Origin of the sequence: Rhodococcus oxybenzonivorans, from assembly GCF_003130705.1 — a bacterium.
GTDB classification, from domain to species: Bacteria; Actinomycetota; Actinomycetes; order Mycobacteriales; family Mycobacteriaceae; genus Rhodococcus_F; species Rhodococcus_F oxybenzonivorans.
Genome location: NZ_CP021354.1, coordinates 1,026,065 through 1,083,735, shown reverse-complemented (window position 1 = coordinate 1,083,735; position 57,671 = coordinate 1,026,065). Strand labels below are relative to the sequence as shown.

General features: G+C 65.9%; 37 protein-coding genes and 2 pseudogenes (2 of these 39 running past the window's edge). 16 read left to right on the top strand and 23 right to left on the bottom strand.

Annotated elements, in window-relative coordinates:
- Positions 1-940: the 3' portion of a threonine/serine exporter family protein gene (locus CBI38_RS05165; protein WP_109334865.1), read on the top strand. 494 nt of this gene lie to the left of the window's left edge; 940 of the gene's 1,434 nt are visible here — the last part of the coding sequence; the start codon falls outside the window, past its left edge; it ends in the stop codon at positions 938-940.
- Between the two features lie 91 nt (positions 941-1,031).
- Here the strand turns inward: CBI38_RS05165 and CBI38_RS05160 are convergent, their stop codons facing one another.
- From CBI38_RS05160 to CBI38_RS05145, 4 genes and pseudogenes are all read right to left on the bottom strand, one after another.
- Positions 1,032-1,283 (bottom strand): MbtH family protein, encoded by a 252-nt coding sequence (locus CBI38_RS05160; protein ID WP_109326935.1) that lies wholly within the window; start codon positions 1,281-1,283, stop codon positions 1,032-1,034.
- Entirely contained in the window at positions 1,280-2,626 is a 1,347-nt protein-coding gene (locus CBI38_RS05155; protein WP_109326933.1) for a lysine N(6)-hydroxylase/L-ornithine N(5)-oxygenase family protein, read from the bottom strand. The genes CBI38_RS05160 and CBI38_RS05155 overlap by 4 nt, the downstream gene beginning before the upstream one ends.
- A gap of 160 nt (positions 2,627-2,786) precedes the next feature.
- Positions 2,787-19,534 (bottom strand): annotated as a pseudogene (locus CBI38_RS05150) (amino acid adenylation domain-containing protein).
- A gap of 158 nt (positions 19,535-19,692) precedes the next feature.
- Positions 19,693-20,496 carry an alpha/beta fold hydrolase gene (locus CBI38_RS05145; RefSeq protein ID WP_109326929.1) on the bottom strand — a complete coding sequence of 268 codons (804 nt, stop codon included), beginning with the start codon at positions 20,494-20,496 and terminating at the stop codon, positions 19,693-19,695.
- Between the two features lie 111 nt (positions 20,497-20,607).
- Here CBI38_RS05145 and CBI38_RS05140 point away from each other — a divergent pair, with 111 nt between their 5' ends.
- Positions 20,608-21,543 carry a methionyl-tRNA formyltransferase gene (locus tag CBI38_RS05140; protein ID WP_109326928.1) on the top strand — a complete coding sequence of 312 codons (936 nt, stop codon included), beginning with the start codon at positions 20,608-20,610 and terminating at the stop codon, positions 21,541-21,543.
- Positions 21,544-21,632: 89 nt separating this feature from the next.
- On the opposite strand, the gene CBI38_RS05135 is transcribed toward CBI38_RS05140, so the two are convergent.
- On the bottom strand, positions 21,633-23,378 hold the full coding sequence (locus CBI38_RS05135; RefSeq protein WP_109326927.1) for an ABC transporter ATP-binding protein: 1,746 nt from the start codon (positions 23,376-23,378) through the stop codon (positions 21,633-21,635).
- Positions 23,375-25,081 carry an ABC transporter ATP-binding protein gene (locus CBI38_RS05130; RefSeq protein ID WP_109326926.1) on the bottom strand — a complete coding sequence of 569 codons (1,707 nt, stop codon included), beginning with the start codon at positions 25,079-25,081 and terminating at the stop codon, positions 23,375-23,377. The genes CBI38_RS05135 and CBI38_RS05130 overlap by 4 nt, the downstream gene beginning before the upstream one ends.
- A gap of 157 nt (positions 25,082-25,238) precedes the next feature.
- Here CBI38_RS05130 and CBI38_RS38330 point away from each other — a divergent pair, with 157 nt between their 5' ends.
- A complete protein-coding gene (locus CBI38_RS38330; RefSeq protein WP_201453505.1) occupies positions 25,239-25,412 on the top strand; it encodes a hypothetical protein in 174 nt (57 codons plus the stop codon).
- Between the two features lie 33 nt (positions 25,413-25,445).
- Positions 25,446-27,020: an alpha,alpha-trehalose-phosphate synthase (UDP-forming) gene (locus CBI38_RS05125; protein WP_109326925.1), complete on the top strand. Its 1,575-nt coding sequence runs from the start codon at positions 25,446-25,448 to the stop codon at positions 27,018-27,020.
- Here the strand turns inward: CBI38_RS05125 and CBI38_RS05120 are convergent.
- The 13 genes from CBI38_RS05120 to CBI38_RS05060 all read right to left on the bottom strand — a co-directional run bounded on the left by CBI38_RS05120 (position 26,999) and on the right by CBI38_RS05060 (position 40,020).
- Complete coding sequence (locus tag CBI38_RS05120) at positions 26,999-27,997, bottom strand: NAD-dependent epimerase/dehydratase family protein (protein WP_109326924.1); 999 nt, start codon at positions 27,995-27,997, stop codon at positions 26,999-27,001. The genes CBI38_RS05125 and CBI38_RS05120 overlap by 22 nt on opposite strands.
- 146 nt (positions 27,998-28,143) lie before the next feature.
- Positions 28,144-28,680 carry a h domain protein gene (locus tag CBI38_RS05115; RefSeq protein ID WP_109326923.1) on the bottom strand — a complete coding sequence of 179 codons (537 nt, stop codon included), beginning with the start codon at positions 28,678-28,680 and terminating at the stop codon, positions 28,144-28,146.
- Positions 28,677-29,453: a hypothetical protein gene (locus tag CBI38_RS05110; protein ID WP_109326922.1), complete on the bottom strand. Its 777-nt coding sequence runs from the start codon at positions 29,451-29,453 to the stop codon at positions 28,677-28,679. Before CBI38_RS05110 ends, CBI38_RS05115 begins: the two co-directional genes overlap by 4 nt.
- Complete coding sequence (locus tag CBI38_RS05105; protein WP_109326921.1) at positions 29,450-30,862, bottom strand: MCE family protein; 1,413 nt, start codon at positions 30,860-30,862, stop codon at positions 29,450-29,452. Before CBI38_RS05105 ends, CBI38_RS05110 begins: the two co-directional genes overlap by 4 nt.
- Positions 30,859-32,103, bottom strand: a complete 1,245-nt coding sequence (locus CBI38_RS05100; RefSeq protein WP_109326920.1) for an MCE family protein — start codon at positions 32,101-32,103, stop codon at positions 30,859-30,861. The genes CBI38_RS05105 and CBI38_RS05100 overlap by 4 nt, the downstream gene beginning before the upstream one ends.
- Positions 32,100-33,389 carry an MCE family protein gene (locus tag CBI38_RS05095; protein ID WP_109326919.1) on the bottom strand — a complete coding sequence of 430 codons (1,290 nt, stop codon included), beginning with the start codon at positions 33,387-33,389 and terminating at the stop codon, positions 32,100-32,102. Before CBI38_RS05095 ends, CBI38_RS05100 begins: the two co-directional genes overlap by 4 nt.
- A complete protein-coding gene (locus tag CBI38_RS05090; protein ID WP_109326918.1) occupies positions 33,386-34,435 on the bottom strand; it encodes an MCE family protein in 1,050 nt (349 codons plus the stop codon). Before CBI38_RS05090 ends, CBI38_RS05095 begins: the two co-directional genes overlap by 4 nt.
- A 2-nt stretch (positions 34,436-34,437) precedes the next feature.
- Complete coding sequence (locus CBI38_RS05085; RefSeq protein ID WP_109326917.1) at positions 34,438-35,460, bottom strand: MCE family protein; 1,023 nt, start codon at positions 35,458-35,460, stop codon at positions 34,438-34,440.
- Complete coding sequence (locus CBI38_RS05080; protein ID WP_109326915.1) at positions 35,457-36,632, bottom strand: MCE family protein; 1,176 nt, start codon at positions 36,630-36,632, stop codon at positions 35,457-35,459. Before CBI38_RS05080 ends, CBI38_RS05085 begins: the two co-directional genes overlap by 4 nt.
- Positions 36,633-36,644: 12 nt before the next feature.
- A complete protein-coding gene (locus CBI38_RS05075; protein WP_109326914.1) occupies positions 36,645-37,496 on the bottom strand; it encodes an MlaE family ABC transporter permease in 852 nt (283 codons plus the stop codon).
- Between the two features lie 20 nt (positions 37,497-37,516).
- The gene (locus CBI38_RS05070; protein ID WP_109326912.1) at positions 37,517-38,281 is read right to left on the bottom strand and encodes an MlaE family ABC transporter permease; all 765 of its coding nucleotides are present in this window, start codon (positions 38,279-38,281) and stop codon (positions 37,517-37,519) included.
- 526 nt (positions 38,282-38,807) lie between these two features.
- Positions 38,808-39,725, bottom strand: coding sequence for a 3-oxoacyl-ACP reductase (locus CBI38_RS05065; protein WP_109334864.1), 918 nt, complete (start codon positions 39,723-39,725; stop codon positions 38,808-38,810).
- Between the two features lie 103 nt (positions 39,726-39,828).
- Positions 39,829-40,020 carry a ferredoxin gene (locus tag CBI38_RS05060; RefSeq protein ID WP_109326911.1) on the bottom strand — a complete coding sequence of 64 codons (192 nt, stop codon included), beginning with the start codon at positions 40,018-40,020 and terminating at the stop codon, positions 39,829-39,831.
- A gap of 250 nt (positions 40,021-40,270) precedes the next feature.
- On the opposite strand from CBI38_RS05060, the gene CBI38_RS05055 reads away from it, so the two are divergent.
- The 3 genes and pseudogenes from CBI38_RS05055 to CBI38_RS05045 all read left to right on the top strand — a co-directional run bounded on the left by CBI38_RS05055 (position 40,271) and on the right by CBI38_RS05045 (position 44,181).
- Positions 40,271-41,482, top strand: coding sequence for an acyl-CoA dehydrogenase family protein (locus CBI38_RS05055; RefSeq protein ID WP_109326910.1), 1,212 nt, complete (start codon positions 40,271-40,273; stop codon positions 41,480-41,482).
- Positions 41,483-41,491: 9 nt separating this feature from the next.
- Positions 41,492-42,613, top strand: a pseudogene (locus CBI38_RS05050) (acyl-CoA dehydrogenase family protein).
- Positions 42,610-44,181, top strand: a complete 1,572-nt coding sequence (locus CBI38_RS05045; protein ID WP_109326909.1) for a long-chain-fatty-acid--CoA ligase — start codon at positions 42,610-42,612, stop codon at positions 44,179-44,181. The pseudogene CBI38_RS05050 and the gene CBI38_RS05045 overlap by 4 nt, the downstream one beginning before the upstream one ends.
- 58 nt (positions 44,182-44,239) lie before the next feature.
- On the opposite strand, the gene CBI38_RS05040 is transcribed toward CBI38_RS05045, so the two are convergent.
- Both CBI38_RS05040 and CBI38_RS05035 read right to left on the bottom strand, forming a co-directional pair.
- Positions 44,240-45,355 (bottom strand): NAD(P)H-dependent flavin oxidoreductase, encoded by a 1,116-nt coding sequence (locus CBI38_RS05040; RefSeq protein ID WP_109326908.1) that lies wholly within the window; start codon positions 45,353-45,355, stop codon positions 44,240-44,242.
- The gene (locus CBI38_RS05035; protein WP_109326907.1) at positions 45,355-47,031 is read right to left on the bottom strand and encodes an acyl-CoA synthetase; all 1,677 of its coding nucleotides are present in this window, start codon (positions 47,029-47,031) and stop codon (positions 45,355-45,357) included. Before CBI38_RS05035 ends, CBI38_RS05040 begins: the two co-directional genes overlap by 1 nt.
- A gap of 79 nt (positions 47,032-47,110) precedes the next feature.
- On the opposite strand from CBI38_RS05035, the gene CBI38_RS05030 reads away from it, so the two are divergent.
- Entirely contained in the window at positions 47,111-47,953 is an 843-nt protein-coding gene (locus CBI38_RS05030) for a crotonase/enoyl-CoA hydratase family protein (RefSeq protein ID WP_109326906.1), read from the top strand.
- A gap of 186 nt (positions 47,954-48,139) precedes the next feature.
- On the top strand, positions 48,140-49,099 hold the full coding sequence (locus CBI38_RS05025; RefSeq protein WP_204164946.1) for a hypothetical protein: 960 nt from the start codon (positions 48,140-48,142) through the stop codon (positions 49,097-49,099).
- Between the two features lie 87 nt (positions 49,100-49,186).
- Here the strand turns inward: CBI38_RS05025 and CBI38_RS05020 are convergent, their stop codons facing one another.
- Positions 49,187-50,224 carry an LLM class F420-dependent oxidoreductase gene (locus CBI38_RS05020; RefSeq protein WP_109326900.1) on the bottom strand — a complete coding sequence of 346 codons (1,038 nt, stop codon included), beginning with the start codon at positions 50,222-50,224 and terminating at the stop codon, positions 49,187-49,189.
- Positions 50,225-50,303: 79 nt separating this feature from the next.
- Between CBI38_RS05020 and CBI38_RS05015 the strand changes: the two genes are divergently transcribed.
- Genes CBI38_RS05015 through CBI38_RS04995 form a run of 5 tightly spaced genes read left to right on the top strand, consistent with a single transcriptional unit; the run spans position 50,304 to position 54,841 of the window.
- Positions 50,304-51,284: a Zn-ribbon domain-containing OB-fold protein gene (locus CBI38_RS05015; protein ID WP_109326899.1), complete on the top strand. Its 981-nt coding sequence runs from the start codon at positions 50,304-50,306 to the stop codon at positions 51,282-51,284.
- A gap of 12 nt (positions 51,285-51,296) precedes the next feature.
- On the top strand, positions 51,297-52,361 hold the full coding sequence (locus tag CBI38_RS05010) for a thiolase domain-containing protein (RefSeq protein WP_109326895.1): 1,065 nt from the start codon (positions 51,297-51,299) through the stop codon (positions 52,359-52,361).
- A complete protein-coding gene (locus CBI38_RS05005) occupies positions 52,361-53,539 on the top strand; it encodes a thiolase domain-containing protein (RefSeq protein WP_109326894.1) in 1,179 nt (392 codons plus the stop codon). The genes CBI38_RS05010 and CBI38_RS05005 overlap by 1 nt, the downstream gene beginning before the upstream one ends.
- Positions 53,540-53,552: 13 nt before the next feature.
- Positions 53,553-54,416, top strand: a complete 864-nt coding sequence (locus CBI38_RS05000; RefSeq protein WP_109326893.1) for a TIGR03619 family F420-dependent LLM class oxidoreductase — start codon at positions 53,553-53,555, stop codon at positions 54,414-54,416.
- Positions 54,417-54,424: 8 nt separating this feature from the next.
- The gene (locus tag CBI38_RS04995; RefSeq protein WP_109334863.1) at positions 54,425-54,841 is read left to right on the top strand and encodes a nuclear transport factor 2 family protein; all 417 of its coding nucleotides are present in this window, start codon (positions 54,425-54,427) and stop codon (positions 54,839-54,841) included.
- A gap of 149 nt (positions 54,842-54,990) precedes the next feature.
- On the opposite strand, the gene CBI38_RS04990 is transcribed toward CBI38_RS04995, so the two are convergent.
- Entirely contained in the window at positions 54,991-56,247 is a 1,257-nt protein-coding gene (locus tag CBI38_RS04990; protein WP_109326883.1) for a cytochrome P450, read from the bottom strand.
- A 160-nt stretch (positions 56,248-56,407) separates the two neighbouring features.
- On the opposite strand from CBI38_RS04990, the gene CBI38_RS04985 reads away from it, so the two are divergent.
- Both CBI38_RS04985 and CBI38_RS04980 read left to right on the top strand, forming a co-directional pair.
- Positions 56,408-57,571 (top strand): steroid 3-ketoacyl-CoA thiolase, encoded by a 1,164-nt coding sequence (locus CBI38_RS04985; RefSeq protein ID WP_109326882.1) that lies wholly within the window; start codon positions 56,408-56,410, stop codon positions 57,569-57,571.
- Positions 57,572-57,579: 8 nt separating this feature from the next.
- On the top strand, positions 57,580-57,671 hold the 5' portion of the coding sequence (locus CBI38_RS04980; RefSeq protein ID WP_109326881.1) for a nitroreductase family deazaflavin-dependent oxidoreductase. It continues 400 nt past the right edge of the window; the window shows 92 of its 492 coding nt (coding positions 1-92); its start codon is at positions 57,580-57,582; the stop codon falls past the right edge of the window.

Here is a 57,671-nt window from a genome sequence, read left to right as displayed (position 1 = left end):
CGCATCCATCTCCGTGTTGATGGGTGGTGGGGTGCTGGTGGCATCGGTCGCCTTCCTCACGACGATGGTGATCTACCGGGTCAACCGCGTCCTCAACCGGGTGGGGCTGCCGTTCTTCTTCCAGCAGGTGGCGGGCGGTCTCGTGGCCGCTACCCCGGCCGCCACGCTCTATACGTTCCAGGATCAGCTGGGTGTCGAAGTTCGACCGTCGCAGATCATTGCGGCCGGCGTGGTGGTGCTGTTGTCCGGATTGTCACTGGTCGGCTCCGTGCAGGACGCCATCACGGGCGCACCCATCACCGCGGCGGCCCGATTCTTCGAAGTGGTCATGATGACCGGCGGCATCATCGCCGGTGTGGCCATCTCGCTGCGGGTCACCGGGTTGTTCGGGTCCACACTTCCGCCGGTCAACGTGGAGATCAACGAGCTCACCCAGCTGCCCGTGCTGGTCATGTCGGGCGCGTTCGCATCGATGTTCTACGCGCTTGCCTGCTACGCCGAGCAGCGTGCGCTGACGGCGGCCTGGATGGGCGGTGCGGCCGGGTCGCTGGTCTACATGGTGGCGCACCAGTTCGGAGTGGGGCCCATCATCGGCTCCGCACTCGCGGCGACTGTGGTCGGTTTTGCGGGTGGTCTGATGGCTCGACGAGCCCTCACACCGCCTCTGGTGGTCGCCGTGGCGGGCATCACCCCACTGCTACCAGGCCTCTCGCTGTATCGAGGGCTGTATGCGCTGCTCAACAACGAGGTAGTGATCGGACTGAGCTCACTGCTCGCCGCCTTCGGTATCGGCTGCGCACTTGCGGCGGGCGTCACACTCGGCGAATGGCTGGCCAGGACCCTCCGGAGGCCGCGCATCCTGCGGTACACAGAGAACATCCGCCGCCCCGTCATCAAGACGAGGCGGCGGAAGCCTGTGGAAACGCCCGGGGCGGCCTGAGAGACACGGAACCGTTCGATCCGTCCCTACCGGGGCGGATCGAACGGCCGTGGCCTCGGCGAGCTGTCACCGCAGTGCAGCTCCGAGCAGGTCAGCTCTTGTCGACGCTGTGGCGACCACCCGACTTCTCGTCGGCCTCCATGGCCTCACGCAGGCTTTTCGGCCGCATGTCCGTCCAGTTCTTCTCCACGTACTCGAGGCATGCTGCGCGGCTCTCTTCGCCGAAAACCACACGCCAGCCCGCCGGCACCTCAGAGAACGTCGGCCACAGAGAGTGCTGCTCTTCGTCGTTCACCAGCACGTAGAAGCGGCCTTCTTCGTCATCGAATGGATTGGTGCTCATCTCGCCTCGCTTGTCGCATACGTGTCCTGTGCGTTCACACTAGCAAGCGTGCCGATCCGGCCACGCCGTGTTACGACAGATGTCAAGATCTCTCCCGCCCGCACGGCAACGTTCGACAGGAGCGACGACGTGATTCCGTGCGTTTTCTCCGTGCCGCCCTGAAGGTAGATTCCCGCTGTGACGTCCGGCGAAACCGCCAGCCGGTAATCGCGCCCCACCTCACGCGGCGGATGCACAGCCGGTGCGAGTTCGCCGAGGAGCGGTTCGAGAGGCGCCGGAGTGAACCCGGTGGCAAGAATCAACGCATCACAGGCAAGTGTGTCCGTGAGGCCGTCGACGGCGCTGCGTACCGCCACATCGATACCGTCCGAACTTTCCTCGACGGAAACGATCTCGGAGGCGCGGCGCATGAAGAGGCGGCGGCGACCACGAACCCGCTCCTGGTACTCCTTGGCATAGAGCTCGTTGATGAGTTCGATGTCCACCACCGAATAGTTGGTGCTGCGATGGACATCGAGCAGCCGCAGCCGCTCGACCTCGGGTGCGCCGTGCAAATCGTCCACGGCCTCCGGATCGAAGATGCGGTTGGCGTAAGGACTGTCGTCCGCCGGGCTGTAGCCGTACCGCGAGAAGACGCTGTGGACTTCGGCTTCAGGGTAGTTGGCGTGCAGGTACTGCACGATTTCGGCAGCACTCTGGCCGGCCCCCAGAACGGCGAATCGCTGGTGGGCGAGGGTGGGCAACTCACCGATGCGGAACAGGAACTGATGATTGTGGAAGCACCGCACGGAGGGCGTGGCCCACTCCGGAATGCGCTCGCGCAGACCCGCACCCATCACTACGTTGCGGGCGATCACCGCGGTGCCGTCCGACGCCCGGACCTCGAAACGGTCGATCATTCCCTCGCTGTTGCGAATTCCTCGCACCGATTCCACCGCCGTGCCGTACCGGACGTCCGCGCCGACACGTCCCGCGGCCCACTGCAGGTAGTCGTGAAACTCGTGCCGGGTGGGAAAGAACGTCTGGTGGTTGACGAAATCGACGAGACGGCCGCGCTCGAAGAGGTAGTTGAAGAAGGTGTACGCGCTACGCGGGTTGCGGAATGTGACGAGGTCCTTGGGGAAAGCGATCTGCATCGTCGCCCCGTCGAGCAGCATTCCGGGATGCCACCCGAAACGATCCTGCTTCTCCAGGAACTGCGCGCTGATCTGCTCTCCCGGCGCGCAGTTCGCGTTGTGTTCTTCGATGGCAATCGCCAGTGCGAGATTCGCAGGTCCGAACCCGACACCCACGACATCTCGCACTGGGAGATCCGTATCGACCTTTTCCGGCGATTCGTTCATAGCACGCTGTCCCGTCCTCGACGCCGCGTCGCACCCGACCCAGCTGCCGTCTGCCCTAGAAGGTAGTGAAGCCTATCCTTATTTCGAGCACAGTACCAATAAGAAAGCCCCTCTGGGACAGCCATCTCGGCCCCGACTCTGCGATCCGGATCACGTGAAGTCATGCCACCTCGCCGCTCCAGTTCGCCACGAGCGCCGTCAACTCCGCGGCCCACCTCGCCACGGTGTCGCACTCCAGCACCGCCGAGGAGAAGGAGAAGTAGGCGTGCACCGCCCCTTCTCCGACGGGTTCGTAGAAGCTCAGAGTCAGGTCTGCATCCGGCACTCCGACCGGCACCGGCATCAACCCGTCCAACGCACCGAGATGCGACAGGCGTGCCTGCTCGTGATGCACCAGCATGATCTGCGGACGCATCACCCACGCGTCGCCTTCGTCGAGGGCGTCCACGACCTCGGCGAAGGCGATGTCCTGATTGTCCAGGGCATCGAGGTTGTTCGCACGGACACGCCGCAACAGCTCCGTGAGATCCGGTTCTCCACTCGTGTCCGTCCGTAGCACAACGATGTTGAAGAAGCAGCCGATCAGGTGGTCCAGCGCCTCCTCCGGTCGCCCCGCGACCAGAGAACCCATAGGGATGTCCGTACCGGCACCGTGCCGCGTCAGGATGGTCGCCAGCGCTGCCTGCAACACCATGAAGAGACTGGTTCCGGTACGGCTCGCCAGCACGTCGATCGCGGCGTGCAGATCCGCGTCGATCTCCACGGGCACGATCTCCGCCCGCGGCGGAGTATGCGAAACCGGGCGAGGCAGCTCCAACTGCGCCGGTAGTCCGGCCAGCCGCTCCCGCCAGTACGCGAGCTGTCGGGCGTGCCGACTGCCCGGGTCCGCCGGGTGGCCCAGAAGCGACTGCGACCACACGACGTAGTCGGGGTAACTCACCGGCAGCGGTTCCCACTCCGGGGCACTGCCGTCCGAACGCGAGGCGTACGCCCCCAGCAGATCCCCGAGCAACGGCACCACCGACCACTCGTCCACCGCGATGTAGTGCATCGCGAGGAGCAGGGCCTGGGTTCCGTCCGCACCGCCGACGAGATGGGCACGGAGCGGCGACTCCTCGGTGAGGTCCATCGGCTTCTGAGCCAGGGCGAAGACCGTGCGGTGCACGTCACCGTCGCCGACGTCGACCACGTCGAGCATCGGCGGAACCGCTTCCTGCGCAATCACGGTGCCGTCGATCTCGACATACACGGTGCGCAACGGTTCGTGACGGGACGCGACATCGCCCAACGCCTGCGCCAGGATGTCCGGGTCGACCGTCCCGCGGAGTTGCAGGGACAGTGCATGACTGGCCGTCGCGTCGCTTCCGGCCGCGCGGAACTGATTCCAGAACCGGCGTTGCGGACCGGACAACGGCACCACGTCCGGGCGTGGGTACGCCGGTGCGAGCACCGGCCTCCCGCTGCCGCCGGCAGCGATCACGATTGCCGAGAGTTCGGCCACCGTGGACCTGTCGAAGATGTCGCGGATGCCGATGTCGACGCCGAATCGCTGACGGATCCTGCCCACCAACCGCATCGACGCCATCGAGTTTCCACCGAGGTCGAAGAAGTTGTCGTAGATCCCCACCGACGGCAGGTGCAGTATCTCCGCGAACGCGCCGGCGATCTCCTTCTGCTCCGGCGTCCGGGGGGTACCGTCCCCCGTCAACGCGGACCAGTCCGGCAGAGGAAGCGCCTTGCGGTCGAGCTTTCCGTTCGGCGTCAACGGCAGATCGCCGTCGAGCACCACGACGAGGGTGGGCACCATGTAGTCGGGTAGTCGTGTGGCCGCATGCTCGCGCACGGCCCGTGGGTCCACGGCGTCGGACAGGGGATCCTCCGACGGGGTCACGTAGCCGACGAGCCGGACGATGTCGCCCTCCCTGTCTGCCAGCACAGCAGCCTGCTTGACACCCGGATGACTCCCGAGCGCTGCGATGATCTCGCCGAGTTCGATGCGGAATCCACGAATCTTCACCTGATCGTCGACACGCCCGAGGAACTCGATGTTGCCGTCTGCCCGCCAACGCGCCCGGTCACCCGTCCGGTACATCCGCGAACCCGCGGCACCGAAAGGCGAAACCACGAAGCGTGCCGCGGTCAGGTCGGGCCGGCCCAGATACCCACGTGCGAGCCCACGCCCGGCGATGTACAACTCCCCCGCCACCCCGGGCGGGACCGGCTGCAGGCGGTCGTCGAGCACGTACGCCTGCTCATTGGGGTCGGGGATGCCGATCGGCACGGCCGAGGTCCAGCCCGGTTCGGCCTGCCACAGAGTGTTGTTGACCGTGGCCTCGGTGAGCCCGTACGCGGCGAGAAGATTGAGCCTTTCCGCCCATCGGCCGATCAGCTCGGGCGGCACCGTCTCCGTTCCCACCAGCACCGTGCATCCCTCGGGGACGACGCACCCTGCGGGAAGCGCCGCCAGCAGGGACGGCGGGATGATCGCGTGCGTCACCGCGTGCTCGGCCATGAAGTCGGTGAGTTCAGGTCCTGCCACCCTGGCGTCGTCCGGGACGATGACCAGACGCGAACCCGTGCACAGGGCCATCGACAGCTCGAAGACCGCCACGTCGAAGCCGATCGACGCGAACTGCATGACCACCGAACCGGGAACCAGTCGCATCCGCTCCTGCGCCGTGGCCACCAGGCTGGGAATGCCGTCGTGAGTGAGGATCGCGCCCTTCGGTTTTCCGGTGGAACCCGACGTGTAGATGACGTACGCGGCGTGGTCCACACCTCGCGGCGGACACGGCAGATCTTCGCCGTGCGCGGTGTCGAGTTCGGCGAGAATCGATGCGTCGTCGAGGAGGACGCGGCTCAGTCCGTCGACCTCTGCGATGCGCGGGCTCTCCGAGATGGTCGTCACGAGTACCTGCGCGCCGGAGTCGGCGAGCATGTAGGAGATGCGGTCGGACGGATGGTTCAGGTCCAGCGGCAGGTAGGCGGCACCCAGCTTCAGTGCGGCGAGCACCACGGCCACCATGTTCACCGACCGCGGAACAGCCAGCCCGACAACGCTCTCGACCGACACCCCGCGACGATGCAGCAGTGCCGCAATGCGGTCGGCGCGTGCACTCAATTCCGCATAGGACGCCTGACCGTGCTCGTCGACCACAGCGACAGCGTGCGGAGCGGCATCCACGTGGCGTGCGAACGCCTCGTAGAACGTTTCCTCCGCCACGGGCAGCGCGGTGTCGTTGAACCCACGCACCACCATTTCTCGTTCGTCGTCGAGGAATACGTCGAGGTCACCGACCGGAACGTCCGACTGCACTGCGACCGTATCGAACACGGAGATCAGTCGACGTGCGATCTTCGCCGCGGTGTCGCGGTCGAACAGGTCGCTGCCGTACTCGAGACGCAGTTCCACCCGGTCCTCGTCGAGGTACTCGGTGAAGTTGAACACCAGGTCGAACTTGGCGGTGCGCTCCTCGAACTGCACCGGAGTCACCGAAAGAGCTGGTGCGAGAGCAGCATCCGCTGTCCGGCTGTGGTAGCCGACCATCACCTGGAACAGCGGGTTCCGGGCCAGGGTGCGGCCGGGATTGACCTTCTCCACCACCGCCTCGAACGGCACGTCCGAGTGCGCGAACGCGGCCAGGTCGATGCCGCGGACCCGACTCAGCAACTCGTCGAACGTCGGATTGCCGGACACGTCCGTCCGCAACACGACGGTGTTGACGAAGAACCCGATCAAGTCGTCGAGACCCTGCTCGCTTCTTCCCGCGACGGGTGCCCCGATCGGCAGGTCGTCCCCCGCACCGAGCCGATGCAGCAACGCCGCGGATGCCGCGTGCATCACCATGAACATGGTCGTGCCGGTGGTGCGCGCCAAGGCACGGAGCGAGCGCGTGGTGGCGGCGTTCAGCACCGTTTCGATTGCACCACCCGAAAAGCTCGGTCGCGCCGGGCGAGTGCGGTCGGCGGGGAGCACCAGTTCTTCGGGTGCCCCGTCGAGAGTCTTCGCCCAGTAGTCGAGTTGACGGCTCACCAGGCTCGACGGGTCCTGTGGATCACCGAGCATCTCCCGTTGCCACAGGGTGTAATCGGCGTACTGCACGTCGAGCGGTTCCCATGCCGGTGCCGAATTCTGCGCTCGGGAGGCATAGGCCGTCATCAGGTCCCGGAGGAACGGCCGGTCGGACCATTCGTCGGTGGCAATGTGGTGCAACACGATCGCCAGCACCTGCTCGTCACCGATCCGGATCAGGGCCGCTCGGATCGGGATCTCCGTCGCCAGATCGAACGGGCGCCCGACCGTGTCGCCGACCAGTCGGAAGAGATCGGCATCCGTGCCGTCCACCACGTTGACGTCGGGTCGCACGTCGTCGAGGATCACCTGCACCGGTTCGCCGTCGTGCTGCCCGAACACGGTGCGGAGCGATTCGTGCCTCGCCACCACGTCGGCCAGTGCCTGCGCCAGCAACCCGGGATCGAGCCCGTCCCGCAGTCGCAGCACGATCGGGAAGTTGTAGGCCGCCGAATCCGGGTCCATCTGCTGCAGAAGCCACAAACGTTGTTGCGCAGCCGAAAGCGGGAGATTCCGGGGGCGCGGCCTCACGGTCAGCACGGGACGCGTCGACCCCGTGTTGCCCCGGATGCGGTCGGCCAGTTCGGCGACGGTGGGCGCCTCGAACAGGTCGCGCATGCCGAGGTCCGTGTCGAGGGCGGCCCGGGCCCGGCTGATCAGGCGAGTGGCCAGCAGCGAGTGCCCGCCGAGGTCGAAGAAATTGTCGTCGACACCCGGAGCAGGAACGCCGAGGATGTCACCGAACAGGTTAGACAGCACCCGCTCGGTGGTGTCCCGCGGTTCGGTGCGTGCACCGGCGTGGACGCCGAGCACCTCCTCCGCAGACGGGAGCGCCTTGACGTCGAGCTTGCCGTTGACGGTCATCGGCAACGACTCGACCTCGATGACCGCGGCCGGAATCATGTAGTCCGGAAGGGTTGCGCGCAGCCCCCGTGAGTGCTTGTTAACATCCCGCGGTTGATAAGTACTCACGGGGACGGTGTAGCCCACGAGCCGCTTGAAACCACCCGGGCCGGTGTCGACGACCACGGCAGCCTGGCGCACGTCGTCCAACGCCTCGAGCGCCGACGCGATTTCGCCGAGTTCCACCCGGTGGCCGCGGATCTTCACCTGATCGTCCGTGCGGCCGAGGAAGTCGAGATTCCCGTCCTCACGGCGGCGGACCAGATCGCCCGTCCGATACATACGTACGGATGTGCCTAACGGATCGGCGACGAACCGCTCCGCCGTCAACGCGAACCGGTCGAGGTAGCCGCGTGCCAGCCCGACACCGGAGATGTACAGCTCACCGGGAACACCGTCCGGGACCGGACGCAGCCAGGCGTCCAGTACATACGCCGAGGTGTTCCAGATGGGAGTTCCGACCGTCGGAGTGACGCTGTCGCCGGTGCCCGCCCCGAGGGTGTTGATCGTGTACTCGGTGGGGCCGTACAGGTTGTACCCGCACGTTCCCTCGGTGTCCCGCAGACGGTTCCATACCGAATCCGACACGGCCTCGCCGCCGAGCAGCACCAGAGGGGGCCGATGGCGTCCGTCACCGTCGTCGAGCAATCCCTCCTCGATCAGGTGTTGCGCGTACGTGGGCGTGACGTTGACGACGTCGATCCGGTGGGTGTCGCAGTAGGACACCAGGGCTTCGGCGTCGCGGCGGAGGTTCTCGTCGCAGATGTGGACCTCGTGGCCTTCGACGAGCCACAGCAGTTCCTCCCACGACATGTCGAACGCGAACGACACGGTGTGGGCGATGCGCAGACGCCGGCCTCCCGCGGCGCTCACCACCGGTTCGAAGATTGCCTCACGGTGGTTGAACTGCATATTGGTCAGACCGCGGTACGGGGTGACCACACCCTTCGGCTTGCCTGTCGACCCCGACGTGTAGATGACGTACGCCGGATGGTCCAGCCGTCCCGGCGTCCCCGGCACGAAGCTTCCGAGTTCGTCATCGGACAGCGGCTCCGAAGACACGGTGTCGAGAAGTGCGGTGTCGACAGGGAGGACGTCGACGTGGGCCGCGGCCAGCGTGCCCGCGACCTCGGCGGTGGTCACCAAGGTGACCGGGTGTGCATCGTCGAGCATGCCCACCAGGCGTTCGGCGGGGTGGTCCAGTTCGAGTGGCAGGTAGGCGGATCCGGTGCGCAGCACGGCGAACAACGCCACGACCATTTCCACCGACCGCGGAAGTGCCAGCGCGACAATCTTCTCGGGGCCGGCGCCGTGATCGAGCAGGAGCCGCGACATGCGGTTGATGTCGGCGTCGAGTTCCGCATACGTCACCGTGCGGTCCCCGAAGACGAGAGCCGAGTGGTCCGGGCGCTGCCGAGCGGCGTCCGCGAACAGGTCGGCGATGGTCGCGTCGGGCAACGCTCTGCTCGCCGGCGGGGTGACCGCGGCCGCACCGGGAATACTGCCCACCATCCCGGACATGTCGGTGGACCACTGTGCGAGCAGGTCCACGAAGCGGGCCAGCATGGATTCCACCCGCGACTGCGACACGCGATGGGGATGGAATTCGAACTTCACCTTCACGCTGGCGCCCGGCGTCACGACGACGGTCAGCGGGTAGTGGGTGTGGTCGATGCTGTCGCCGCCGCTGATGTCGTGGGCGGCGTTGAGCGCCGACACCTGCTTCTCGTCCACGAAGTTCTGCAACACATACAGCACGTCGAAGAGCTGCCGGTGGTCCGAGACGCGCTGAATCGAGGCGAGACCCAGATAGTCGTACGGGGTCAGCGCCAGCCGCTCGGACTGCGCCCGGCGCAGCAGCTCGGCGACGGTCTCGCCGGGACGCAACGTCAAGCGGACCGGGACGGTGTTGAGGAACATGCCGGCGACGGCGTCGAGGCCCGGCACCTCGGGGGGCCGGCCGGCCACCGTGGTGCCGAACACCAGGTCCGCTCTTCCCGTTTCGACCCCGAGTACGACGGCCAGAGCGGCATTGAGCACGGCGTTGAAGGTGACACCGGCACCACGGGCGGCGGCACGAAGGCGTTCACTGAGGTCCGCATCGAGCACGGCGTCCCGGCGTTGGGGCGGCCGTGGGTCGTCCACCGCCGCCGCGGCCACCAGGGTGGGTTCCTCGAGTCCGCGGAGGGCTTCCGTCCATGACGCCTGCGCTGCGTCCGGGTCCTGTGCGGCCAGCCAGGTCAGGTAGTCCTCGAAGGTGCCCTCCGGGGAACCGAAGCTCGAGTCGTCGCCCGCCGAATCGTAGAGGGCGAGAAGTTGACTCACCACCAGGCCGTTGGACCACCCGTCCCACAGCAGGAACTGCCGGTTGACCACCAATCGGTCGTGGTCGTCGGTGAGATGGAGAACCATCACGCGCCACAGCGGCGGGGCCGTCAGATCGAACGGCGTCAGACGGTCGCGGGCGGCCAATTCCTCGGCGTAGTCGGCCCGTTCGGTGTCACCCAGATCCCGAAGATCGTATTCGGTGATCGGCACGTCGAGCCCGGCGCTGACGAATTGCACCGGAGCCGAGAGCCCGTCACTGACGAATCCCGCCCGGAGCGTGGGGTTGCGTCGTTGCAGGGTGCGCAGCGCAGCGGCAAGGCGGTCGGGGTCCAGTCGGTGCGCGAAATCGAGCGAGAACTGCGCCGTGTAGATGTCCGAACCCGCCGCGAACCCTGCCTGGAAGTACAACCCTTCTTGAAGTGGTGACAACGGGAGCACCGTCGCCACGCCCGCAGGGCAGCTCGCCGTGATGCGGTCGATCTCATCCTGGGTCAGGCGAACCAGCGGCAGATCCGACGGGGTCAGCAGCGCCGGCCCGCGATGTTCCGATACCGACTCCGCCAACTCGCCGAGAGCCGACGCCCAGCCCTCGCTGAGCGCGATCGCGTCGTCCTCCCTCAGGTCGTCTCCCGACCAGGCGAAGACGGCGTGCAGCTGCGAACCCTGTTCGCCGTCTTCGCAGAGCGCGTTGATCACCAATCGGTAGGGCGCGCCGAAATCGGCATCGGGGTCCGTGAGGAGGGAGTCGGATTCAGCCGCCGGGGTCCACGGCCCGGACACCGCGTGTGGCATCCGGCCTAGGTAGTTGAACAACACCTGGGACTCGGACCGCGACCCGAGGAGTCGAGCGGTCCGCGCGTTGAGGTACCGCAACATGCCGTATCCGATGCCGCCGTCGGGCGCCGCACGCAGCTGTTCCTTGACGGCCTTCAGGGTGTCGAGTGGGCCGCCGGCGCTAGGCAACCGCACCGGCGCGACGTTGGTCAGCCAGCCGACCGTGCGCGAGAGGTCGAGTCCCGGAACCAGTTCCTCGCGGCCGTGCCGTTCGAGGTCCACCACGAGGTCCTGGTTACGTTCGCTCGCTGCGCGCCACCGATCGACAGCCAGCCGCAGTGCAGCGACCAGCACGTCCGTGACGTCAGCGCCGACCGCTGCGGGAACGGTGGTCAGCAGCGCGTTCGTCAGCGCGGAGTCCAGGCGCACGGTGCGACGAGCGCCACTGCCCACCACCGCGGTACCGGACACACCGGGGACGAGGTCGGCGCCCGGTTCGGTGACCTCGAGCCAGTGGTCGAGTTCGGCGAGACGTGTCGGCTCGTGCGCCTGTTCCGTGACGATGCGCGAGAACGTCCGCAGCGACGTGGGCACCGGATCGAGTGCCGCGGCCTGTCCGCTGTCGGCGGCCACCCAGGCCATGGCGAGGTCTTCGACAAGGATTCGCCAGGACACCCCGTCGACGACCAGGTGATGGGCGACGAGCAGAAGCCTGCCGAGCTCGTCCGGTCCCGCGTCGAACCAGACGGCCGACACCATGGTCCCGCTGTCGGGGTCGAGCCGGTCGGTGGCGGCGTCGGATTCCGCGGCCACCAGCCGACGCAGTGCCTTGTCGTCGAGTCCGGTCGCGTCGACCCGGCGGATCGACGCCTCCGCCGTCTCCGCGATCTCGAGTGACCAGACTCCGGGCGCATGCCGGGTCAGGTGCTGGCGAAGCCCGTCGTGATGGGCGATCACCGAGCGCAGCGCGGAAGTGACCACGTCGCTGCTGGTGCCGGCCGGTGTGTGTAGGAGAACGGCCTGGTTGAAGCGGTCTTTCTCACCGCTCCACTCGGACAGCCGGTGGACGACGGGAAGCGGCAACAGCGCCCCCGTCCCCGACTCGACGGGCACTGCGGCCTCGGCCACGGCGGCCGGCGTGTCACCTGCGAGCCTCGCGAGGGCAGCCGGTGTCCGCTGCTCGAAGATCTGGCGTGGGGTGATCGTCAACCCTTCCCGCCGTGCGAGATTGACGAGCCGGATGGCCAGGATGCTGTCTCCACCGAGCATGAAGAAGTCGTCGTCCACCCCGACCACGTCGAGCCCGAGGACCTCGGCGAAACGGGCGGCGAGCATTTCTGCGGTGCCGTTGCCGCCGGCGTGTGCCGACTCGGCCGGAGCCGGGGGGGTGGGCGCCGGAAGAGAGGTGCGATCCAGTTTGCCGCTCGGGGTGAGCGGAAACGCGTCGAGGATGACGAAGAGGACAGGAACCATGTACTCGGGCAGAGCGGAACTCAGCCGGGCACGAACGTCGTCGAGGTCGATGTCGCCCACGAGGTAGCCCACCAACTGCTGCCTGCCCGGCCGGTCCGAACGGACGACGGCGGCCGCCTGCCGCACTCCGGGACAGGCCGACAGGTGTGCCTCGATTTCGCCGAGCTCGATTCGGAAGCCCCGCAGCTTCACCTGATCGTCCACTCGGCCGACATACTCGACGGCTCCGTCAACATTGATCCGTGCGATATCGCCGGTGCGGTACATGCGAGTACCGGAGGGTGAGAACGGGTCGGCGACGAACCGCTCCGCACTCAGCGCTGCCCTGCCGAGGTATCCGTCGGCCACCTGTGGTCCCGACAGATACAGCTCTCCCGAGGCACCCGGCGGCACCGGATGCAAGTACCGATCCAGGACGTACAAGCCGGTGTTCGACGTCGGGAAGCCGATCGGCACCGACGACGCTGCAGCGTCGATGTTCTGCACCGACGCCGCGTAGCTCACCTCCACGGAGGCCTCGGTCGGCCCGTACAGATTGTCGACTTCCACGCCCGGCAGCACCTCGGCCACCCGCCGTGCCGACGCCAGGGGCAACGCCTCGCCGCTGCAGGCGATGATCCGCAGCCCGGTGCAACCGGCCGCGGCAGGCTCGGCGAGGAACGCCTCGAGCATCGATGGGACGAAATGTGCCCTGGTTACGGACTTTTCGACGATAACATTCGCGAGGTAGCCCGGATCCTTGTGCCCGTCCGGCCGCGCGAGTACGACGGTAGCGCCCGCGAGGAGAGGGCCGAAGAGCTCGGGCACCGAGACGTCGAAGCTGGCCGGAGTCTTCTGAAGCACCCTGTCCGACGGGGTGATCGGCCGGAACGACTGCATCCACAGCAGTCGGTTGACGATACCGGCGTGCGGCACGACGACGCCCTTGGGCCGACCGGTCGAACCGGACGTGTAGATCACGTACGCGGGATGGCCCGGCGAGCCCGACTCGGGCAGCGGCGCCGACGAGTAGTCGTCCGCTTCGCTGACGCGAATCTGGGGAACGCCGGCGACGGTGACGAGAGCGGCGGACCCGCTGTCGGTGATTACGCACACCGGGTGCGCGTCCTCGAGCATGTACGCCAATCGCTCTGCGGGGTAGCCGCTGTCGAGCGGCACATAGGCTCCGCCCGCCTTGCCGATCGCCAGCAGCGACACCATCAGGTCGAGTGAACGTGGCAACGCCACGGCCACCCTGGACCCCGGGTAGACGCCACGCTCGATCAGCAGCCGCGCGAGACGGTTGGCCCGGGAATGCAACTCGGCATAGGTAAGTTGTTCGTCCTCGAACACGACAGCCACCGCGTCGGGTGTTCGGGCTGCCTGCTCCGCGAGAAGAGCGGTGAGTGTCGTGTCGGGGAACGCCGGACGCGCATCGGGCACGGCCGAGTGGACCGGTCGACGTGAAGCCAGAGCCACACTCGACACGGCTTGGTCGGCGTCGCGAGTGACCTCGCGAAGATAAGCCACCATCGATTCGGCGAAACGGTCCGCCGTCGCCGAATCGATGCGCGTGGCATCGTATTTCAGCTCGAGCGTCACCGTGTCACCGGGCACGACGATCAGCGTCATCGGGTACGGCGGGTGCTCGTCGAAACGCACGTTCGTCAGGTGTACGGAGCCGGACGGGTCGGTGGCAGCGCCGTCACCCAGCGGGTAGTTTTCGAAGACGACGAGTGTCTCGAACATGGTGTGCAAGCCGGCATCGCGGCGCAGTTCGGCCAGTCCGACATGTTGGTGGTCGAGCAACGCCGATTGCTCGTCCTGCCATCGCGTGAGCGCCTCGGCCACCGTCTCGGTGGGCCGATACCGTAGTCGCGCCGGCACGGTGTTGATGAACAACCCCACCATGGATTCGATTCCGTGCAGGTCGCCGCCGCGCCCGGACACCGTGGATCCGAACACCACGTCGTCCGTGCCGGTGAGCCGGCCAACGACAAGTCCCCAGGTGCCGTGCACGAGCGTGCTCAGGGTCAGTCCGCGGGCCCGGCCGACGGCCACGAGAGCGTCGGTGTCCGCGACGGGCAGCGCCACCTGCACGCTGCGAATGCCGGACTCGCTCGGAGACGCGCTGCGGGGCAACTCCACCGGCTCCGGTAGGTCCCTGAGCGCCTCTCGCCACACCTCGAGGGACGCATTCCGGTCCCGCGCGGCCAGCCATTCGAGGTAGCTGCGGTATGGGGTGGGTGCCGGCAACACCGGCGGTGTACCCGACGTGCTGTAGAGGGCCAGCATCTCCCGCAGCATCACCGGCACCGACCACCCGTCGGCGATCACGTGGTGGATCGACTGCAGCAGAACGTACTTCTCCGCCTCCAGTCGGGCGAGGGTGTAGCGCAGCAGCGGCGGCCGGTCGAAGACAAAGCCGCGAGTGCGATCCGCGGCCAGCACCTCCTCGATCCGCTGGAACGGGTCCGCGACTTCGGCGAGGTCCAGCACGTCCATCGGTACCCGGACACCGTCGCGGATCACCTGCACGATCCGGCCGTCCGACACGGACGAGATTCCGGTGCGCAGAGCAGCGTGCCGATCGACCACGGTCTGCAAGGCCCGGTGCAGTGCGCCGGGGTCGACGGGGCCGCTCAGCTCGATGACCTGTTGCACCACGTAGGGGTCCGAACCCGTGTCCTCGAACGCCGACTGGAAGTAGATTCCCTCCTGCAACGGCGTCAGCGGGAGCACATCGGACGGCCCCGACAACGCGTCGACGTCCTGCTGCGTCAATCCGACCAGCGGGAAGTCCGACGGTGTGCCCCCGCCCAGGCGTTCGATTCCGGCTACGGCCGACAACGCCGTGGTCCACTCCTCGGCGAGCGCCTCGACGTCGTCCCGCCCGAGAATGCCGGGCGCCCAGGTGAAGGAGGTGCTCAGCACCGGCCGGTCCCCGCCGTCTTCGGCAATCACGTTCAAAGTCAGGACGTGCCCGAGCGGCATGCGTGGGTCGTCGGCGCCGCCCATCGCGTGAGGCAACCAGTCGACGTCTCCCCCGGCCGCGACTCGGCCGAGGTAGTTGAAGAGCACCTGAGGGGTCGGCGCGTGCTCGAGTTCCGGCACCGAGTCACCGAGGTAACGCAGTGCCCCGTATCCGAAACCGGCTCCCGGGATGCTGCGCAGCTGCTCCTTGACGGCCTTCAGCGCCGACGCCAGCGCCTCGTCGCCGTCCGCCACATCGGCGTCGATCGCCACGGGATACACCGTGGTGAACCAGCCGACGGTCCGAGACAGATCGACCGCCGGTGCACCGGGCGCGCGCACCAGGTCTTCTTCGCGTCCGTGCCCTTCGAGATCGAGCAGGATCGGACCCGGCGCGGCCTCCGCGCGACGAGCGGCCCGCCACCTCGCGGCAGCCACGGCGAACGCGGTGAGCAACACGTCGTTGACGGATCCGGAGAACGCTGCGGGAACGGCCGACAGCAGTGGGCGGGTGAACTCGGGAGCCAGCGTGACCGTGAGAGTTTCGGCCTGACCGGCCAGATCGACCGCGGGGTCGAGTGCACGGGATCCGAGCATCGGTTCGGGAGTCGACGTCAGTGCCTTCCAGAACGGCAGTTCGGCATCGAAAGATCCTGTGTGCACGCGTTCTCCGAGCAGCGCAGACCACCTGCGTAACGACGTGCCGACGGGCTCGAGGGCGGGCTCGGCACCGGAGATGAGAGCAGTGCCCGCCTGTGCCAGGTCTTCGAGAATGATGCGCCAGGAGACGCCGTCCACTACCAGGTGGTGGCCGATCAGAAGCAGCCTGCCCGAACCGGAGTCCGCCCGGAAGAGGACGGCTTGCAGCATCGCGCCGCTATCAGGATCGAGCCGGTCGAGCGCTGCCGCGGTTTCGCCGTCGAGCCGCTCGGAAAGGAGCTTGTCCATGCTGCCCTCGACCTCGACGACGCGCAGCACGTCGGACGCCGAGGACGGATCCCAGTGCGGCACCGACAGTGTCCACCGCTTCCCACGAACCAACCGTGCTCGCAGGGCATCGTGCCGCTCGAGGACGGCGGAGAGCGCTTCGCGCGCACGCTGTTCGTCGAATTCGGGCGGGGGTTTGCACCAGCACCGACTGGTGGAACCGGGTGATCTGGTCTCCCGCCTCACTGATGCGGGTGAGGATCGGAGTGCCGGCCACAGCGCCGAACGCGATGTCGTCCGTGTCGACCGCCGCCACCTCGCGCCCGGCCTCGGCCCGGGCGAGCGCTTCGGCGGTGCGGAGTTGGAACACCTCGCGCGGACTGATCGACAACCCTTCCCTGCGGGCGTGGTTCACCAACGAGATGGCGACGATACTGTCGCCGCCGAGGGCGAAGAAGTCATCGGTGACCCCGACCGACTCCACTCCGAGGACTCCGGCCATCAACGCGCACAACGATTCCTCGACGGCGGTACGCGGGGCGACCTTGTTCCCCCGCCGCGCCGAAATCGGGTTCCGGCAGGGCCCGCCGATCCAGTTTGCCGTTGGCCGTCAGCGGAAACCGGTCGAGAATCACGAAAGCCGACGGCACCATGTACTCGGGCAGCCTCGACGACGCCCACGTCCGCAGTTCGGAATCGTCCAGGGCCGAACCGGAGTCGGGCACGAGGTAGGCGGCGAGATACTTGGCGCCGGTCGGCGTCTCCCGCACCACCACGGCGCTGTGCCGCACGGCGGGATGCGCGGCGAGTCCCGCCTCCACATCCTCGAGTTCGAGGCGCATCCCCCGGATCTTCACCTGATTATCGGCGCGGCCGAGAAAGTCGAGCGAACCGTCGGGGGTCCACCGGGCCAGGTCACCGGTGCGGTAGAGGCGTGAACCGTCGGCGGCGAAGGGATTGGCAACGAAGCGAGCCGCCGTCAACGCCGACGCACCGACATACCCGCGTCCGAGCAGGAATCCGCCCGCGTAGAGCTCACCACTCGCACCGAGCGGTACCGGGTTCAGGTGGCCGTCCAGGACATAGAGTTGGGTGCCGGGGTTGGGGCGGCCGATCGACGTCGCGATCCGTGCGGCGTCTTCCCGGTACACGACGTGCGACACACCGATGGTCGCTTCTGCCGGACCGTAACCGTGATACAGCGTCGTCGACAACTGAGCGCGGAAACGTTCGAACAGTTCCGGTGTGAGAACCTCACCGCCACACCACACATGCTTCAGTACCGACAACCGATCCGTGCCCCGCGACAGGTCGATGAGTACGTCGAGCATCGAGGAGACGAGGTAGACGAACGTCACCGACTCCCGCGCGATGAGGTCGAGCAGGTACTGGGGGTCGCGCTCCCCGCCGTGCTCGGCCACCACCAGCCGCCCACCCGACACCAGGGGCAGCAGAATTTCGTTGACCGAGATGTCGAAAGACAAGGGGGCCTTGAACAACGACGCGTCCCCGGTTCCGAAATGCAGAATTTCGTCACGCTGCCACAGCAAGCGGGCGCACACCGCGTCGTGGCGAATCATCGCACCCTTGGGCCGGCCCGTCGATCCCGAGGTGAAGATGACGTACGCCAGTCGGGCACCTTGCACGGTGAGAGCGGGCAGGTCGGTGGAGTAGTCCGCGTACGCCCAGTCCGCCAGGTCGACCGGGACGGCGCTGCCACCGGCGTCCGCCACCCCGCCGGGTCCGGTGAGGACGAGGCCCGCCCCCGCGTCCTCGAGTACGGCAACGCGACGCTCCTGCGGCCACGACGGGTCGAGGGGAACGAAGGCGCCGCCCGCGCACACCACGGCCAGGAGCCCGACCACCATCTCGGCCGAGCGCGGCAAACCTACGGCCACAACGTCTTCGGATCCCACGCCGCGAAGCCGCAGGTGCTGGGCGAGCTGAGAGACCCGTTCACCGAGCTCGCGGTAGGTGAGGCGGATCTCGCCGGCGACCAGAGCCTCCGCATCTGGGCTGCGTCGCATCTGTTCCTGGAACAGTTCGGGGATCGTCGCCGACTCCTGTGCGCGCCCAGAGTCGTTGAATTCCGTCAGCAGTTGGTGACGTTCGGCCTCGGTCAACGGGTCGAGAGTGGCGATGGTCGCGGAAGGGTCGGCGACGAACTGGCCGACGAAGCGTTCGAGCCGGCGACGGTGTTCCTCGAGTTCGGCATCCAGACCGTAGGGCGCCCGTAGATCGATCTCGATGGCTTCCGAATCCTGTCCTCCGCGAATGGAGAAGTCGAGGTCCGATACCGGTCCAGTGGCCGAACTCCGCACCCACGCCGGGAACCCGCCGAACGTGAGCGAATGCTCGAACATCATCGAATTGATACCTGGTCCGAAAATCTGCCGGTCCGGGTCGAGCGATCGCAGGTCACGGGCCAGATCTTCACCGCGGTAACGGCCGTGCCGCAGCACGGAGACGAGTGTCGTGTCGATCCGCCGGGCCAGCGCGCCCACCGTCATGCCGGAATCGACCTGAATCCGCAACGGCAGGATGGTGGAGGCCATCCCTGGCACCCGGCGCATGTCGCGCCCGACCCGCGCCGCCATCGGCAGCGACAACGTGAGGTCGCGCCTGCCGGTGATCCGGTGGATGTACGCCACCACGATCGCGAGAGGCAGTCGCGTGCGGCGTATTCCGGCGTCGGCGGCAAAGGCGTAGAGGGCGTCGGCGTCCTCCCCGTCGATCTCGACTACTGCCGAAATCGGTGCTTCCGACCGGTCGTCGACAAGAGGGAGCAACCGCGGGGGTTCCGGTGCGTCGATCAACTGCTGCAGCCAGAATTCGCGATCAGCGACGAAGCGCGCGGACCCGCGGTACTCGCGATCGGCGGCAAGCAGCGAGTCGAGGGGCCAGGGGCCGGCGGCGGTCTCGAGGTCGGGGTCGTCGTAGCGCTCGACGACGTCCGCTACCAGCCGTGTGATGCCATAGCCGTCGATGATGCTGTGGTGATAGCGCTGGTACCAGATCAACGATTCGTCCCCGGTGCGCAGCAGGGCGTGGTGGAACAAGGGCTCCTCGCTCCCTACAGCGACCACGGTCTGCATATCACGGTCCATCCAGGCACGCGCACTGGACTCCGGATCCTCGTCGGCGCGCAGGTCGACGACGCTCAGAGACCAATCGTCGGGGGATGTGGGCACCTGCAGGAGTTCGTCGTCGTCTCCCCGCTCGAAACGCACGTGCAGCGCCTCGGCACGTTCGACCGTCTTCCGGACAGCGGCGATCGTGCGGTTCAGATCGATCGGACCAGCGACCTCGACGACCAGCGACAGGTTGTACACCGGGCTGGCCGGGTGCAGCTCCTGCCCCACCCAGACCTCGGACTGCGCCGCAGTGAGGGGCAGCGCGGTCGGCGTAGAAGCAGACGTGTGCGCGCTCTCCGCAGAGAGGAACTGAGCCTGGGCAGCCGCCGAGTGGTCCGGTGACATGGTGATCCGATCGTCCGTCGAGAGTGCTCGTCGCACGACCAGCACCCGAAGGAGTTTAGGTTAGGCTACCCACCAGCAACAACCGATTCCCAGTTTCTTCACAGGTGCCAAATATCACTGTAACGCCGGCGGCTCAACCCCTACGTCGACCGGAACGCTCAGTCCGCGAGGAACTCCAGCAGAACTTTGTTGATCACCTCGGGCTGCTCGAGGTAGCCGTAGTGCCCGACATCCGGGATCTCGTAGTAGCGAGCCGACGGGATGGACTCGGCGACTTCACGAGAGAGATAGGGCGGGATCATCCGATCGTCGGCAAACCCGACCGACAGACACGGTGTGGTAATCGCCCGGTACGCCTGCCTTCGGTCGAACGTGCGGTCCATCTCCATCTGAGCGCGCACACCGGCGGACGTCCTGCCGCCACTGAACTCGAAGAGGTCGAGCCAATCCCTGGCGGTGTGCGGGTCGACGAGCGATGCCGGAGACAGATTCATCACCGCGGTGACCGCCGCCCGGTACTTGGCCGGAAGCTCGACGCCGCTGTCGTGCAGCGCGCGCTCGCCCTCGGTGAGCGTCTGCTGGAAGTAGTCCATGCGGGCATGACCGGCGAGGAAGGCGGCCTTGTAGACGAGGTCCGGGCGCGACAACGCGAGTTCCTGAGCGACCCGGGCACCCATCGAGGTGCCGACGACTCGTGCTGGCCCGCCGCCGAGGTGTTCGATCAGTGCGGCGGTGTCCGCCACGAGGTCATCCATCGTGATGCCCTCCACGCTCTCGGCGGAAGGAGCAATGCCGCGGTTGTCGAAGGTGCAGACTCGATAGCCGGCGTCGACGAGCGCGGGGGTCTGGTGGAGATCCCACACACGCCCCGGACTGCCGGTGCCCATGATGAGTACCACGAGATCGCCGGACCCTTTGACCTGGTAGTTCAAAGATATTCCGTTGATCGTGGCGATCGTCATGTCTGCCTTCCTTCCAAGGGCGGTCTCACCAAATTGGGTTGGATAGCCTAAGCTCGCATTGCTGCCGCTTCTGTGCGGCGCTGATCGTCAAGCTCGTCCAGGAGGACCGCGTTGAGAGTCGCCACACTCGGATATCAAACCTGGGGTCACCGTACCCTGAAGGCCCTGCTCGAGTCGGACCACGAGGTCGTCCTTGCGATCACGCATCCCAAGAGCGAGCACGTCTACGAACAGATGTGGGCAGACTCCGTCGCAGATCTGGCCACCGAGCACGGAGTCCCCGTTCATATCGCAAACAAGCCCGACGAAGACTTCAAGGCGGCCCTGAAACAAGCGGACCCCGACATCATCGTCGCCAACAACTGGCGCACGTGGCTGCCGCGGGACGTGTTCGACTCGCCCCGCTACGGCACCCTCAACATCCACGACTCCCTCCTGCCCAAGTACACGGGATTCTCACCGCTCATCTGGGCGCTCATCAACGGTGAAGACGAGGTCGGGCTCACCGCGCACCTCATGGACGAGGAACTCGACGCAGGTGACATCGTCCTGCAGCGGGCCACCCCGGTCGGACCCACGGACACCGTCACCGACCTGTTCCACCGCACCGTCGACATGATCGGACCGATCACCCTCGACGCCCTCGACCTCATCGCGTCCGGCCGCACCGACTGGACACCGCAGGACCGCTCGCAGGCCACCTTCTTCCACAAGCGGGCGCCCGAGGACAGTCGCATCGAGTGGACCTGGCCGGCCGACGCCATCGAGCGGCTGGTTCGCGCGCAGTCCGACCCGTATCCCAACGCCTTCACCCATTACAAGGGACAGCGCATCAGAATCCTCGAGGCCGCAGTGTCCGAGGGCAACTACGGCGGAACCCCCGGGCGTGTCTTCATCCACGAAGGCGACGGCATGGTCATCGTCGCCGGACCCGACGCCCGCACCGGCAAGAACAAGGGACTCAAGATCCAGCGTGTCCGCCTCGACGACGGCACCGAACTGGCCGGCACCGAGTTCTTCCCCCACGGCGGCGGCTACCTAGGCTGACCGTCCCACCCGGCACTTTCGAGGGGGCGAATGTACCTTTCAGCGCCTCGGGAGCGCCGAAAGGTACATTCGCCGTCGCGTTCCAGGGGTCAGCGCCCCTCCCACGCCGACCAGAGCTGCGCGTAGCGGCCGCCGGCGTCGACGAGTGCAGAGTGCGGTCCTTCCTCCACGATCCGGCCGTGTTCGAGCACGACGACGCGGTCGGCAGTGGCGGCCTGGCTGAGCCGGTGCGCCACGATGAGCGTGGTCCGACCGCGGGTCGCGGCCTCGGCGGATGCCTCGAGGTCCCGTGCCCCGGCGCTGCCGGCCTCGGCAGTTGCCTCGTCGAGGACGGCGACCGCGGGATCAGCGAGGACGAGGCGGGCCAGCGCCAACTGCTGTGCCTGCGCCGCAGTCAGTTCGTGCCCACCCTCGCCGACGACGGTGCGGACACCATCGGTGAGCGCGTTCACCCAGTCGGCCGCACCCACCGTCTTCAGTGCCATCGCCGCGTCCTCCTCGGAGGCGCCGGGGGACGCCAGGCGCAGATCCTCGATGAGAGGCCCCGCGAATACGTGTACCTCCTGGCTGACGATTGCCACCCGACGGCGGAGTTCGCGCGGCGACAACTCCGACAGCGCGGTGCCCCCGATGCGCACCGAACCCGACGTCGGGACGATCGACCCGGCGGCAATCGCTGCGACAGTGGTCTTCCCGGCCCCTGTCGACCCCACCAGTGCGACTCGTTCGCCGTGCTCGACGCGCAGGGTGATGCCGTGCACCACCTCGTGCTCGCCGTCGTAGGTGTGCCGGACTTCGACCAGGTCGAGGGTCGATTCGGCAGCAGCCGGGACCCCTGCGATGCCACCCGCCTCGTCTCGCAGAGCCACCACCCCGACGAGCCGCGCGAGGCTTGCGCCCGCCGACTGCACCTCGTCGAAGGTGTACATGAGCATGCCGATCGGATTGAACAATCGGTGGAAGAGCAGAGCGGCGGTGGTGGTCTGCCCGACCGTCACGAGGTCGCGTTGCACGAGCGCGAAACCCACGGCGAGGATGGTGGCCAGACCGACGAATTCGGCTCTGTTGCCGCGACCGGCGAAGCGGGTGAAGAGTGCGAACACGCCGACGGACAGATTCCGGGTTTTCCGTGAGGCGTCGTCGATCTGCCCGAGGTGAAGGTCTTCGAGACCGTAGGCCCGCACCGTGCGGGCACCCTGCATGCTGCTGATCAGCGCTTGCGAGCGCTCGCCCATCGCCACGCGTTCGCTCGCGTAGACGGGGGCCGACCGCGGGAGATACCAGAGCATCGCGAGCGCATACATCGGCAAGGCCACCATGCCCGCGAGCCCGAGACGCCAATCGATGCCCAGCATCGTGACGATGCTCAGCAGCACCAGAAGTATCGCCGTCACGAGGTTGGGCACCACATCGCTCACGGCCTTGCCGATCACCGCCACGTCGTCGCCCACCCGGGACAGCAAGTCGCCCTTGCCGACGCGTTCGATCGTCTGCACCGGAAGCCGTAGCGCCCGGTCGACGGTTCGCTCCCGCAGGTCCGCGAGGATGCCCTCGCCGAGACTCCGGATGAGGAACGACGCACAGCCGGCGCAGACTCCGCCGATCACAGCGGCCGAGGCGATCACCGCGACCACCCACCCGATCGTCGACGGTGGGGCGCCGTCCTGCACTCGGTCGACGAGCACACCGAACACGTAGACGGGCACCAGTGCCATCCCGGCGGCAGAGGCCGCCACGAGCAGGGTGAGCAGGCTTCGTCCGCGCCGCCGGCCCAGCTCGGTTCTCAGCCATACCCAGGTGTCGCGTGCGGACGCGATGGGGAGCAGTTCACTCATCGCAGCACCGCCCGCCGGTAGTGCGCATCGTCGGCGGCCAACTGTGCGTGTGTGCCCTCGGCGACGACCGTTCCCTCGTCGAGGACCACGACGCGTTCGGTCACCGACAACAACGCAGGACTGCTCGTGAGGAGGATGGTCGTCTGGCCGCTGCCCGCGGAATCGCGGTGCCGCGAGTCGGCGATACCTCCGGCGATCATGTGTTCGGTCACCGCGTCCACCGCCGTTGTCGGGTCGTGCAGCACCAGTACCGGAGACCTCCTCATCAGCGCCCGGGCGAGCGCAACGCGCTGGCGTTGCCCGCCGGACAACGACGCCCCGCGATCGGTCACCTCGTGGTCGAGACCGTCCGGATGTGCATCGATGACATCGACCGCTGCGGACGCCCGCAGCGCCGCCTGGACCTCGGCTTCCGGCGCATCCGGCCGGCCTGCGGTCACGTTCGACACCACCGTTCCGGAGAACAGGTCACCGTTGTGGGGTTCGACGAGCACAGTCCGCCGCGCGTGCCCCCGGTCGGCATCCGAGAGTCGAACACCGCCGACGGTCACCTCGCCCTCGTAACGCTCGGGCGGGACCTGCCCCGACAGCAGCGCGGCCAACGCCTCGGCGTCCTGCGGCCGGTAGGCGACGACGCCGAGTAACTCACCGGACCCGACCCGAAGGTCCAGCGCTGTGAGAGACCGGTAGCTCACGCCCGACAACGACAGCTCGCTGCCGGCCGGGATGAGTCCGGAACCCGCAGACAACAGCGGTTCGGCGTCCAGGACCAACGCCACCCGATCTGCCGACGCCCGGGTGAGTGCGAGAGATCCCGGCAGACCGGCCAGGACGCCGAGCGGTTCGATGAAGAACTGTGAGAGGCCGACCACGGTGATCAGTTCCCCGATCGTGATCCGCCCTTCCAGAGCGAACCACCCCGCGAAACCCGCGATCCCGACGGCGAGCAGTGCGCTGACGGTCATCGACACCCCGGTGAACACCGCCGAGCTTCGCGCGGTGTGGAGGGTGGCGTCGAGGGCGTCCCGGCTCGCGCTGCGGTAACGCTGCGACGCGGCGTCCTCGGCGCCGATCCCGCGGAGGGGACGAAGCCCGCTCACCAGGTCGGTTGCCATGCCGGAGGCCCGCGCGACCGCGGCTTGCTGGTCGGTGGCTCGTCGGGTGATGAGCGGGGCCGCACGTCGCAGGAGACCCAGGATGACGGGCGTTCCGACGAGAACCGCGAGCCCGAGCGGGACGTCGATGAGCAGCAGGGCGACCGCCGAGCCGACGGCTGCCGTGAGGGCCGAGGCCGCACGCGGCACGATGTCCGCGATGAAGGCGGACCGATCTGCGTCGGTCGAGGACACCGAGAGCAACTCCCCCGCGCGCAGGTCGGTGCGCACGCCGCGGGGGTCGAGTATTCGGTGCGCCACCTCCATCCTCAGCCGGTGTCCCTCGTTCTGCATCACCAGCACGAGGAATCGGGCACCGAACCGCCACGCTGTGGTGAGGACGACAAACAGCAGGGCAAGAGCACACAGCCAGACGACCAGCGCCGACGTATCGCCCGTCGCGACCGCGCGGTCGACGATGACGCCGATTGCGATCGGCACGAGCGTTTCGGCCACCTGATGCAGGCAGACCAGCACTGTGCCGATACCCAGGCGCACACGATTGCGCACCAGAGCTCGACGCAGAATTGCGGCGCCACCAGTCTTCACGCAGACAACTCCCACCCAGACGGTTCCCGACAAGTAAGTAGACCCTAACTAGTGGAACACTATCGGAAGGGCAACTAGCGTCGACGTGCCCGGTTCTCATAGAGTCGCCGATACGAACTACTGCGTTGACGCAGCAGCAAGCCCCGAGAGGACAAGAATGGCCGCGAACACGACCGCCGAGACCGACATCGCGGACGAGGATCTCGAACCCTTGGCCGACGAGACCGCCCGCCAGGCGCAGCGCGTTGTCGCTGCATACGCCGAGGACGCCGACGAGTGCAGGATGCTGCTCTCGATGCTCGGAATCGGGCCCACCGCCAAGCTCGACTGATAATTTCATCCACTTCGACCGCGAAGGAAGCCCGTGGCACTCAGCTCGGAATCGTCAGTTTCGTCATCGAGTTCGACATCTGACCCTGTCTCCGGGCAAGCCACCTTCGTCGTCGTGGCGAATCGACTCCCTGTCGATCTCGAGCGGCTGCCGGACGGCACCACCAAGTGGAAGCGGAGCCCCGGCGGACTCGTCACCGCGCTCGAGCCGATCCTTCGCCGTAACAAGGGTGCATGGGTCGGCTGGGCGGGTGTCGCAGACGCCGATCTGGAGCCGGTCGTCGAGGACGGGCTCGAGCTCTACCCCGTCCCGCTGAGCGGCGCCGAAATCCGCGACTATTACGAGGGCTTCTCCAACGCCACCCTGTGGCCGCTCTACCACGATGTCATCGTGAAGCCGGAGTACAACCGCGACTGGTGGAACGCCTACGTCGAGGTGAACCGGCGGTTCGCGGAGGCAACGTCCAAGGCGGCCGCGCACGGTGCCACCGTCTGGATCCAGGATTACCAACTTCAGCTCGTGCCGAAGATGCTGCGCATGCTCCGCCCCGACCTCACGATCGGCTTCTTCCTGCACATCCCGTTCCCGCCGGTCGAACTGTTCATGCAGATGCCGTGGCGGACCGAGATCGTCGAGGGACTTCTCGGTGCGGATCTCATCGGCTTCCACCTCCCGGGTGGTGCGCAGAACTTCTTGTTCCTCGCTCGACGCCTCGCCGGCCAGCCGACGTCGCGCGGCACTGTCGGTGTCCGCTCCAAGCTCGGTGTCGTGCAGGTCGGTTTCCGGACGGTCCGCGTGGGGGCGTTCCCCATCTCCATCGACTCCGGCGAGCTGGACGAACGATCACGTTCCAAGTCGATCCGCGACCGTGCGAGACAGATCCGTAAGGAACTGGGAAACCCGCAACACATCATGCTGGGCGTCGATCGACTCGACTACACCAAGGGCATCGACGTCCGTCTTGCTGCGCTGCACGAACTCCTCGACGAACACCGGGTCGACCCGGCGAACACCGTGCTGGTGCAGTTGGCCACGCCCAGCCGCGAGCGGGTCGACAGCTACGTCCAGATGCGCGACGACATCGAGCGAAAGGTGTCGCGCATCAACGGCGAGTACAGCGAGGTCGGCCGGCCGGTGGTGCACTACATCCATCGCCCGATCCCGCGCGAAGAACTGATCGCCTTCTTCGTGGCCGCCGATGTGATGCTCGTGACGCCACTGCGCGACGGCATGAACCTCGTCGCCAAGGAGTATGTGGCGTGCCGCAGCGATCTGGGCGGCGCCCTCCTGCTCAGCGAGTTCACCGGGGCGGCGGCCGAACTCCGGCAGGCCTTCCTCTGTAATCCGCACGACCTCGACGGTGTCAAAGACGCGATGGAACAGGCGTTGAACCAGCCGCACGAAAGCGGTCGCCGGCACATGCGTGCGCTGCGTCGGCAGGTGCTCGCGCACGACGTCGACCGCTGGGCGAAGGCATTCCTCGACGCACTGTCGCACAGCGGTGCGGCCGGGCCGGCGTTGATCGCGCCTGCCGAGGCCGATGAGGCCGAGTACGCCGACGAGGCCGACGACATCACCGAGGCCGACTACACGACCGAGGACAACTGACTGCGGCGTCCCAGCTGACCGGACGTCACCAGGAACGCGACGAGGTCGCGGATCGTCTCGTCCGCGGGACGAGGGGCGTACCCCAGTTCGGACGCTGCCTTCGCACCGTCGATCACGGGTGCCGCGAGCAGCGCCGCCATCGCCGAGCGGGACAGCACATCGGAACCGAACCTGGCTCCGATGGGTTCTGCGAGGGGCAGCACTCGTTCGATCACACTGAGGGGGAACGAGTACATCGGTCCACGCCGACCTGCCGCTCGGGCGGCCTTCCGCACGGCGTCGTGCATGCCCAGCATGTGCCCCGAGATCAGATAGTTCTCCCCCGTCCGCCCCTTCTCCCCGGCGGCGATCAACCCGGCGGCCACGTCGCGAACGTCGACGAAGTCGAACGCTCCGTGCACCGCGGCAGGCACCCGGCCACGAGCAGCGTTGCGTAGCAGGCTGTTTACGCGGGAGAGACCATAGTCCACGGGGCCGTACACCCCGGTGGGATTGCAGATCACCGCGTCGAGCCCGGTCTCGATCACCGCACGCAGTTCGATCTCACCGGCCCATTTCGATCTGTCGTACACCGGGATCGACGCGTCCACGGATCGCGGCGACTGCTCGTCGAGTACGCCGCCGCAGTTGCTCTGATCGAACGAGTGCACGGAACTGCAATGCACCATCCGCCGCACACCCACGGCGAGCGCAGCCTCGGCCACAGTGCGGACGCCCTTGGTGTTGACGGTCCACGCCAGGTCGTCCTTCTGCGCGAGGGTGATCATGGCGACGAGGTGATAGACCACCTCGACACCGTCCAGGGCCCTCTTCATCGATTCCACGTCGAGCACGTCGCCGTTCACCCACGTGACTCCCTCGGGAGCGTGCTCGGAACGGATGCGGTCGATGGCGGTCACCTCGTGCCCGGATCGGACCAGGAGATCGAGCAGATTGGTGCCCACGAATCCCGCGGCCCCGGTTACAGCAACTTTCATCGACGACTCCCCGTTCGGTTGTGGCCCTGCGACACAACGTGATGCGTCGGCAGTCGGCCCGGAAGCCCCGACAGTACTAGAACATGTTTCACTTTGTGAAGGTCCGCGCGACTCGTGTGCGGATCACCGCTATACAGTCGACACCGCTACACAGGGGTGAGCTGATCGACGAGCCAGCGGTCGTCGACCTTCTGCAGCGAGACCCGCACCCGACTACCCGACGTGCGAGCATCCGGTGCTTCGGCACTGGTAGTGGTTTGGTTCAGGTAGAGCAGGACCACCGCCTCGGTGGGAGTGGTCGACACCGGTGCGGCGGCTTGCACGGTCACCTGAACCGTCAGTTGCTTCTCCTTGGCCCCCGGGGCGATGGTTTCCTCCACCAGGGCGGTGTAGTCGTCGCGGAACGAGCCGGTGATTCCGTCTGCCGCAGCAGCTAATTGGCTGTCGACATTGGCGAAGTCGTACGCCAACATCGCAACGGCCTGCCTGCTCGCCGCGTCGACCGCCTCGGAGCGGGCCTGTTCGGCCAATTGGTCCTGGCGATGGCCGTACCAGAGGAATCCCACAGCGACAGCGAGGGCGACGATCACAAGCGCCGTCACGACCTTCAACGCTGTCGCCTTGGTGACGACCGGGAGCTTTCGCCGTTGTTCTGCGGACGTGTCGACGTCGTTGTCGGTCATGGGACGAACTCCACCTTCGATGCGGTCAACTTCCCGTTGTCGTCACTGACGGTCACCCGCATCCGGAAGTCACGCGGCGACGGCTCCGGCTGTTCGGTGCTGGTGACCATGGTGCGCGCCGCGACGAGCACGTCGGCCGAAATGTCTGTCTCGCTCTGAATTCCCGCTTCGAGGACTTCTCCCTCGGTGGTGACGTTGGCGTCGCGGACCACACCGACGAACGGGTCTTCCCTGCCCTTGAATTCGGCCAGGAAGGCCCCTGACGCACCCGCAAGAATTCGGTCGACATCTTCTTTCGCGGTCTCCGGATGAATCGTTGTCAGGTTCAGTACGGTCTGTCGCGCCGTGTCGATGAAGGCCTGGCGCCGGTCGTCTCGTTCGCGCGCCGACCGTTGGTCGAGCAACAGGACGACGGCGGCCACGACCAAGGCGAGAACGACGACCGCGACCGCACCGTAGCCGATCAGCGACTTCCACGAACGACGCGTTCTCTTTTCGTCTTCGGGCGGTGGCGACGCCCCGCCCGACTTGACGCCGCCTTCGGCGGCCGCCTTCTTCGTCGAGATCGTCTCTGCAACCGGTTCACGCTCGGGCTGGGGCGCTGTAGCAGGGTGCGCCTCGCTGGACTTCGCCAACACGACCGGTTGCGGCGTTCCGCTCTCACCGACCGGTGGACCCGCGTGACGTACCGCTCGCCGCCTGCTGCGCTCCTTCCGTGCCGGGGAGGCCTCCCCCACCGCGTCAGCGGCACGCTCCTGTGTCGATGAACTCAAATCTGCTGACCTGTCATCATCGTCTGCCACGTCGAGTCCTTTCTCGGCGATCCTGACGCCAGATCCGGTTGGGTGTACGTCTTACCATCCGAACCGACAAAGCTACCCGTTCCCGGGTCGTACGGGACGGCCGCGACCGGCCCACTCGGTGATCCTTCGTAGGAACTGGGGATAACAGGAACGGCCGTATACGAGGGTACATCCGGCGGCATGATCGGCCCGTATGGCGGGTTGTTACCCGCGGCCTCCCACCCGTCCCGGCACGCCTGCACGGTCGGCGCCCGGCGGCCGGGGTATTCCATGCAGGGCAGGTTGCGTGCACCACGGACGACCGACGGATCATCCTGCGCCGCTTTGCAATACAGATCGTTCGGCGTCGCGATGGGTTCGGTCTGATCGCCAGTGCGCCGCTGATCCGGCGGCAGAAACCCTGTGGTGCACGCCGGCGGATCGTGGAGTTCCAGGGCGAAGTCGACGATCGCGCCGTCCTCGACCGGTCCGCCTTTGGCGGCGGTGACGAGCGCGGCGGTCAACGGTGGGTAGATGACGAGAACTTGCTCGATGCTCTTGTTGTAGATGACGCCGACCTGCCCGACGCTCACCAGGTTGCTCAGCAGGATCGGCAGGGTGGGCTGCAACTCCTGGAAAAGCTGGGTGGCTTCGACGGCCGTCCCGGGACCCTTCTCGAGCACTCCCCTGATATCGGAGTCGCTGGCCCGGAGCTGATCGGTGAAGGTGACGAGGTCCTGGGTCCAGGACCGGATGGCGTCACTGCTGACGGTCTGCGTATCGAGCAGAGGGCCGATCTGATCGATCAGGTCTATCGTCGCGTCGCTGTTGGCATCCGCCTCTTCGACGAACAGACGGGCCGAGTCGATGAGCCGCTGCAGGTCGGGGCCGGAACCGTTGAACGCGGTGAACGCCTCGTCGATCACGGTACGTAACCGAGTATCGGAGATGCTGGCCAACAGCACGTCGGCTTGATCGAGCATCTCGCCGACATCCTGCGGTACGGCGGACCGATCCAGTGGAATGACGTCACCAGCCGCGAGATCCGGGCCCTCCGACGACCGCGGAATCAGGTCGACGTACTGCTCGCCGATGGCCGACACACTCTTTACCACTGCGTCGACGTCGGCTGGAATCTTGTAGCTGCTGTCGAGCGACAGCTGGGCCTCGACCCCGTCGTCGGTGAGCGCGACACGATCGACGACACCGACGTTGGTTCCCCGATAGGCAACGTTGGCGTGGGAGTACAGCCCTCCGGTGGACGGCAGTTGCACCACGATGTCGTAGCGCCCGATGCCGAACATGACCGGCACCTTCACATACTGGATCGACATCACCGCGAGGCCGATCACTGTGAGGATCGAGAAGATGATCAGCTGGATACGTACGAATTTCCTCATGGTGCCGGGGCCCCTCCCAGTTGCGGCGGAAGGCCGGGAATCTGCGGGAGACCGGGAATCTGCGGCAGTCCGGGGAGAGCGGGTGCCTGCGGGGGCTTCGGTGCCGGCGGCGGGGCGGGCAGCAGCGGAATCTGCAGCGGGTCGCCGGACTGTCCGGCGACACCGGCGAGCGAACCGACAGCTCCCTCCACTCCACCGAGTGATCCACCCAGGGCCGTACCGGTCAGGAAGTTGCTGTCGACCCTCGCCGCACTCAGGTCGACGGTCATCATCAGGTTCGCGTAGTCGCCTCGAATGGCCTTGTCCATCGTCCTCATCGGGAACGGGTAGGTGAGCATCAGGGTCAGGACGTCGGTGAGTGCGCTGCCCGAATTGGCGAGTTCCGCGAGCACCGGTGTGAGGTTACGCAAGTTTTGTTCCAGCTCTTCCCCGCTGCTGTCGACGAGACGGGTCGCGGTGTCGCTGAGTTTGCCGAGTTCCACCAGCGCCATCGTCAGATTCTGACGCTGCGCCACAAGCACTTCCAAGCCAGGTGGGATGTCGTCGAGCGCTGCCTCGAGCGTGGGCTTCTGCTGGTTGACGGTGATGGAGAGTCGATCGAGCCCCTCCATGGCACCGATGATGTCGCCGCGCTGTCGGTCCAGGCTCGTGACCAACCGGTCGAGTCGTGGAAGCAGGTCACGGACCTCGGCCTCTCGCCCGCCGAGTGCAGCGTTCAATTCTTCGGTGATGTCCCGGATCTGGGCGATACCTCCGCCGTTCAGAACCACAGACAAGGACGACAGCGTCTGCTCCGTCGTCGGGTATGCCCCGGCACGCTCGATCGGGATCACGTCCCCTTCCGCCAACCGGCCCTGGGGCTCCGCGTCGGTGGGCGGCGCCAACTCGAGATGCTGCGAGCCGAGGAGACTGGTCTGGCCGATCTTGGCGGTCGCATTGGCGGGCAGTTCGACGTCGTTGTTCAACGAGACGGTGACCTGCGCGTGCCAGTCCTTCACGTCGATTCCCGTGACGGTGCCCACGGTGACGTCATTGACGCGGACCGGTGAATTCTGCGAGAGAGTGGTGACATTGGGCATCTCGATCTCGACGGTGTACGCGTCACCGCCGGTGCCTTCCGTTCCCGGAAGGGGAAGCGAATTGAGACCCTCCCACTCACAGCCGGTCATGGTCAGCGACAAGGCGAGCACCCCGGCCGCGATCCCGCCACCCCGCACGCGTCTGCTCCCGAACCCGGTCATCGTCCACCTCCCGGCTGCAGCAGGTCGTTCAAGTCCCTCGGCACCGCGACCGTCGGTATTCCGGCCAGCGCACCCGTCGCCGGAGGTGCGGACCGCGGGGGTACCGATCCGGCCAGGCTCGGCGGACTGTACTGAAGCTGATCCGGGAACGCGTTCACGCCTGTCGTGGGATTGCTGAGAATGGGCAGGTAGTTCATCGTGAGCGAGTTCAGCACCGGCGACAGGTATTGCGTGCACAGATCGGCGCTGCGCTGGGAATCGTTGGCTTGCAAACTTTGGATCGCCCCACACATGAAGTTGACGGGGTTGCCGAAGTTCGCGAATGCCACGGCTCCGACCAAGGACCCCTGCGCCGGCTTGTAGATGTTGCTGAAGTTGGCCAGTGCCGTGGGGGCGACGTGCAGCGTCTGTTCCAGCTGCGGTCGCTTGTCGGCGAGCACCTGGGTAGCATCGGCCAGGCGACCGACCTGCTCGGTGAGCGCGGCCCTGTTCTCGACGACGAACCGGTTGACGTCGCCCAGTGCGAGATCCAGGTCGATCAGGGCGGTGCCGAGTTCGTCCGAATTGGTGGCGAGCAAGTTCGACACCGAGGCGAGCCGTCCCTCGAACTGCACGATCTGCTCGTTGCTCGACGACAGGGCTGCTACGAATGTTTGCAGGTTCCGGATGGTGGAGAACAGATCGGTCCGTCCGTCGGACAGCGTCCGCATGGTCTCCGACAGTTCACGCAGAGTGTTGCGCAGGGATTCACCGTTGCCGTCGAGGTTGTCCGCTGCGGTGTCGATGAAGGTTCCCAGCGATCCCTGCGGGTCGGCGCCCTGCGGTCCGAGCGCTTCGGACAGTTTGTTCAGCTCCGACTTGATCTCGTCCCACTCCACCGGCACCGCGGTGCGCTCCACCGGAATATCTGCACCGTCCTGCATGGTCGGGCCCCCGGCATAGACGGGCGTCAACTGGACGAACCGACCGGACACCAGGCTCGGCGCAACGATGATCGCCTTGGCGTCGGCGGGGATATCCACACTCTTGTCGACGCTCATGGTGACCTTGGCGAAGTCGGGTCCCGGCTCGATCTCGCCGACGCTGCCCACCTTGACGCCCAACACCCGCACGTCGTCCCCGGAATAGAGGCCGGTCGTGGTCGGAAAGTACGCGGTGATGGTGTTCTCGAACAGTCGCGGCAGAAAGACGACCAGGCCGCCGACGATCAGGGCCACCACGACGCCGGCGATCGCACCGCGAATCCACCACTTCTTCCGCGCACCGGTTTCTTCTGTGTGTGTCATCGCGGCCTCAGCTCGAGGGACGGCCCGGTTTGCAGGTATGCCTGCAGGTCGTTCGGCAGATGCTCCGGCCACAGGATCGCGTCGTTCAGCCCCTGCAGCAGGTTGCCGATACCGATGTTGTAGACGTACGCCATGAAGAAGGGCCCGCTCCCCACAGATTCACCCAGCTGCGTCGCGTACGGTGCGAGGCCGTCGAGCGCCTGCGAAATGTTGTCCTTGTTGCGTTGGAGGATGTCGACCACAGAGTTCAGTTTGTCGAGCGTCGGCTTCATCTGCTCCTGGTTGTCCTGCACCAGGCCCGTCAGTTGTCTCGACACCGCCGAGATGTTCACGATCAATTGGCTGATCGCGGCCCGGCGACGGTCGAGTTCACCCAGCAGTTCGTTGCCGTCGACGATCAGCGAGTTGATCTGGCCGCTGCGCTCGGCGAGTATGCCCGTCACGTTCTCGGCGCGAGAGAGCAACTGCTTCAGCGTTTCGTCGCGTGAATTGATGCTTTCCGACAACCGGGTCAGCCCGTCGAGCGCGGTGCGCAGCTCCGGAGGGGTGTTCTCGAGCGCACCCGACATCGCGTTCAGCGCGTCGTTGACCTGATCGGTATCGAGCTCGGACACCGTCGTGGTGAGGTCGCCGAGTGCATCGTTGAGCGAGTAGGGCGAATTGGTGCGGTCCAGCGGGATTGTCGATCCCACCGGCAGCGTCTCCGTTCCTCGCGGAGTGACCGCAAGCGACTTGCGGCCGAGAATGGTATTTGTCTTGATATCCGCCTCGGTCACATCACCGAGTGCTATGCCGTCCTCGACAGTGAAGGTGACGAGCACATGCTGCCCGTCCAGCTCGACGTCGGAGACCTTGCCCACGTCGACCCCCGCCAGGGTGACCGTGTCACCTGCCATCAGGCCACCGGCGTCCTCGAACATGGCATTGTAATGTGTTCCGCCCGACAGGAACTGGAGCTGGTCGTACTGGAGGGTGGCGATCACGATCATGGCGGAGACTGCCACTCCGATCAGCCCGACCTGGACGGGATTGCGTTCTTGTCTCATGGTTACGGTGCACACCTCCCCGCTGTCTGTCCGCCTGGCATGTTGAGAAGCAGATCCGATCCCTCCGGTCCGGTGAACTTGAACTTGACCGTGCACACGTACATCTGGAAGAAGCTGCCGTACGTGCCGATTCGGATGAGTCGGCGATAGGCGTCCGGCAGGTTCTGGAGCACCCAATCGAGAGTCTCTTCGCCCATCTGCAGCTGCGTCGCAGTGCGATTCGCCTCCGCAACGGTGCTCTGCAGCGGCGGGCGGACGCCTTCGAGCAACTCCGCAAGGTCGCCGGTGCCGCCGGCGATCCTCGGGATGGCGTCACCGATCGGATCGCGGTCCTGCGCGAGGCCGCTCACCAATTGCTGCAGTTGATCGAGAGTGGACCTGAACTGATCACCGCGGTTGTTGATGGTTCCGAGAACCTCGTTGAGGTTGGTGATGACCTCACCGATCAACTGGTCGCGGTCCGCGAGTGTGTTGGTGAACGAACTGGTACTGCCCAGCAGTGACACGAGTGTGCCGCCCTGCCCCTGGAAGACCTGCACCAACGCCGCCGAGAGATCATTGACCTGCTGCGGATTCAACGCACGCAGGAGCGGCTTGAACCCACCGAGCAAGAGGTCCAGGTCGAGTGCGGGCGATGTCTGATCCACCGGGATGGACCCGCCCTCCGGAAGCGGCTCCACCGACCCCGCACCCTCGAGGAGTTCCATGTAGCGGTCACCGACGAGGTTCTCGTATCGGACGGTAGCCTTCGTTCCCTCGAACAACGAGTACTTCGACTCCACGTCGAACTCCACGTCGGCAAGGTTGTCGTCGTCGATCTTCACGTCCTTGACCGCGCCGACCGGCACACCCGCAATGCGTACCTTGTCACCCGGTTTGAGGCCGGACACATCGACGAAGGTCGCCGAGTAGTCCTTGGACGTGCTGAAACGGTACTGGCTGAACACCACTGCGAGACCAACGAAGATCAGGGTCATCACGGTCGCGAAGATCGCGAGCTTGACGGTTGTGCTTCTCACGGTCACTGCCCACCCGGCTCCGGGTAGACACCGGCGAACAAAATCTGGAAGACCTTCGGCATGTGTACCTGTACTTCGGTCGACGGCACGAACGGCACAGTACCCGTGTCAGCGACGAGGAACTTGGCGTGCACGTTCGGATCAGGATTCGGGAGGCCGGCGCAGTTCGGTCCTCCGGACGCATTCACCTTCGGCAGATCCTCCGGGTAACTGTAGGGCTCCTGGCCATACATGAAGCTCGCACTCAACGCGATTCCCGGCTGATTGCCGCCGATGAGTTGTTCGGCAAGGGGAATGACGTTGTTGAGGCCGACGAGGAAGCAGGAGATCTCCGGCGAGTATTCCGCGAGTAGGTCCGTGGTGGGGAGCAGGAGGTCGAGGGTGTCCGTCAGGCCCTGCTCGTTGTCGGTCAGCACCGTATTCGCCGTATCGGCCAATCCCGTGGCGTTCAACAGCACTGCGTCGAGATTGTCCTGTTCCTCGACCACCGTGCGGCTGGTAGCGGTCACGTTGTCGAGCGTTTGCAGCAGTTCCGGGGCGGTGTCGGCGTAGACGTTCGTGACCACGGCCGCCTTCGCCAGATCCTCCTGCAACTGAGGGAGACTGGGGTTCACCTTGGCGAGGTAGCGGTCGCTCTGTTCGAGCAGTGCACCGAGTTCGTCGCCGCGACCGCGCAGCGCGGAGGCGATAGCCCCCAGCGTCGCGTTGAGCTTCTCGGGTTCGATTTGATCGAGCACATCCGTCAGATGCTGGAAGACCGAGTTGAACTCTACGGTGACGTTGTCGGAGGCGATGACGGCGCCCGGTTCGAGATGCGTGGTGGCGGGATCTTCCGGCATGACGAAGTTGACATATTTGGCGCCGAATACGGTAGTCGACTTGATCTCCACCGCGGCGTTGGAAGGGATCAGCGACATCATGTCGGGGTACATGTCGAGCTTCAGTTCGGCACCGCCGGTGACATGCTCGACGGAGCCGACGCGACCGACCTCGACGCCGAGCAGCTTCACCTTCGCGTCCGGTTCCATGACCAGGCCCGCCCGGTCGGAGGTGACCGTGACCGGTGTCGATTCCGTGAAAGCGCCGTTAAACATGGCAAGCGAGAAGGCGATGATCGCCAGCAGACCCGCGACGAGGACGAGAGCCGCGAGCTTCTTCTTTCCGCCCGAATCAGTCATCTACCGGCACTCCTATCCCGAAAGGTTGAAGTTGCCGGAACCGCCGTATATGGCGAGGGAGATGAGGAGGGTAACCGTGACGACCGCAATCAGTGACGACCGCACCGCGTTCCCCACGGCAACGCCGACTCCGACGGGACCACCCGACGCGGTGAAGCCGTAGTAGGTGTGGATGAGCATGATGGCGATCGCCATGACGATGGCCTGCGCGAACGACCACAGAATGTCCGTCGGTATCAGGAAGGTCGAGAAGTAGTGGTCGTACACGCCGGCGGACTGGTCGTAGAGAACCACGGTGGCGAATCGGCTGGCGATGAAGGATGCGATCACTGCGAGGGCATAGAGCGGAACGATCGCGATCATTCCGGCCATCACCCGAGTGCTGACCAGGTACGGGATCGAGGGGATCGCCATCGTCTCGAGGGCATCGATCTCCTCGGACACGCGCATGGCACCGAGCTGGGCGGTCGAGCCTGCCCCGATCGTGGCCGCGAGTCCGATACCCGCGATGACCGGGGCCGCGATGCGTACGTTGATGAACGCGGCGAAGAAGCCGGTGAGCGCCTCGACACCGATGTTGCCGAGCGAGCTGTAACCCTGCACGGCGATGGTGCCTCCGGTGAAGAGCGTCAGAAATCCGACGATCACCACGGTTCCACCGATCACCGCCAGCGCACCCGTGCCCATGCTGATCTCGGCGATGAGCCGCAGAGTTTCCTTCGGGTACCGCCTCACCGCACGAGGGGCCCAGGCGATGGCGCGCGCAAAGAACAGCGCCTGCTCGCCGAGCCGGTCTATCGAACGGGACGTCGACGCGAATTGCCGGCGTGTGCGGGGAAACCGCCCGGCCGCTGCGAGAGCCATCTACTCCACCACCATGTCGATCACCCTGCCGTCAGCTTGATGCCGACGGCGGTGACGAGAACGTTGACCACGAACAGCGCCATGAACGAGAACACGACGGTCTGATTGACGGCGTCACCGACACTCTTGGCGCCACCTTTCACGTTGAGGCCGAGATAGGACGCGACAAGACCCGCGATCATGCCGAACAGACCGGCTTTGACCTCCGAGATCACGAGCTCACCGAACCCAGTGAGAAGGGTGATGCCGTTGACGAAGGCCCCCGGATTCACATCCTGGATGTACACCGAGAAGACGAACCCACCGAGAATCCCGATAGTGCAGACCAGGCCGTTCAGCAGCAGGGCCACGACGGTCGAGGCGAGCACCCGGGGTACGACCAGCCGATGAATCGGGTTGATACCGAGCACCCGCATCGCGTCGATCTCTTCGCGGATCGTGCGGGCCGAGAGGTCTGCGCAGATCGCGGTGGCGCCCGCCCCGGCCACGATGAGCACTGTCACGATGGGACCGACCTGGGTCACGGTGCCCAGCGCCGCACCCGCGCCACTGAGATCCGCGGCACCTATCTCCCGGAGGAGGATGTTGATGGTGAAGCTCACCAGAACGGTGAACGGGATGGCTACCAGCACCGTGGGAACCATCGATACCCGGGCAACGAACCACGCCTGGTCCACGAACTCGCGACGCTGGAAGGGCCTCGAGAACACCGCCCTGAGCGTCTCGGCCGACATCGTGAAAAACCCGCCGACAGCGCGCAATGGCACCTCGAGGAGGTCTACCATTCGTCCTCCTCGTCCCTGATCGCACCCAGCACCGACTGTTGATTGAGCCCAGCCCCCCAACGGCCTGTGACTCAGGTCATATTAACTAGAACGTGTTCACCTGTCAAAAAGAGTCATTCATCAGCAAGAATCGTCCCACATCGAGCACTCTGAGGAGGGCGTTTCGTCCAAAAGAAGAGCCGCGATGCGTCCACGTCGAACGTCGACCGAGTACGTCTAAAGCGTTAGCACACAGTAGGTTTGGCCACGACATGTCGTCTCCCTATCGAACCCGGACCGGACCGCCTGCACGCCGCTGCGTGGACGTCACTGCCCCTCTCCGTGCAGGCGTCGACGACCGGAACCGGCGGCAAAACTAGAACAGGATCTAGTGCGTGTAGGCACATCGCTGCCTACCCGCGTCGCACCGTCTCGATCCCAGCCGGTCGCTGTGAATTTTCACCCAGTATCGCCCATCACGCGGGTATCACCTGGGAAAACGGGCGGTAACGCCGGATGTGTCGTCGACTGCGCCGCGACGGCTCGTTCAGCCCAGCTCACGCAGGGCAGCCGACGCCGAGAAGGTCGCGGCCGGATCGCGTTCACCGAAGTAGCTGCCGAGGCTCTCGGCCAGCCTCGCCGGCGTCCATTGAGAGTCTGTCGCGTCGAACCGGCGCTCGACGACCGGAGCCGCCATCAACGCGACCATCGGGCCATAGACCACGAAGAGCTGCCCGTTGACGGTGTCGGCCGCGGGCGAGGCGAGGTAGGTGACCAACGCCGCCACATGCTCCGGCGACAGTGGGTCGATCCCCTCGGCCGGCGCCTCACCGAAGACGTTTTCCGTCATCGACGTGCGCGCACGGGGACAGATCGCGTTGGCCCGTACTCCGTAGCGAGACAGCCCGCGAGCGGCGGAGAGGGTCAGAGCCGTGATGCCCGCCTTGGCCGCACCGTAGTTGGCCTGCCCCTCGGGCCCTAGCAGGCCTGCCTCCGAGGACGTGTTGATGATGCGGCCGTACACGGGCGCACCCGCCTCCTTGGATTTTCCGCGCCAATAGGAGGCGGCGGAGCGGCAGAGCAGAAAGTGCCCGCGCAGATGCACCTTCAGTACCAGATCCCAGTCCTCGTCCGACATGTTGAACAGCATGCGGTCCCGCGTGATCCCGGCATTGTTGACGAGGATGTCGAGGCTGCCGAATTGGCCCTGCGCCGCTTCCATGATCGCGTCGGCAGTGGACCGTTCACCGATGTCGCCGGCGACGAATTCGGCCTTGGCGCCCAGACCTCGGATCTCTTCGAGTGTTTCCTCGACGGCGTCGGAGGCCACCAGGTCGTTGACTACGACGGACGCACCCGCTCGTGCCAGACCGATCGCCTCGGACTTTCCCAGTCCGGATCCGGCGCCGGTGACGACGCCTACCTTGCCGTCCAAGTTCACATCGCGGTCAGCAACATCAGTCATGAAGCGGCACTCCTGGTCGTCTGCAATCGCCGCCGGGTTCCACACCCGGCGCCACGGTGGACGTCGTCACTGTAGAACGTGTTCTTGTTCTGGGCAACGACGGTCAAGGGTGTTCGGTGAGCGCCGCCCTCGGACACTGCGCGATGGCAGTCCGCACGTCTTCCTCCCGGTCAGCGGGTGGGTGAGCGGTCGAAATGTGCAGATTATCGTCGTCGTCGAGGTCGAAGATGTCGGGGGCAATCCCTACGCACACACCGTTGGCCTCACACCGGTCGAAATCGACTCTGACCTCCATGGCAACCCTCACTTCTCCTCGTCACGTCGCTCGTCGGCCCGGGCGCCGCCGGGCTGCGGCGCACACCGTTCCTGCGATAACACTAGAACCTGTTCCAGTCCTGTGCAATGATTCGTTCCACGACTGCGAGCAGGCCCACCGAGCGCGCTCCCCAGCCGGTCGGGCCCGACTCCCCGCCATCGCACCGTAGAGACTGGAACGTGTGCCAGTTAAGACGAGTTCCGGGCCTTCGGACTGGAGAGGTATTTCGATGCACATCACCTACACGCCACAACAGCAGGCGCTGCGCGAAGAACTGCGCGCCTACTTCGCGCAGTTGATGACGCCGGACCGGCGGGAGGCTCTCGCCGCCACCACCGGCGAGTACGGCGAGGGCAACGTCTACCGCGACGTCGTCGCGCAGATGGGCAAGGACGGCTGGTTGACGCTCGGGTGGCCGAAGGAATACGGCGGCCAGGAGCGTTCGGCGATGGAGCAGCTGATCTTCACCGACGAGGCCGCCATCGCCGGTGCCCCCGTGCCATTCCTCACGATCAACTCCGTAGCCCCCACGATCATGCACTTCGGTACACCCGAGCAGAAGTCGTTCTTCTTGCCGAAGATATCCGCGGGCGAACTGCACTTCTCCATCGGATACTCCGAGCCCGAGGCAGGGACGGACCTTGCAAGCCTGCGCACCACCGCCGTCAAGGACGGCGACGACTATGTGATCAACGGCCAGAAGATGTGGACGAGCCTGATCGCATACGCCGACTACGTGTGGTTGGCCTGCCGGACCGACCCCGAGGCGAAGAAGCACAAGGGCATCAGCATGCTGATCGTGCCCACCACGGCCGAAGGATTCTCGTACACACCCGTCCACACGATGGCCGGTCCCGACACCAGCGCCACCTACTACCAGGACGTGCGCGTACCGTCCTCCGCACTCGTGGGTCCCGAACACGGTGGTTGGGCGTTGATCACCAACCAGCTCAACCATGAGCGTGTCGCGCTCACCTCGGCCGGACCGATCCTCACCGCACAGCGGGAAGTGCGGGAGTGGGCGCAGAACACCAAGTTGCCGGACGGCCGCCGCGTCATCGACCAGGAATGGGTTCAGATCAATCTGGCCCGGGTCCATGCCAAGGCCGAGTACCTCAAGTTGATGAACTGGGAGATCGCCTCGTCGACCGGGGCAGACGAAGCGACGGGAGATGATTCAGCACACGCCCCGGGCCCGGAGGCGGCGTCGGCCAACAAGGTCTACGGAACCGAGTTCGCCACCGAGGCCTACCGACTGCTCATGGAAGTCCTCGGCCCGTCGGCCACGCTTCGGCAGAACTCCCCCGGCGTCCTGCTGCGCGGGCGCATCGAACGGATGCACCGTTCTTCCCTCATCCTCACTTTCGGTGGCGGAACCAACGAGGTGCAGCGCGACATCATCGGTATGACGGCCCTCGGCCTGCCCCCTGCGAAGCGTTAGGACACGACCATGGATTTCACCCTCACCGAGGCGCAACAGGATCTGGCCGGTCTCACCCGGAGCATCGTCACGGATCTCGTCACGAACGACCGCCTGCGGGAGCTCGACGTGGCCGAAGACCGCCTCGATCGCGAACTGTGGTCGACACTCGGCTCGTCCGGCGTCCTGGGCGCCGCACTACCGGAGTCGGTGGGCGGCGACGGCTTCGGCGTTCTCGAGCAGTGCAGCATCCTCGTCGAATTGGGCAGGGCCGTCGCACCGGTCCCCTACCTCTCGTCCATCGTCATGGCGGCGGATGCGCTCGCGCGATACGGCAACGAACAACAGCGTGCGGAGTGGGCCGCGCCCGCAGCGACCGGTGCGAAAATTCTCACCGGCGCCCTCGACGAGGAACTCAACGACGACCCGGGCGCTCCGGTCACCCACGCCGACCCCGGGCCCAGCGGCTGGACCCTCGACGGCACGAAGATCGTCGTCGACGCGGCGCCGTCGGCAGAGTTGTTCCTGGTGCCGGCGACGACCCCGGACGGCGTGGCAGTGTTCCTCGTCCGCCCCGACGACGAAGGGGTGACCGTCACCAGGCAGCAGACCGTCGATTTCGCCTCCACCGGCGAGGTGGCGCTGCACGGAGTCGTCCTCGGTGCCGATCGACTCCTGGGCACCGTCGAGCAGGGCAGCGAGATCGTCGATCGGCTCGTCGAACGAGGATCTCTCGGCGCCTGCGCGTACCAGTACGGCGTGCTCGATCAGGCTCTGACACTGACCGCCGCCTATGCCCGCGAACGCGTGCAGTTCGGCAGGCCCATCGGCAGCTTCCAGGCCGTGGCTCAGCGACTCGCCGACGCGTACATCGACGTCAAGGGCGTCCGGCTCACTCTGTGACAGGCAGCATGGCGGCTCAGCGAAGGACTGCCCGGCGAGGGCGACATCCAGACCGCCAAGTTCTGGGCGTCCGACGCCGGTCACCGGGTGGCCCACACGGCGGTTCACATTCACGGCGGTGTCGGGCTCGACCAGGATCATCCCGTGCACCGGTACTTCCTCGCGGCAAAGGCCCTCGAGTTCCGGCTCGGCTCCGCCACCCGGCAGCTCCGGACCCTCGGCGCCGAACTGGCCACCGTCCCCGCATGACGGCCACACTCGCACGCACAGTGGCAGACCTGCTGCGCGGTGTCACCCACAGCCACTCCGAGGGGCTGTACTTCGAGGACCGTTTCCTGTCCTGGTCAGACCACCTGCGGGCGAGCCTGCAGCGCGCCGCGGTTCTCGATGATCTTCTCGATCCCGAACGCCCGCGGCATTTCGGTGTGCTGATGGACAACGTGCCCGAGTTCTCACTCCTCGCGGGTGCGGCGGCGCTTTCCGGCGCAGTCCTCGTCGGCCTCAACACCACCCGGCGCGGCGACGCCCTGGCCCGCGATGCGGCGCTCGCCGACTGCCAGGTCATCTTCACCGAGAACAGTCGTTCGGATCTGCTCGACGGACTGCTACTCGGGGTCCCGGTGATCAACGTGGACTCCGTGGAGTGGGCCGACATGCTGTCTGTACAGCGGCCATCTTTCGAGCAGGTAACGCCCGAGCCCGACGATCTCTTCATGCTCATCTTCACGTCCGGGACGAGCGGCGACCCCAAAGCCGTGCGCTGTACGCACGCGAAGATCACCGGGCCCGGCCTGATGCTCGCCGAGCGGTTCTCGCTGTACCCGGACGACGTCGTGTACCTGTCGATGCCGATGTTCCACTCCAACGCCATGATGGCCGCCTGGTCTGTGGCGCTCGCGGCCCGTAGCTCGATCGTGTTGCGCCGCAGGTTCTCCGCGTCCCACTTCCTCGCCGATGTCCGGCGGTACGGGGTCACCTACGCAAACTATGTGGGAAAGCCGCTGTCGTACGTGCTGGCAACTCCCGAGGAGCCCGACGACGCCGACAACACGCTGCGGGTGATGTACGGCAACGAGGGATCCGCTCCCGCGGTTGCCGCATTCTCCCGGCGTTTCGGCACGCAGGTCGTCGACGGATTCGGTTCCACCGAAGGCGGAGTGGCCATCTCCGCTACGCCCGGCTCACCGCCGGGCGCACTCGGGCGGCTCCCCGCCGGAATCGCGATCCTCGACCCGGAGTCGGGTCTGCCCTGTCCCCCTGCCGAATTCGATGCATCCGGTCGCCTGGTCAACGCCGAGGCCGCTACCGGGGAACTCGTCAACGTCAACGGTCCCGGTGCCTTCGCCGGCTACTACGACAATCCGGAGGCCGACGCGGAGAGAATCCGGGACGGAAAGTACTGGAGTGGCGACCTGGCCTACCGCGATGCCGACGGATTCGTGTACTTCGCCGGCCGCAGCACTGGATGGTTGCGCGTGGACGGCGAAAACCTCGGCTCCGCGCCCATCGAACGAATCCTGCTGCGCTACGACGGGTTCGCGGAGGTGTCGGTGTATGCGGTACCCGACGCCGAGGTCGGCGACCGGGTGATGGCCGCAGTCGTGCCGACCCGCGAATTCGACCCCGTCGACTTCGCGGAATTCCTCGACGCCCAGACCGATCTCGGTCCGAAACAGCGCCCGACCTTGGTGCGGGTGTGCACCGAGTTTCCCCGCACGGCCACGTTCAAGGTACTCACGCGCACACTCAGCGCGCAGCGATGGAACTGCGCGGATCCTGTGTGGGTCCGCGAAGGTACCGGCTACTCCCGCCTGTGAATGCCTGTGAATGATGGGTGGCGAAGTACGCTCCCGCCTACTTCGCCACCCCAGACCGCTACTTGTACGAAACGAGCCGGGACACCGCCGCCTCGAAGCCGGACACGAGCTCGTCCATCACCTCGGACACGGGCCGGATTTCGTTCATCCGGCCGACGATCTGCCCTACCGGCATCGCGACGACGTCCGGATTCTCCGAAGCGGCAATCCGCTGATGAGCGTCGCTGACCAGCAGATTCTGCAACGGCATCGGCAGCGGCGCAGGCGCTTCCGGCTTCGACCACGCATCGGTCCACTTGGTCTTCAGTAGGCGCGCGGGCTTACCCGAGTAGATGCGGGACCGCACCGTGTCGGCCGAGGTCGCACCGAGCAAGGCCCGTTGGATGGCGGATGGTCCGTCTGCCGACGCACTGCCGAGCTTGTACTCCGACGTCGTGAGCCAGTACGACCCCATCCAGACACCGGATGCCCCGAGCGACAGGGCGGCCGCCACCTGACGGCCGCTTCCGATGCCGCCGGCGGCCAGCACTGCAGCGGAATCGCCTACCGCGTCGACGATCTCCGGAACCAGCACCATCGACGCGATCTCACCGGTGTGCCCACCAGCTTCATAGCCCTGCGCGATGACGATGTCGACGCCGTTCGCAACGTGCCTGCGCGCATGCTCGACCGCCCCGGCGAGCGCCGCCACGGGAACACCCTTCGCGTGGGCCTGATCGATGACATCCTTGGGCGGCGAGCCCAGGGCGTTGGCGATCAGGGCGATACGGTGATTGAGCGCGACATCGACATGCGAGCGGGCCACCGAGTGAAGCCAGCCGAGCACCCCCGTCGCATGCTCGGTGCCCGTTTCCAACGGCGGCACACCCAGCTCGTCCAGGGTGCGGTTGACGAAGGCACGATGTTCCGCCGGAATCAGCGACTCCAGGTCCACCGACGTGCCCTCCGTCGGGATCTTGGCCGGCATCACGATGTCGACGCCGTACGGTTTCCCGTCGGTGTTCTCGTCCATCCACGTCAGGACGGCCTCGAGTTCCTCCGGATCGTTGAACCGGACACAACCGAGCACGCCCAGGCCGCCGGCTCGCGAAATAGCCGCGGCCACATGTTCGGACGGCGTGAACCCGAAGATGGGGTACTCGATGCCGAACTTCTCACTCAAAGCTGTGTGCATTACGCGCCTTTGCTCGTCACGGTGTCGCTCTGGGCCGAACCGTTGCCGTTGTGGTCGTCGGCGGGTCGGGATTCTGTTTGTTCCTTGGCCCAGCGGTAGTCGGGCTTACCTGCAGGCGAACGTTTGATCTCGTCCACGAACCACAGGCTGCGCGGCACCTTGTATCCGGCGATTTCCTTACGCGCGGCTGATGCGATCTCGTGTAGGGCAGGACGCGCCCCGCCGCGCGTCTGGACGACGGCAGCGACGCGCTGGCCGAATCGCTCGTCGGGCACACCGACCACCAGGGCGTCGAACACGTCGGGGTGCGACTTCAGCGCGCCTTCCACCTCTTCGGGGAAGATCTTCTCGCCGCCGCTGTTGATACAGACCGAACCACGTCCGAGCATTGTGACGGTGCCGTCCGCCTCCACCTGTGCGAAGTCGCCGGGGATCGAGTAGCGGACACCGTGATACTCCCGGAACGTCGCCTTGGTCTTCTCTTCGTCCTTGTAGTAACCGATCGGGATATGCCCTTTGCGCGCGAGGATGCCGACCTTGCCCGAGCCGGGCTCCACCGGGTTCCCGTCGTCGTCGATGACCGAGGTGGAGGCGTCGATCTTCACCGTCGGTCCGCCGCCGTGCGATTTACCCTTCTCCACCACACTCAATCCGCCGAACCCGGTTTCGGACGAGCCGATGGAATCGGTGATCATCCGATTGGGCAGCAGTTCCAGGAACTTTTCCTTGATACTGGGCGAGAACAGCGCCGCCGAACTGGCCATCAGAAACAGCGACGACAGGTCGTACGGCTCACCGGTGGCCGGGTTGCCCTCGATCAGGGCGTCGAGCATGGGTCGCGCCATCGCATCGCCCGTGATGAAGACGAGATTGACCTTGTGCTGGTCGACGATGCGCCAGACGTCGTGTCCGTCGAACTCCGGGTGCATCACGCATTTGCCGCCACCGAACAAGCTTTGGAAAGTGGCCCACTGGCTGCCGCCGTGAATCATCGGCGGGATGGGGAAGCGGGTCATGCCGGCGGTCTCGGCACCCTGCTTGGCAAGGTCCCACTCGTCCTCGACGTACTCACCGGTCATGAAGTTGATACCGCCACCGAGCACTCGCCAGACGTCCTCCTGACGCCACATGACGCCCTTCGGCTTACCGGTGGTGCCGCCGGTGTAGAGCATGTAGATGTCGTCGTTGCTGCGCTCCTCGAAGTCGCGCTCAGGGGAACCCTGCGCCAACGCGGTCTCGTACTCGACGCCGCCGTACGACGAGTAGTCGAGATCGGTTCCGTCCTCGATGACGACGACGGTCTTCACCAGAGGCGTGCGGGGCAGCACAGCGGCAACCTTGTCGACGTACCGACGCTCGTGCACGAGCGCGACCATGTCCGAATTTTCGAAGATGTACTGCAACTCGTTCTCGACGTACCGATAGTTGACGTTGACCATCACGGCCCGGATCTTGAACACCGCCACCATGGCCTCGATGGCCTCGAGGGTGTTGCGGCTGTAGATGCCCACCTTGTCACCCGGCCGGACACCCTGTTCGCGCAGGTAATGGCCTAGTCGATTGGCCCTTTCCTCCATCTGCGCGTACGTCACCTCCCTGTCGTCGGACACCAACGCGACGCGGTCCGGAACGAGGTCGATTGCGTGCTCTACGAGGTCTGCGATATTAAGGGCCACGTCAACAAAGTAGAACGTGTTACCGTTTCTGGCAAGACCCAATTTGAGAGCCAGCTCACACACCCTTCGGGAGACTTCAGTGTCCTCTACCACCACCGAGAAAACCGACGTTTCAGCACAGTCGCCGCACTGCCTCGTCGAGAAGCGCGGGCACGTCCTGATCGTCACGATGAACCGCCCCGAGGCGAAGAACGCGCTGTCCGGCGAAATGATGGCGATCATGCGCGACGCATGGGATCAGGTCGACGCCGACCCGGACATCCGCGTCGCCATCCTCACCGGTGCCGGCGGAGCCTTCTGCGCGGGAGCAGACCTCAAGGCCATGACAGTGCAGCACCCTGGCGACTCCTTCTCGGGCGGGGGTGAGGGAAACCAGCCGGCGTGGGACCTGTCGAGAATCGAGGCTCTCCTCAAGGGCCGTCGCCTCACCAAACCCCTCATCGCAGCGGTCGAGGGACCGGCCATCGCAGGCGGAACCGAGATCCTTCAGGGCACCGACATCCGCGTCGCGGGCGAGAGCGCCAAATTCGGTGTGTCCGAGGCGAAATGGGGGCTCTTCCCGCTCGGCGGTTCGGCGGTGCGCCTCGTCCGGCAGATCCCGTACACCATCGCTGCGGACATTCTCCTGACCGGACGCCACATCACCGCCGCCGAAGCCAAGGAGATCGGCCTCATCGGACACGTCGTTCCCGACGGTCATGCCCTCGACAAGGCCCTCGAACTCGCCGACCTCATCTCCGCCAACGGACCCCTCGCCGTCCAGGCCATCCTGAAGACCATCCGCGACACCGAAGGCATGCACGAGGAAGACGCCTTCCAGATCGACGCCGCACTCGGCACCGCCGTGTTCACCAGCGGCGACGCGAAGGAGGGCCCCCGCGCCTTCGCCGAAAAGCGCGCGCCGAACTTCGAGGGCCGCTGACTCTGCCCCACCGCCCCCTCTCCCATCCCAGCCGGGCGAATGTACCTTTCGGCGCATCTGAGGCGCCGAAAGGTACATTCGCCCAGGGTGTGAGGCTTATCCACAACCCCCAGTTATCCACAGGCCTTACCAAAACGCCTGGTGAACAACCCTGCTGCCGACAACGGGTGCGTCATCATCGAGTCCATGCGACGGGGACAATGGGGGCATCGGCTCGAAGACTTGTACGGAATCAGCCGGTCAGGGATCATCCGCACCGCCGAACTGAGGCATTGGGGAGTGTCGAACTCGGCAATCGACGCTCGATGCCGTCCGGGCGGGCCGTGGCAACGGATCCTTCCCGGCGTCGTGATGCTCGGCAACGGCCACCCGACCGCACGTCAGCGTGCTGTGGCCGCGATCGTGCTCAGCGGCGACAACGCGGTCCTCAGCGGGCGCGCAGCGTTACACGAATACGGGCACGGAACGTCGTACTCCGGCGACGCCCACGTCCTGATCGCCACGCACCGGCGTGTCCAGTCCACGGGCTTCGTCCTCGTCGAACGCACGACGCGGATGCCGGCGCCGGTGATGCGCAACGGGCTTCCCTGCGCCCCGCTTCCGCGCGCGTTGCTCGACGCGGCGCGACGGTGCCGCACTCTGGACAGCACTCGATCCCTCATCGCCGAGGTGATCCAGCGAGGCGGGGCGAGAGTCCCGGAGCTCATCGCGGAGTTGGACGCGGGCAGTGGCCGCGGCGCAGCACTCCCCCGTGCCGTGCTGCGCGAGGTGAGCGCCGACGTCCACTCGGTGTCCGAAGCAGAAGCCCGTCGCTTGTGGACGCGGAGCGGACTACCCCGAATGGTGTTCAACCGCAGGATCGTCGACGCCGACGGGCAGTTCATCGCCATGCCGGACGGTTGGATCGACGAGGTCGCGTTCGCCTGGGACATCGACTCGCTCGACTGGCATCTCGCGCCCAAGGCCTACAAATCGACCGTCGAGCGCCGAACCCGGATGCAGAACCACGGCATCATCGTGCTTCCGACGCTCCCTAGTGCCGTCCGCGACCACCCCGACCGCGTGATCGACGACCTCCGCAGCCACTACCAGTTGGCGTCGTCCCGCCCCCGACCGGAGGTCCGGATGCAAACAGCGGCCGGATGAATGTACCTTTCGACGCACCTGAGGCGCCGAAAGGTACATTCGCCCGGCGGAAGGGGGGGACGGGGGGCAGGGGTAGGGGCGGGGAGGTCAGCCCAGGACCGCGGAGGCGAGCTGCCGCACGTGCGGGGCGTCGCGGCACGAGACGAGGAGTGTGGTGACTCCGGCGTCGGCCCAGCGTTTGACGTCGGCCCGGACTTCGTCGACGTTGCCGATGATCATGGTCTCGGTGACCATGTCGTCGGGGACGACGGCGGCGGCGTCGTCCTTGCGGCCCGCACGGAAGAGCCGGCCGATTTCTTCGACCTGTTCGCCGTAGCCCATGCGCGTGTACACCTGGGCGTGGAAGTTCAGTTCGGGTGCGCCCATGCCGCCGACGTAGAGCGCTGTCATCGGTTTGAGCCCGTCGATGGCTGCGGCACGGTCGTCGGTGATGATCACCTGACAGGTGGCCGCCACCTCGAAGTCTTCCCGGGTACGACGGGCACCCTGCCGCGCGAAACCCTCGTCGAGCCATGCGTTGTACATGGGGGCGAGGCGAGGCGAGTAGTAGATCGCGAGCCAGCCGTCGGCGATTTCGGCGGTGAGCGCCACGTTCTTCGGACCCTCGGCGCCGAGCCAGATCGGGATGTCTGCCCGGAGGGGGTGGGTGATCGGTTTGAGGGGCTTTCCCAGGCCGGTGCTGCCCGGCCCGGTGTACGGCAGTGGGTAGTGCGGCCCGGCATTGGTGACGGGCTCTCGGCGGTCGAGCACCTGGCGCACGATCGACACGTATTCACGGGTGCGCGCCAGGGGTTTCTCGAAGGGCTGGCCGTACCACCCCTCGACCACCTGCGGGCCCGACACCCCGAGCCCGAGGATCGCCCGACCACCGCTGAGGTGGTCGAGGGTGAGCGCGTGCATCGCGCAGCTCGTCGGGGTACGCGCCGAGATCTGCACGACCGAGGTGCCGAGGCGGACACGTTCGGTGCTCGACCCCCACCACGCGAGGGGGGTGAAGGCGTCGGACCCCCATGATTCGGCGGCGAAGACGGCGTCGAATCCTTCGGCTTCGGCGGCGGCGATCAGCTCCGGGACATTCGCAGGCGGCTGCGCGCCCCAGTATCCGAGTTGCAACCCGAGCTTCATCGTGTGCCTCCGCATCGACCGTCGTCAGAAGTGACCCTTGCCACAAACACTAGAACCTGTTCTACTCGAAGTTGTGACCATGGGAAAGAGCGCGGTGGCCGAAAAGTTCTCGAACACTCCATTGAGCGCCCCGCTGAAACTTCAATTCGACTACACCCGGTCGGTGGGCCCGACCATCGGAGCCTTCGTGACTGCGCTGCGCGACCGCAAGGTCATCGGCGCGCGCGGATCGGACGGACGCGTCTACGTTCCGCCGCCCGAATTCGACCCCGACACGGCGGAACCGCTCACCGACTTCGTCGGCGTATCCGACGCCGGAACCGTGGTGAGTTGGACATGGATGCCGGATCCTATTGCCGGACAGCCGCTCACCCAGCCGTTCGCGTGGGCGTTGATCAAGTTGGACGGCGCCGACACCGCCTTGGTGCACGCGGTGGACGTGCCTTCCGTCGCCGCGATGAGCACGGGAATGCGTGTGCGGGCGCGGTGGGCGGAGCAGCGCGTCGGACGCATTCAGGACATCGTGTGCTTCGAACCGGGTGAGTCGGCCGGCGACGCCGGGACGCCCGAGAACTCGGAGCCGGTCACGATGGTGACGACGCCGGTCGACCTCGACTACATGCATTCGGCGTCGGCCGAGGAGAGCTACTACCTTCGAGGGTTGAAGGAAGGCAAGCTCATCGGCGGCCGCACCGGCGCGGACGGCAAGGTGTACATCCCGCCCCGCAGCGCCAATCCCACCGACGGCATCCCGACGAAGGAGCAGGTGGAGCTGCCGGACCGGGGCATCGTCACCACCTTCTGCATCGTCAACGTCCCGTTCCTCGGTCAGCGCATCAAGCCGCCGTACGTCGCGGCGTATGTGCTGCTCGACGGCGCCGACATCGCATTCCTGCACCTCATTCTCGAGTGCGACGCCGCCGACGTCCGGATGGGCATGCGCGTGGAAGCCAAGTGGAAACCACGCGAGGAGTGGGGTTACACCCTCGAGAACATCGAATACTTCAGGCCGACGGGTGAGCCCGACGCCGAGTACGACACCTTCAAACACCACCTGTAAGGGCGCGGCACAATGACAGATATCGCAGTCGTCGGGTTCGCGCACGCACCGCACGTGCGTCAGACCACCGGCACCACCAACGGCGTCGAAATGCTGGTCCCCTGCTTTCAGCAGCTGTACGACCAACTCGGGATCACGAAGTCGGACATCGGCTTCTGGTGTTCCGGCTCGTCCGACTATCTGGCGGGTCGGGCGTTCTCGTTCATCTCCGCGGTCGACTCGATCGGTGCGGTTCCGCCGATCAACGAATCTCACGTCGAGATGGATGCAGCATGGGCCTTCTACGAAGCCTGGGTCAAGATCATGACCGGGGAGGTCGACACCGCCCTCGTCTACGGCTTCGGCAAGTCGTCGGCGGGCAATCTCCGCAAGGTCCTGTCGATGCAACTCGACCCCTATCTGGTGACGCCTCTCGCCCTCGACTCGGTGTCGATCGCGGGCTTACAGGCCCGTCTCGGGCTCGATGCCGGAAAGTGGACGACCGAGGAGATGGCAGCCGTGGCGGCCCGCAGCCGAGCGGCAGCCGAGAGCAACCCGAACACCCAACTGTCCGGCCACGTCGACATCGAGACGTTGCTGGCCTCACCGTTCGTCGCCGATCCGCTGCGCGCCCACGACTGCGCACCGATCACCGACGGGGCTGCCGCGGTGGTACTGGCAGCCGGCGACCGTGCCCGTGAGCTGTGTGAACGTCCGGCGTGGATCACCGGGATCGAACACCGGATCGACTCCCCGAACTTCGGTGCCCGCGACCTGACGGTGTCGCCCTCCACGACGTCGGCGGCCCGGGCCGCCACCGGAGGCGACGTCGGCGCAATAGACGTGGCCGAACTGCACGGTCCCTTCACCCACCAGGAGCTGATCCTGCGCGAGGCCATCGGACTGCCCGATTCGACGACGATCAATCCCTCGGGAGGTCCGCTCAGCGGGAACCCGATGTTCGCGGCGGGCCTGGAGCGCATAGGTTACGCAGCCAGGGCCATCATGGACGGCAACGCCGGGCGCACGCTGGCACACGCCACGAGTGGCGCTGTGCTGCAACAGAATCTGGTCGCAGTCTTGGAGGGACGCAACTGATGGCGAATCAACTAGCCGCTGTACTCGGCACCGGCCAGACTCACTATGTGGCGAAGCGGCACGACGTCTCGATGGCCGGCCTGGTCCGCGAGGCCATCGACCGCGCCATGGAAGACGCGCGCGTTGGTTGGGATGACATCGACGCCGTCGTGATCGGCAAGGCACCCGACCTGTTCGAGGGTTCGATGATGCCTGAACTCGCGATGTCGGATGCGTTGGGTGCCAACGGTAAACCGCTTCTCCGTGTGCACACCGCGGGGTCGGTCGGCGGATCCACGGCTGTCGTGGCGTCGAGCCTCGTGAAGGCGGGTGTACACAAGCGAGTGCTGACGGTGGCCTGGGAAAAGCAGTCCGAATCGAATGCCATGTGGGCGCTGTCGACCCCCATCCCGTTCAACATGCCAGTGGGTGCCGGCGCGGGAGGCTATTTCGCTCCGCACGTCCGGTCCTACATTCGGCGGTCGGGAGCGCCCGAGCACATCGGCGCGATGGTGGCGGTGAAGGACCGCCTCAACGGCAGCCTCAACCCGTACGCCCATCTGCAGCAACCCGATATCACCCTGGAGTCCGTGCAGGCTTCCCAGATGTTGTGGGATCCGATCCGATACGACGAGACCTGCCCGTCTTCGGACGGCGCCTGCGCCATGGTGATCGGCAACGAGGAAGCGGCGGAGCGGGTGACGGCAGAGGGTCGCGAGGTCGCCTGGATTCACGCCACGGCCATGCGTACCGAACCCACCACGTTCTCCGGGCGGGATCAGGTGAACCCGCAGGCGGGCAGGGATGCTGCCGCCGCCCTGTGGGAGGCCGCCGGAATCAAGGATCCTCTCGACGAGATCGACGTCGCCGAAATCTATGTCCCCTTCTCGTGGTTCGAACCGATGTGGCTCGAGAACCTCGGCTTCGTGTCCGAAGGTGAGGGGTGGAAGCTGACCGAAGCGGGCGAGACGGCCATCGGTGGACGCCTTCCGCTCAATGCGTCCGGTGGTGTCCTCTCGTCCAATCCGATCGGCGCCTCGGGAATGATCCGGTTCGCAGAGTCGGCCATGCAGGTGATGCACCGTGCCGGTGATCACCAGGTGAAAGACGCACGCAAGGCTATGGGCCACGCCTACGGTGGCGGCTCTCAATACTTCTCGATGTGGGTGGTCGGATCCGACCGGCCGGACAACCAATAGCGGGGTCGCCATCATGAAATTCACCGTCGGCATTGCCATGAATCCCCTCGACCAACTACCTGCCCTCGCGAAAACCGCCGAGGAGTGCGGCTTCTCGTCCATCGCGCTTCCCGACTCGCTGTTCTTCATGGAGAAGCAGAGCACCGACTACCCGTACACCCCGGACGGTTCGCGGATGTGGAACGAGGAAACGCCCTGGGTGGATCCACTGATCGCCGCCGCGGCGATGGGCGCTGTCACCTCCAAGATCGAGTTCTACACCCAGGTACTCAAACTCGGATCGCGCAATCCGGTACTCCTCGCCCGCCAAGTGGGATCGGTGGCGAATCTGACCGGAAATCGGTTCGGCTTCGGGGTCGGCATCGGCTGGGCTCCGGAGGAATTCGAATGGTGCGGGGTTCCGTATGCAAAACGGGGCGCCCGGGTCGACGAGATGATCGAGGTCATCAAACTGATTCTCGGTGGCGGAATGGTCGAGTACCACGGCACCTTCTACGACTTCGACCGCCTGCAGATGAGCCCGGCCCCCACGAAACCGGTGCCGTTCTACGTCGGCGGGCACACCGACGTGGCACTTCGCCGGGCCGCCAGGGTGGGCGACGGCTGGACGTCGGCAATGATCAAATTCGACGATCTCGTCCAGGTGATCGCACGCCTCCGTGAACTCCGCGAGGAGTACGGGCGGGCCGAGCTGCCGTACGAAATACAGACCGTCTGCATCGACCGCTTCGGCAAGGAGGGATACGCGGAACTGGCCGAGGCGGGAGTGACCGACACCATCGTCGTCCCGTGGATCTTCGACGGCATCGGGTTCGACGGACCCCTCGAAGCCAAGCAGGACTCCATGCGTAAGTTCGCCGACCAGTACATCGACTAGGGGTGCACATGACCACCACCACCGACCATCCGGCACGCCTTGCGGGGCAGGCGTCACGAGAGGCCGCCAGCGGGAGACGCAAGGACGAGTGGCTCGCCTTGTTCGCCGACGACGCCTGTGTGGAAGACCCTGTCGGTCCCTCGCATTTCGACCCCGAAGGCAAGGGTCATCGCGGACTCGAGGCGATCTCACGGTTCTACGACATGACGATCGCGACCACCGAGTCGCTCGAATTCCTCATCACCGACTCGCTGGTGTGCGGCAACGAGAATGTGACCATCGGGACGATACGGTCAGTCGTCGGCGGAGCACAGATCGACGCCGAGGGCGTGATCATCTACCGGGTGAACGAGGAAGGCAAGATCGCATCTCTCCGCGCCTTCTGGGAGGTTGAGCGGGCGATGAAGACTGTGCGTACACTCTGACGCCGCGAACTTCCCGCGCGTAAGGCCCCGGTTTACCAGCGGACCGGGGCCTTCGTCGTGCGTCGATTCGAATTTGGAAACAGCAGGACATAGAACAGCGGCGTCGGAGAGGATGAGGGTGCCCTCCGACGCCGCTGAATTTTTGGGGGTCAGTGCTTGACCGGGCAGCCGCCAGACGTCGTCTTGTAGTCCACTGGGAACTCCTTGATTCCGTTGAGCCAACCCGAGCGCAGTCGCCGCGGATCTCCAAGCCTACTGATGTCGGGCAAGTGGTCTGCGATGGCATTGAAGATCAGGTCGATTTCGAGCCGAGCGAGGTTCGCGCCCAGGCAGAAGTGTGCGCCCGTTCCGCCGAAACCGACGTGCGGATTGTTCTCCCGCAGGATGTCGAACTTCTCGGGATTGTCAAAGGCGTCCTCGTCGAAATTCGCTGAGCCGTAAAGCATCACGACTCGCTGCCCCTTCTTGATCTGCACGCCGCCCAGCTCGGTGTCTTCGAGTGCGGTGCGCTGGAAGGAGTTGACCGGGGTGGCCCAGCGAACGATCTCGTCGGCTGCCGTCTTCGGGCGTTCCTTCTTGTAGAGCTCCCACTGATCGGGATGGTCGAGGAAAGCGATCATGCCGTGCGTGATGGCGTTGCGCGTGGTCTCGTTGCCTGCCACCGCCAGGAGAATGACGAAGAACCCGAATTCCTCGGGCGAGAGTTCGTTTCCGTCGATGTCCGCTTCGATCAGCGTCGTGACGATGTCATTGGCCGGGCACTTCTTGCGCTCATCGGCCATCTGATAGGCGTAGCCGAGGATTTCCATCGACGCTGCCTGGGGATCGATGTCCAGTTCGGGATCGTCGTATCCGGTCATCTGGTTCGACCAGTCGAATACCTTGAGCCGATCTTCCTGCGGCACGCCGAGAAGCTCCGCAATGGCCTGCAGGGGAAGTTCACAGGCGATCTGAGTGACGAAATCACCGGCTCCCGATTCTGCGGCTTCCTTGACGATCTTCTCGGCGCGCTCGGTGAGTTCGTCCCGGAGGCTGTTGATGGCGCGGGGCGTGAATCCTCGGGCAACCAGCTTGCGGAGCTTGGTGTGCTCGGGTGCGTCCTTGTTGATGAGGATGAACCGCTGCATATCGATGTTCTCGCGAGGGATGTCGTCGGCGAAGCGGACGATCGCGGTGTTCTCGTGCGTGGAGAACACGTCACTGCGCCGTGAGACCTCCTTGACGTCGTCGAGTTTGCTGACCACCCAGTAGCCGTCGTCGTGGAAGCCACCGATCTCCGGCGGCTGCGGGTTCCACCAGATCGGCGCAGTCTTACGCAGCTCGGCGAACTCCTGGTAGGGGATGCGCTCTGCGTAGATGTCCGGGTCGGTGAAGTCGAAACCCTCTGGAAGATTGGGCTGCGCCACTGCTGTCTCCTGCCCTAGGCCATACACCACTTCGTGATGTGGAACACGTTCTACTAACATTGAAACACAAGCCAGGCGACTAGCAAAGGAAAGCTGGTCCGGTCCTTGCCACCATAGGAGAACCTGTTCTATTTTCTGAGGACAAGGAAAGGAGCCCGCCGTGGGCACACCAGTAATCGTCGAGGCAGTGCGTACACCCATCGGAAAACGTGGTGGATGGCTGTCGGGATTGCATGCCGCCGAGATTCTCGGGGCCGTCCAGCGGGGAATCCTCGACCGCTCCGGCATCGACCCGGAATTGGTGGAGCAGGTGATCGGTGGATGCGTCACCCAGGCCGGTGCGCAGTCCAACAACATCACCCGCACGGCGTGGCTGCATGCCGGGCTGCCCTGGCAGGTCGGCGCCACGACGATCGACTGCCAGTGCGGATCCGCGCAGCAGGCCAATCACCTGATTGCCGGACTCATCGCGACCGACACCATCGACGTCGGAATTGCCTGCGGGATAGAAGCGATGAGCCAGGTCCCGCTCGGCGCGAACGTCGGCGAGAACGCTGGACCCCGCCGACCCGCCGACTGGGACATCGACATGCCCAATCAGTTCGAGGCGGCCGAGCGGATCGCCCGTCGCCGCGGGATCACGCGTGCAGACGTCGAGGCACTCGGTGTCCGTTCGCAGGCACGGGCCAAGCAGGCGTGGGACGAAGGCCGGTTCGATCGCGAGGTCCTGACGATGACGGCGCCCGTCGTCGACAAGGAAGGCAACGCCACCGGCGAAAGCCGAGTGGTCAGCCGGGACCAGGGCCTGCGGGACACGACCGCGGAGTCGCTGGCCAAGCTGAAGCCGGTCCTCGAGGGCGGCATCCACACGGCCGGCACGTCCTCACAAATTTCCGACGGCGCGGCCGCGGTGATGTTGATGGACGAGTCCCGGGCGCGCGCGCTCGGACTGACACCACGCGCCCGTATCGTCGCCCAGGCCCTTGTCGGGTCGGAACCCGAGTTCCACCTCGACGGTCCCGTCCAGGCCACCGCACGCGTGCTCGAACGCAGCGGAATGAAAATCGGCGACCTCGACCTGTTCGAAGTGAACGAAGCATTCGCCTCCGTACTTCTGTCGTGGGCGTCCGTCCACGGTCCCGACATGGACAAGGTGAACGTCAACGGTGGCGCTCTCGCGCTCGGGCATCCGGTGGGCAGCACGGGTTCCCGCCTGATCACCACCGCGCTGCACGAACTCGAGCGCACCGATGGGTCGACGGCACTGATCACGATGTGCGCGGGCGGCGCGCTAGCCACCGGCACCATCATCGAGCGAATCTAGGATCAGCCATGAACACACCTGCCCCGGCCCCCGCTCGACCGCGTGGCCTCGACTCCAAGTGGACGGTTTTCGTCATCAAGTGGGTGTCGAAGATCAATGT

Coding starts and splice junctions, on each gene's coding strand:
- CBI38_RS05160 (WP_109326935.1), bottom strand. CDS start 1,283: ATGAGCACCAATCCATTCGATGACGAAGAAGGCCGCTTCTACGTGCTG.
- CBI38_RS05155 (WP_109326933.1), bottom strand. CDS start 2,626: ATGAACGAATCGCCGGAAAAGGTCGATACGGATCTCCCAGTGCGAGAT.
- CBI38_RS05145 (WP_109326929.1), bottom strand. CDS start 20,496: ATGACGATCGCCACGATCAACGGAATATCTTTGAACTACCAGGTCAAA.
- CBI38_RS05135 (WP_109326927.1), bottom strand. CDS start 23,378: ATGAGTGAACTGCTCCCCATCGCGTCCGCACGCGACACCTGGGTATGG.
- CBI38_RS38330 (WP_201453505.1), top strand. CDS start 25,239: ATGGCCGCGAACACGACCGCCGAGACCGACATCGCGGACGAGGATCTC.
- CBI38_RS05120 (WP_109326924.1), bottom strand. CDS start 27,997: ATGAAAGTTGCTGTAACCGGGGCCGCGGGATTCGTGGGCACCAATCTG.
- CBI38_RS05115 (WP_109326923.1), bottom strand. CDS start 28,680: ATGACCGACAACGACGTCGACACGTCCGCAGAACAACGGCGAAAGCTC.
- CBI38_RS05105 (WP_109326921.1), bottom strand. CDS start 30,862: ATGAGGAAATTCGTACGTATCCAGCTGATCATCTTCTCGATCCTCACA.
- CBI38_RS05100 (WP_109326920.1), bottom strand. CDS start 32,103: ATGACCGGGTTCGGGAGCAGACGCGTGCGGGGTGGCGGGATCGCGGCC.
- CBI38_RS05095 (WP_109326919.1), bottom strand. CDS start 33,389: ATGACACACACAGAAGAAACCGGTGCGCGGAAGAAGTGGTGGATTCGC.
- CBI38_RS05090 (WP_109326918.1), bottom strand. CDS start 34,435: ATGAGACAAGAACGCAATCCCGTCCAGGTCGGGCTGATCGGAGTGGCA.
- CBI38_RS05080 (WP_109326915.1), bottom strand. CDS start 36,632: ATGACTGATTCGGGCGGAAAGAAGAAGCTCGCGGCTCTCGTCCTCGTC.
- CBI38_RS05075 (WP_109326914.1), bottom strand. CDS start 37,496: ATGGCTCTCGCAGCGGCCGGGCGGTTTCCCCGCACACGCCGGCAATTC.
- CBI38_RS05070 (WP_109326912.1), bottom strand. CDS start 38,281: ATGGTAGACCTCCTCGAGGTGCCATTGCGCGCTGTCGGCGGGTTTTTC.
- CBI38_RS05065 (WP_109334864.1), bottom strand. CDS start 39,725: ATGACTGATGTTGCTGACCGCGATGTGAACTTGGACGGCAAGGTAGGC.
- CBI38_RS05060 (WP_109326911.1), bottom strand. CDS start 40,020: ATGGAGGTCAGAGTCGATTTCGACCGGTGTGAGGCCAACGGTGTGTGC.
- CBI38_RS05055 (WP_109326910.1), top strand. CDS start 40,271: ATGCACATCACCTACACGCCACAACAGCAGGCGCTGCGCGAAGAACTG.
- CBI38_RS05045 (WP_109326909.1), top strand. CDS start 42,610: ATGACGGCCACACTCGCACGCACAGTGGCAGACCTGCTGCGCGGTGTC.
- CBI38_RS05040 (WP_109326908.1), bottom strand. CDS start 45,355: ATGCACACAGCTTTGAGTGAGAAGTTCGGCATCGAGTACCCCATCTTC.
- CBI38_RS05025 (WP_204164946.1), top strand. CDS start 48,140: ATGCGACGGGGACAATGGGGGCATCGGCTCGAAGACTTGTACGGAATC.
- CBI38_RS05020 (WP_109326900.1), bottom strand. CDS start 50,224: ATGAAGCTCGGGTTGCAACTCGGATACTGGGGCGCGCAGCCGCCTGCG.
- CBI38_RS05015 (WP_109326899.1), top strand. CDS start 50,304: ATGGGAAAGAGCGCGGTGGCCGAAAAGTTCTCGAACACTCCATTGAGC.
- CBI38_RS05010 (WP_109326895.1), top strand. CDS start 51,297: ATGACAGATATCGCAGTCGTCGGGTTCGCGCACGCACCGCACGTGCGT.
- CBI38_RS05005 (WP_109326894.1), top strand. CDS start 52,361: ATGGCGAATCAACTAGCCGCTGTACTCGGCACCGGCCAGACTCACTAT.
- CBI38_RS05000 (WP_109326893.1), top strand. CDS start 53,553: ATGAAATTCACCGTCGGCATTGCCATGAATCCCCTCGACCAACTACCT.
- CBI38_RS04995 (WP_109334863.1), top strand. CDS start 54,425: ATGACCACCACCACCGACCATCCGGCACGCCTTGCGGGGCAGGCGTCA.